The organism is Vibrio cidicii (genome assembly GCF_009665415.1).
GTDB classification, from domain to species: Bacteria; Pseudomonadota; Gammaproteobacteria; order Enterobacterales; family Vibrionaceae; genus Vibrio; species Vibrio cidicii.
Window position 1 is genome coordinate 1,727,305 of the sequence record NZ_CP035921.1, and the last position, 57,671, is coordinate 1,784,975.

The 57,671-nt window shown below is 49.9% G+C and carries 44 protein-coding genes, 7 tRNA genes, 6 rRNA genes, 1 pseudogene and 1 riboswitch (1 of these 59 running past the window's edge); of the genes and pseudogenes, 37 read left to right on the forward strand and 21 right to left on the reverse strand.

The window, feature by feature from the left end; translation table 11 throughout:
• Both EWA64_RS08860 and purE read right to left on the reverse strand, forming a co-directional pair.
• Positions 1-1,107: the 5' portion of a 5-(carboxyamino)imidazole ribonucleotide synthase gene (locus EWA64_RS08860; protein WP_061893132.1), read on the reverse strand. Its footprint begins 27 nt before the window's first position; only the first 1,107 of its 1,134 coding nucleotides appear in the window; its start codon is at positions 1,105-1,107; its stop codon lies beyond the left edge, outside the window.
• Between the two features lie 4 nt (positions 1,108-1,111).
• Positions 1,112-1,597 carry a 5-(carboxyamino)imidazole ribonucleotide mutase gene (gene purE, locus EWA64_RS08865; protein WP_061893133.1) on the reverse strand — a complete coding sequence of 162 codons (486 nt, stop codon included), beginning with the start codon at positions 1,595-1,597 and terminating at the stop codon, positions 1,112-1,114.
• A gap of 183 nt (positions 1,598-1,780) precedes the next feature.
• On the opposite strand from purE, the gene tsaC reads away from it, so the two are divergent.
• The 4 genes from tsaC (at position 1,781) to EWA64_RS08885 (ending at position 4,459) form a co-directional block, all read left to right on the forward strand.
• A complete protein-coding gene (gene tsaC / locus EWA64_RS08870; protein ID WP_061893134.1) occupies positions 1,781-2,338 on the forward strand; it encodes an L-threonylcarbamoyladenylate synthase type 1 TsaC in 558 nt (185 codons plus the stop codon).
• A 29-nt stretch (positions 2,339-2,367) separates the two neighbouring features.
• A complete protein-coding gene (hemF, locus tag EWA64_RS08875) occupies positions 2,368-3,285 on the forward strand; it encodes an oxygen-dependent coproporphyrinogen oxidase (protein WP_061893135.1) in 918 nt (305 codons plus the stop codon).
• Positions 3,286-3,358: 73 nt separating this feature from the next.
• Positions 3,359-4,192 carry a shikimate dehydrogenase gene (gene aroE, locus EWA64_RS08880; RefSeq protein ID WP_061893136.1) on the forward strand — a complete coding sequence of 278 codons (834 nt, stop codon included), beginning with the start codon at positions 3,359-3,361 and terminating at the stop codon, positions 4,190-4,192.
• 3 nt (positions 4,193-4,195) lie between these two features.
• A complete protein-coding gene (locus tag EWA64_RS08885; protein ID WP_061893137.1) occupies positions 4,196-4,459 on the forward strand; it encodes a DUF1488 family protein in 264 nt (87 codons plus the stop codon).
• On the opposite strand, the gene EWA64_RS08890 is transcribed toward EWA64_RS08885, so the two are convergent.
• Positions 4,449-5,000: a gamma carbonic anhydrase family protein gene (locus tag EWA64_RS08890; RefSeq protein WP_061893138.1), complete on the reverse strand. Its 552-nt coding sequence runs from the start codon at positions 4,998-5,000 to the stop codon at positions 4,449-4,451. The genes EWA64_RS08885 and EWA64_RS08890 overlap by 11 nt on opposite strands.
• A 504-nt stretch (positions 5,001-5,504) precedes the next feature.
• Here EWA64_RS08890 and EWA64_RS08895 point away from each other — a divergent pair.
• The 6 genes from EWA64_RS08895 (at position 5,505) to EWA64_RS08920 (ending at position 10,817) form a co-directional block, all read left to right on the forward strand.
• Positions 5,505-7,047: ribosomal RNA gene (locus tag EWA64_RS08895) — 16S ribosomal RNA — on the forward strand.
• A gap of 62 nt (positions 7,048-7,109) precedes the next feature.
• Positions 7,110-7,186: transfer RNA gene (locus EWA64_RS08900), tRNA-Ile, on the forward strand.
• An 8-nt stretch (positions 7,187-7,194) separates the two neighbouring features.
• Positions 7,195-7,270, forward strand: a tRNA-Ala gene (locus EWA64_RS08905).
• Between the two features lie 298 nt (positions 7,271-7,568).
• Positions 7,569-10,455 (forward strand): 23S ribosomal RNA (locus EWA64_RS08910).
• Positions 10,456-10,566: 111 nt separating this feature from the next.
• Positions 10,567-10,682: ribosomal RNA gene (gene rrf / locus EWA64_RS08915) — 5S ribosomal RNA — on the forward strand.
• The 16S, 23S and 5S rRNA genes sit together here with 3 tRNA genes alongside, the layout of an rRNA operon.
• 58 nt (positions 10,683-10,740) lie before the next feature.
• A tRNA-Asp gene (locus tag EWA64_RS08920) sits at positions 10,741-10,817 on the forward strand.
• 112 nt (positions 10,818-10,929) lie between these two features.
• Here the strand turns inward: EWA64_RS08920 and EWA64_RS08925 are convergent.
• Positions 10,930-11,945: pseudogene (locus EWA64_RS08925) on the reverse strand (IS630 family transposase); the annotation flags it as partial.
• 199 nt (positions 11,946-12,144) lie between these two features.
• Between EWA64_RS08925 and crcB the strand changes: the two are divergent.
• The 7 genes from crcB to thiH all read left to right on the forward strand — a co-directional run bounded on the left by crcB (position 12,145) and on the right by thiH (position 18,965).
• Positions 12,145-12,525 (forward strand): fluoride efflux transporter CrcB, encoded by a 381-nt coding sequence (gene crcB, locus EWA64_RS08930; protein WP_061893147.1) that lies wholly within the window; start codon positions 12,145-12,147, stop codon positions 12,523-12,525.
• Between the two features lie 72 nt (positions 12,526-12,597).
• Positions 12,598-12,696: riboswitch (TPP riboswitch) on the forward strand.
• A 153-nt stretch (positions 12,697-12,849) separates the two neighbouring features.
• Positions 12,850-14,787: a phosphomethylpyrimidine synthase ThiC gene (gene thiC / locus EWA64_RS08935; protein ID WP_061893148.1), complete on the forward strand. Its 1,938-nt coding sequence runs from the start codon at positions 12,850-12,852 to the stop codon at positions 14,785-14,787.
• A gap of 2 nt (positions 14,788-14,789) precedes the next feature.
• Positions 14,790-16,091: a thiamine phosphate synthase gene (locus EWA64_RS08940; RefSeq protein WP_061893149.1), complete on the forward strand. Its 1,302-nt coding sequence runs from the start codon at positions 14,790-14,792 to the stop codon at positions 16,089-16,091.
• Positions 16,078-16,842 carry a HesA/MoeB/ThiF family protein gene (locus EWA64_RS08945; RefSeq protein WP_061893150.1) on the forward strand — a complete coding sequence of 255 codons (765 nt, stop codon included), beginning with the start codon at positions 16,078-16,080 and terminating at the stop codon, positions 16,840-16,842. Before EWA64_RS08940 ends, EWA64_RS08945 begins: the two co-directional genes overlap by 14 nt.
• A 12-nt stretch (positions 16,843-16,854) precedes the next feature.
• A complete protein-coding gene (gene thiS, locus EWA64_RS08950; protein WP_061893151.1) occupies positions 16,855-17,064 on the forward strand; it encodes a sulfur carrier protein ThiS in 210 nt (69 codons plus the stop codon).
• A gap of 4 nt (positions 17,065-17,068) precedes the next feature.
• Entirely contained in the window at positions 17,069-17,833 is a 765-nt protein-coding gene (locus EWA64_RS08955) for a thiazole synthase (RefSeq protein ID WP_061893152.1), read from the forward strand.
• Positions 17,834-17,843: 10 nt separating this feature from the next.
• The gene (gene thiH, locus EWA64_RS08960) at positions 17,844-18,965 is read left to right on the forward strand and encodes a 2-iminoacetate synthase ThiH (protein WP_061893153.1); all 1,122 of its coding nucleotides are present in this window, start codon (positions 17,844-17,846) and stop codon (positions 18,963-18,965) included.
• A gap of 157 nt (positions 18,966-19,122) precedes the next feature.
• Here thiH and EWA64_RS08965 read toward each other — a convergent pair whose 3' ends face one another.
• A complete protein-coding gene (locus tag EWA64_RS08965; RefSeq protein ID WP_061893154.1) occupies positions 19,123-20,913 on the reverse strand; it encodes an aminopeptidase P family protein in 1,791 nt (596 codons plus the stop codon).
• Between the two features lie 156 nt (positions 20,914-21,069).
• Entirely contained in the window at positions 21,070-22,011 is a 942-nt protein-coding gene (locus tag EWA64_RS08970; protein ID WP_061893155.1) for a LysR family transcriptional regulator, read from the reverse strand.
• Between the two features lie 134 nt (positions 22,012-22,145).
• Here EWA64_RS08970 and EWA64_RS08975 point away from each other — a divergent pair, with 134 nt between their 5' ends.
• Together EWA64_RS08975 and tsrA are read left to right on the forward strand one after the other, a co-directional pair.
• Positions 22,146-23,312, forward strand: coding sequence for a multidrug effflux MFS transporter (locus EWA64_RS08975; protein ID WP_244881401.1), 1,167 nt, complete (start codon positions 22,146-22,148; stop codon positions 23,310-23,312).
• A 93-nt stretch (positions 23,313-23,405) separates the two neighbouring features.
• A complete protein-coding gene (gene tsrA, locus EWA64_RS08980; protein WP_039422240.1) occupies positions 23,406-23,690 on the forward strand; it encodes an H-NS-like global regulator TsrA in 285 nt (94 codons plus the stop codon).
• Between the two features lie 46 nt (positions 23,691-23,736).
• On the opposite strand, the gene EWA64_RS08985 is transcribed toward tsrA, so the two are convergent.
• The 4 genes from EWA64_RS08985 to EWA64_RS09000 form a co-directional block, all read right to left on the reverse strand.
• Positions 23,737-24,201 (reverse strand): DoxX family protein, encoded by a 465-nt coding sequence (locus EWA64_RS08985; RefSeq protein WP_061893156.1) that lies wholly within the window; start codon positions 24,199-24,201, stop codon positions 23,737-23,739.
• 20 nt (positions 24,202-24,221) lie between these two features.
• Entirely contained in the window at positions 24,222-24,974 is a 753-nt protein-coding gene (locus tag EWA64_RS08990; RefSeq protein ID WP_061893157.1) for an HvfC/BufC N-terminal domain-containing protein, read from the reverse strand.
• Positions 24,971-25,822 (reverse strand): MNIO family bufferin maturase, encoded by an 852-nt coding sequence (gene bufB, locus EWA64_RS08995; protein ID WP_061893158.1) that lies wholly within the window; start codon positions 25,820-25,822, stop codon positions 24,971-24,973. The genes EWA64_RS08990 and bufB overlap by 4 nt, the downstream gene beginning before the upstream one ends.
• A gap of 79 nt (positions 25,823-25,901) precedes the next feature.
• A complete protein-coding gene (locus EWA64_RS09000) occupies positions 25,902-26,162 on the reverse strand; it encodes a BufA1 family periplasmic bufferin-type metallophore (protein WP_061893159.1) in 261 nt (86 codons plus the stop codon).
• Positions 26,163-26,422: 260 nt separating this feature from the next.
• Between EWA64_RS09000 and uvrD the strand changes: the two genes are divergently transcribed.
• Positions 26,423-28,597, forward strand: coding sequence for a DNA helicase II (gene uvrD / locus EWA64_RS09005; RefSeq protein ID WP_061893160.1), 2,175 nt, complete (start codon positions 26,423-26,425; stop codon positions 28,595-28,597).
• A 689-nt stretch (positions 28,598-29,286) separates the two neighbouring features.
• On the opposite strand, the gene EWA64_RS09010 is transcribed toward uvrD, so the two are convergent.
• From EWA64_RS09010 to rarD, 3 genes are all read right to left on the reverse strand, one after another.
• Positions 29,287-29,958 carry a LysE family translocator gene (locus tag EWA64_RS09010; protein ID WP_061893161.1) on the reverse strand — a complete coding sequence of 224 codons (672 nt, stop codon included), beginning with the start codon at positions 29,956-29,958 and terminating at the stop codon, positions 29,287-29,289.
• Positions 29,959-30,034: 76 nt separating this feature from the next.
• Complete coding sequence (locus EWA64_RS09015; protein WP_061893171.1) at positions 30,035-30,832, reverse strand: helix-turn-helix transcriptional regulator; 798 nt, start codon at positions 30,830-30,832, stop codon at positions 30,035-30,037.
• 74 nt (positions 30,833-30,906) lie between these two features.
• Positions 30,907-31,821: an EamA family transporter RarD gene (gene rarD, locus EWA64_RS09020; protein ID WP_061893162.1), complete on the reverse strand. Its 915-nt coding sequence runs from the start codon at positions 31,819-31,821 to the stop codon at positions 30,907-30,909.
• A gap of 174 nt (positions 31,822-31,995) precedes the next feature.
• Here rarD and recQ point away from each other — a divergent pair, with 174 nt between their 5' ends.
• The 3 genes from recQ to EWA64_RS09035 all read left to right on the forward strand — a co-directional run bounded on the left by recQ (position 31,996) and on the right by EWA64_RS09035 (position 35,090).
• Positions 31,996-33,831, forward strand: coding sequence for an ATP-dependent DNA helicase RecQ (gene recQ, locus EWA64_RS09025; protein ID WP_061893163.1), 1,836 nt, complete (start codon positions 31,996-31,998; stop codon positions 33,829-33,831).
• A complete protein-coding gene (locus EWA64_RS09030) occupies positions 33,824-34,138 on the forward strand; it encodes a DUF3630 family protein (RefSeq protein WP_039422217.1) in 315 nt (104 codons plus the stop codon). The genes recQ and EWA64_RS09030 overlap by 8 nt, the downstream gene beginning before the upstream one ends.
• 280 nt (positions 34,139-34,418) lie before the next feature.
• Positions 34,419-35,090, forward strand: a complete 672-nt coding sequence (locus EWA64_RS09035; protein ID WP_039437597.1) for a 7-cyano-7-deazaguanine/7-aminomethyl-7-deazaguanine transporter — start codon at positions 34,419-34,421, stop codon at positions 35,088-35,090.
• Between the two features lie 78 nt (positions 35,091-35,168).
• On the opposite strand, the gene gppA is transcribed toward EWA64_RS09035, so the two are convergent.
• Entirely contained in the window at positions 35,169-36,662 is a 1,494-nt protein-coding gene (gene gppA, locus EWA64_RS09040) for a guanosine-5'-triphosphate,3'-diphosphate diphosphatase (protein ID WP_061893164.1), read from the reverse strand.
• A 7-nt stretch (positions 36,663-36,669) separates the two neighbouring features.
• A complete protein-coding gene (gene rhlB / locus EWA64_RS09045) occupies positions 36,670-37,977 on the reverse strand; it encodes an ATP-dependent RNA helicase RhlB (RefSeq protein WP_061893165.1) in 1,308 nt (435 codons plus the stop codon).
• 112 nt (positions 37,978-38,089) lie between these two features.
• Between rhlB and trxA the strand changes: the two genes are divergently transcribed.
• From trxA to EWA64_RS09110, 13 genes are all read left to right on the forward strand, one after another.
• Positions 38,090-38,416 (forward strand): thioredoxin TrxA, encoded by a 327-nt coding sequence (gene trxA / locus EWA64_RS09050; RefSeq protein WP_039422208.1) that lies wholly within the window; start codon positions 38,090-38,092, stop codon positions 38,414-38,416.
• A gap of 198 nt (positions 38,417-38,614) precedes the next feature.
• The gene (rho, locus tag EWA64_RS09055) at positions 38,615-39,874 is read left to right on the forward strand and encodes a transcription termination factor Rho (protein ID WP_039422204.1); all 1,260 of its coding nucleotides are present in this window, start codon (positions 38,615-38,617) and stop codon (positions 39,872-39,874) included.
• Between the two features lie 100 nt (positions 39,875-39,974).
• The gene (locus EWA64_RS09060) at positions 39,975-40,967 is read left to right on the forward strand and encodes a hypothetical protein (protein WP_061893166.1); all 993 of its coding nucleotides are present in this window, start codon (positions 39,975-39,977) and stop codon (positions 40,965-40,967) included.
• An 88-nt stretch (positions 40,968-41,055) separates the two neighbouring features.
• The gene (ubiD, locus tag EWA64_RS09065; RefSeq protein ID WP_061893167.1) at positions 41,056-42,903 is read left to right on the forward strand and encodes a 4-hydroxy-3-polyprenylbenzoate decarboxylase; all 1,848 of its coding nucleotides are present in this window, start codon (positions 41,056-41,058) and stop codon (positions 42,901-42,903) included.
• Entirely contained in the window at positions 42,900-43,169 is a 270-nt protein-coding gene (locus tag EWA64_RS09070) for a 2Fe-2S iron-sulfur cluster-binding protein (protein WP_061893168.1), read from the forward strand. Before ubiD ends, EWA64_RS09070 begins: the two co-directional genes overlap by 4 nt.
• A gap of 14 nt (positions 43,170-43,183) precedes the next feature.
• Positions 43,184-43,897, forward strand: a complete 714-nt coding sequence (gene fre / locus EWA64_RS09075) for an NAD(P)H-flavin reductase (protein ID WP_061893169.1) — start codon at positions 43,184-43,186, stop codon at positions 43,895-43,897.
• 455 nt (positions 43,898-44,352) lie between these two features.
• Positions 44,353-45,895, forward strand: a 16S ribosomal RNA gene (locus EWA64_RS09080).
• Positions 45,896-45,962: 67 nt separating this feature from the next.
• Positions 45,963-46,038, forward strand: a tRNA-Glu gene (locus tag EWA64_RS09085).
• 1 nt (position 46,039) lies between these two features.
• Positions 46,040-46,115, forward strand: a tRNA-Lys gene (locus EWA64_RS09090).
• A 30-nt stretch (positions 46,116-46,145) separates the two neighbouring features.
• A tRNA-Val gene (locus tag EWA64_RS09095) sits at positions 46,146-46,221 on the forward strand.
• A 347-nt stretch (positions 46,222-46,568) separates the two neighbouring features.
• Positions 46,569-49,455 (forward strand): 23S ribosomal RNA (locus EWA64_RS09100).
• 106 nt (positions 49,456-49,561) lie between these two features.
• Positions 49,562-49,677, forward strand: a 5S ribosomal RNA gene (gene rrf, locus EWA64_RS09105).
• Between the two features lie 58 nt (positions 49,678-49,735).
• Positions 49,736-49,812: transfer RNA gene (locus EWA64_RS09110), tRNA-Asp, on the forward strand.
• 215 nt (positions 49,813-50,027) lie between these two features.
• On the opposite strand, the gene EWA64_RS21230 is transcribed toward EWA64_RS09110, so the two are convergent.
• The 6 genes from EWA64_RS21230 to hemC form a co-directional block, all read right to left on the reverse strand.
• On the reverse strand, positions 50,028-50,435 hold the full coding sequence (locus EWA64_RS21230; protein WP_439655064.1) for an IS630 family transposase: 408 nt from the start codon (positions 50,433-50,435) through the stop codon (positions 50,028-50,030).
• On the reverse strand, positions 50,431-50,649 hold the full coding sequence (locus tag EWA64_RS21235) for a helix-turn-helix domain-containing protein (protein WP_439655065.1): 219 nt from the start codon (positions 50,647-50,649) through the stop codon (positions 50,431-50,433). Before EWA64_RS21235 ends, EWA64_RS21230 begins: the two co-directional genes overlap by 5 nt.
• Positions 50,650-50,715: 66 nt before the next feature.
• Complete coding sequence (locus EWA64_RS09120; RefSeq protein ID WP_061893534.1) at positions 50,716-51,897, reverse strand: heme biosynthesis protein HemY; 1,182 nt, start codon at positions 51,895-51,897, stop codon at positions 50,716-50,718.
• Positions 51,894-53,099 carry a uroporphyrinogen-III C-methyltransferase gene (locus tag EWA64_RS09125; protein ID WP_061893535.1) on the reverse strand — a complete coding sequence of 402 codons (1,206 nt, stop codon included), beginning with the start codon at positions 53,097-53,099 and terminating at the stop codon, positions 51,894-51,896. Before EWA64_RS09125 ends, EWA64_RS09120 begins: the two co-directional genes overlap by 4 nt.
• 15 nt (positions 53,100-53,114) lie before the next feature.
• Positions 53,115-53,846: a uroporphyrinogen-III synthase gene (locus EWA64_RS09130; protein WP_061893536.1), complete on the reverse strand. Its 732-nt coding sequence runs from the start codon at positions 53,844-53,846 to the stop codon at positions 53,115-53,117.
• Position 53,847: 1 nt separating this feature from the next.
• Positions 53,848-54,786 carry a hydroxymethylbilane synthase gene (gene hemC / locus EWA64_RS09135; protein WP_061893537.1) on the reverse strand — a complete coding sequence of 313 codons (939 nt, stop codon included), beginning with the start codon at positions 54,784-54,786 and terminating at the stop codon, positions 53,848-53,850.
• A gap of 346 nt (positions 54,787-55,132) precedes the next feature.
• Here hemC and EWA64_RS09140 point away from each other — a divergent pair, with 346 nt between their 5' ends.
• The gene (locus EWA64_RS09140) at positions 55,133-57,667 is read left to right on the forward strand and encodes a class I adenylate cyclase (protein ID WP_061893538.1); all 2,535 of its coding nucleotides are present in this window, start codon (positions 55,133-55,135) and stop codon (positions 57,665-57,667) included.
• Positions 57,668-57,671 lie beyond the last annotated feature (4 nt).

The following is a 57,671-nucleotide window of genomic DNA, read 5'->3' on the forward strand; positions in this document are numbered from 1 at the left end:
TTGCACGGCCGGAAACGCATCGGCGTCCAGCACTTTGGCTAACGCGCACAAACGGCGTTGCAATTCTCCGCTGTAGTCACCGCACACATTGATGTGTCCCATCTTGCGTCCTGTACGTTTTTCTTTGCCATACCAATGAACATGGCAGCCAGCCATCGCGAGCACCGACTCAGGCAAACTCTCTTCGCCGAGAATATTGATCATCGCCGTTTCACGCACCAGCTTAGTACTGCCAAGTGGCAGGCCACATACGGCACGCAGATGATTTTCAAACTGACAGGTCTCCGCGCCCTGCTGTGTCCAATGGCCAGAGTTATGTACTCGAGGCGCGATCTCATTCACCAGCAGTTGGTCATCGACATCAAAAAACTCCAGCGCCAGCACACCCACGTAATCGAGGCTCTCCGCGACCGCGGTAAACATCTGCTTTGCCTGGGCTTGCAGCTCGGGCGCATCGATTGCGGTAGAAAGGCTCAGAACGCCGTTGGTGTGTACGTTTTCCGCCAAAGGATACACTTCGACGTGGCCATCTTTGGCTCGCGCGCCGACTAATGAGACTTCACGGTTAAAGGGGACAAACTCTTCAGCGACAATCGCTTGGGTTGGCGTGGCCGCAATGCATTCGGCCATTTCCTTCCAGATAGTCTCCGCCTGAGTGGCATCTTTCAAGCGCCACTGGCCTTTACCATCATAGCCCCCCAAGGCGCTTTTGAGCACCATAGGTACACCGACATGCTCTATCGCCCGAGAAAAATCTTCACGCGTCTCAATGATGTAATAGTTTGCATTGCGCGCGCCCGCGTTATCCAACAACGCTTTTTCCAAGCGACGATCGCCACCGGCTTTAATCGCTTGCGTGCTAGGTAAAAACTTGCCACTCGCTTGACAGACATCAAGTACATCATGAGGAATGTGCTCGAATTCTGCGGTAATCACATCGACTTGTTCAATGGCATTTTCTAAGCCATGGCCGAGCAGATGTTGAGTCAGAGGATGGACGATATTACCGCTAGCCACATCGTAGGCGGAGATCTGAATATTCAGTGGCGCACCAGCCAGAGACATCATGCGAGCTAATTGACCCGCACCAAGAACCAGTACATGCATGGGATTAATCCTCGGCCGGATTTGGATGAGCAAGGACGCTTTCGGTTTGCTCGGCGCGAAACGCTTCGACTTGTGCCATGATAGCCTCATCATGGGTGCCGAGAATTTGCGCAGCTAACAACCCTGCGTTGGCCGCCCCTGCTTCACCGATCGCCAATGTGCCAACCGCGATGCCTTTTGGCATTTGCACGATGGAGTAGAGCGAGTCCAGTCCTGAGAGTGCGCGCGATTGCACCGGAACGCCAAGTACGGGCAAACTAGTGAATGCGGCGGTCATGCCGGGTAAATGCGCAGCGCCGCCTGCACCAGCAATGATCACTTTGAGTCCGCGCGCTTTGGCGGTGGACGCGTATTCAGCCAGAAGTTGAGGGGTGCGGTGTGCCGAGACCACTTTGGTTTCGTATTCAACCCCAAATTTGTCCAACATTTCTGCTGCCAATTTCATGGTTGGCCAATCCGATTTAGAACCCATGATGATACCGACTTTCATCTCAAACTCCTTCAAGCTGCATAATTGGGTGAGCTGATAAAATTTGTGCGCATTATACGGGGTTTTTGGTGTCAAGCAAACGTTTGCGCTTTTTGCTAATCGCTGAACTCATGCAATTCCTTTTCGCTCACTGAGAGAATTGTTTGTACACTGAGAACGAATCAAACAGTGGGTAGATATGGGATGGACAATTTTCAACAGGTGCTGCGTGCTTTACAGCAAGGCGACGTTATCGCTTACCCGACCGAAGGGGTATTTGGTTTGGGCTGCGATCCGGATAACAGTAGAGCGATCGGTAAGCTGCTGGAAATCAAACAGCGCCCGGTCGATAAAGGGCTGATTTTGATTGCAGCCAATGTTGATCAGTTGTGGCCCTACATCGACCGAGACGCTCTGACTGACATTGAGATCGAACGCATGCAGCAAAGCTGGCCGGGGCCGTATACGTGGGTGGTTCCTGCCAGCACGTCTGCCTCATCTTGGGTCACGGGACAGTATGACACGGTCGCGGTGCGTGTCAGCGATCATCCTTTGGTGCAAAAGTTGTGCATCGCCTTTGCAAAGCCGTTAACCTCTACCAGCGCCAATCTGTCCGGGCTTCCTGCCTGTCTCACTTTGCAACAAGTGCAACAGCAGTTGGGCGATAAAGTTCACGCCATACTCATTGGTGAAACGGGTGGGCGAACAAAACCGAGTGAAATTCGCGATGTGCGAAGCGCACAAATATTAAGACAGGGATAACCCTGCATTGCTTCAAAGGTAAGTAAAGAATGTCAGCAATCAATAAACAAGCAGTGAAGCAGTATTTGATGGCACTGCAGGATGCAATTTGTCAGCAATTAGAACAAGAAGATGGACGAGCGCTGTTTGTCGAGGATGCTTGGCAGCGTGAACCTGGAGAAAAACTGGGCGGTGGAGGCCGCACGCGGGTAATGCGTGATGGTGATGTGTTTGAGCAAGGTGGGGTGAATTTTTCTCACGTGCAGGGCCAAATGATGCCAGCTTCTGCCACAGCGCATCGCCCGGAGTTGGCTGGGCGGCGTTTTGAAGCGATGGGCGTCTCTCTGGTGATGCATCCGAAAAACCCTTATGTACCGACCTCACACGCCAACGTGCGTTTTTTTATCGCTGAAAAAGAGGGCGAAGCGCCGATTTGGTGGTTTGGTGGCGGCTTTGACCTGACGCCTTTCTATCCGTTTGAAGAAGATTGCCAATCATGGCATGAAACGGCCAAAGCGTTATGCGCGCCGTTTGGCGAGACGGTTTACGCTGAGCACAAGGCGTGGTGCGACCAATACTTCTTCCTGCCACATCGCAACGAAACTCGCGGTGTGGGTGGTTTATTCTTTGACGATATGAACCAATGGGAATTTGATAAATGCTTTGATTATCTCAAGGCGGTGGGGGAAGGCTATTGTCAGGCGTATTTGCCAATCGTCTCACGCCGCAAAGCACTTGAATACGGTGAGCGCGAGCGGGAGTTCCAACTCTATCGTCGAGGTCGTTATGTGGAATTTAATTTGGTCTACGATCGTGGCACCTTGTTTGGTCTGCAAAGTGGCGGACGAACTGAGTCGATATTGATGTCTATGCCGCCATTGGCTCGCTGGGAATACGCTTATCAGCCACAACCGGGTTCGGCGGAAGCGCGCTTGTATGACGAGTTCCTCCAGCCGAGAGATTGGTAACGCTTTTCTCCTCAAGGAGATAATGATAGGGTCATCGAATCAGATGGCCCTGTTTTGTTTTTAAGGTAAGGAAATGACCCAGCAACTTGATCGCTATGCGGTGTTTGGTAACCCGATCGGGCACAGTAAATCGCCGTTTATCCATACCCTGTTTGCTCGCCAGACCAATCAGTCCCTAAGCTATACCGCAGAGCTCGCTCCGCTGGATGGTTTTCAGTCCGCCGCAAACGCCTTTTTTGCCACAGGTGGAAAAGGGTGTAATGTGACGGTGCCGTTTAAGGAAGAGGCTTATCAATTGGCGGATCGCTTAACCGAGCGCGCGCAACTGGCAGGGGCCGTGAATACCTTAAAGAAACTAGATGACGGTGAGATCATTGGTGATAACACCGATGGTGCAGGGTTAGTGCAAGATTTATTGCAGTATCAAGTGTCGCTTAGTGGCGCAAAAATCTTGTTAATCGGTGCTGGTGGCGCCGCGCGGGGTGTGCTCCTGCCTTTATTGCAACAGCAGCCCGCATCGTTGACTATTACCAACCGCACCTTCGCCAAAGCGCAGGCGCTTGCGGAGCTATTTTCCCCCTATGGGCCAGTTATGGCTAAAGAGATGAGTGCAATTGAGGAAGGGTACGATGTTATTATCAATTCCACCTCGGCATCTTTGAGTGACGAACTTCCCTTTGTCAGCTCCGCTATATTTACCACCAGCAGCATTAGCTACGACATGATGTATGGCAAAGGGGATACGACATTTAACCAATGGGCTAAAGCGCATGGTGTCGCCCAAGCGTATGACGGCTTGGGAATGCTGGTCAACCAAGCGGCAGAGAGTTTTATGTTGTGGCGCGGCTTGCGGCCGAGCGCAAAGCAGATATTACGTGAATTACGTAAAAACCTAGAAGGTCAGTAGTCAATGAACCAAGCCATTTTGTTCCCCGATATACAGAGTTGGGATGAGAATCGTCAGGCGGTGCAGTTTGCTGCGCAGCAATCTGGGGCTCTGATTCAGTGCTTTGTCGAGAAAGCGACGCTAGAGCAATTAACCATGTCGACGGTTGTGAACCAAGAACAAGCGCTAAGTGCATTTGCTCAGTGTCGTTTTGATCTTGAAGAAATAGCCGAAGAGTTCATTGAAGAGGAAGCCTTCGATGACGAAGGCCACATAGTTATTCGTTGATGACCTTTACTTGGCTGAGGTAGTCATTTTTGTTTTGCACGTAGTTATCCGCGGACTTTTGCAGAAATGCTCGCTCTTTGTCGGTTAAAGGACGAGCTTGCTTTACTGGGCTGCCCACGTAGAGGTAGCCACTTTCTAAGACTTTTCCTGGAGGAACTAAACTGCCTGCGCCGATCATCACCTCTTCTTCTATTATTACGCCATCCAGCACAATCGCCCCCATACCGACCAAAACCCGATCTTTTATCGTGCAGCCATGCAGCATCACTTTGTGCCCGACGGTAACATCATTACCAATGATCAGTGGATAGCCATCGGGGTTGGCGGCATTTTTATGTGTGACGTGCAAAACACTACCATCTTGGATATTGCTACGTTCGCCAATACGAATATGATTGACATCACCACGTGCGGCAACCAGCGGCCAAATGCTCGAATCATCGCCAATGTGGATGTCTCCAACTAAAACCGAGCTGCTATCGATGTAAACGCGAGCGCCGATCTGTGGACAAATAGCTTTATAACTTCTAATTGAGCTCATTATTTCTCCTTGAATTTAGGTTTAAGGCTGAAGGTTTCGGTTACTTAAGTAGCAAAAATGCCCTTTTATGCGTAAAAAACACCCATAAGGCAAAAAAAGCAAAATAAAGTGCAAAAATGGCTTGCCAATGTGATCGCAATCTCTATAATGCCACCTCGCTGACACGGCAAGGCTCCATAAGGAACCAAGACAAATCAGCAAGGTATTTTAGCCAGGTGACAAACCTGAAAAAGTTTTGAAAAAGTGGTTGACACAAAAACTTAACTCGCTAAAATGGCCGCCTCTTCCACGGTGACTCAGTCACTGAAGCAGGAAGAAAGCTCTTTAACAATATAAACCTATCAATCTGTGTGGGCACTCGTTGATGATAATCGCAAAAGATTTATCAATGAACTGAGTGACCAATTTGATACTTCGGTATCGAGCACAGTCAATTCAAGTTTTCTAGGAACTAGAAACTTATCAGTATTCATTGAGCCGAAGCGAAAGCTTCAAAAAAATTTTTAATTGAAGAGTTTGATCATGGCTCAGATTGAACGCTGGCGGCAGGCCTAACACATGCAAGTCGAGCGGCAGCACAGAGAAACTTGTTTCTCGGGTGGCGAGCGGCGGACGGGTGAGTAATGCCTGGGAAATTGCCCTGATGTGGGGGATAACCATTGGAAACGATGGCTAATACCGCATGATGCCTACGGGCCAAAGAGGGGGACCTTCGGGCCTCTCGCGTCAGGATATGCCCAGGTGGGATTAGCTAGTTGGTGAGGTAAGGGCTCACCAAGGCGACGATCCCTAGCTGGTCTGAGAGGATGATCAGCCACACTGGAACTGAGACACGGTCCAGACTCCTACGGGAGGCAGCAGTGGGGAATATTGCACAATGGGCGCAAGCCTGATGCAGCCATGCCGCGTGTGTGAAGAAGGCCTTCGGGTTGTAAAGCACTTTCAGTAGGGAGGAAGGTGGTAGTGTTAATAGCGCTATCATTTGACGTTACCTACAGAAGAAGCACCGGCTAACTCCGTGCCAGCAGCCGCGGTAATACGGAGGGTGCGAGCGTTAATCGGAATTACTGGGCGTAAAGCGCATGCAGGTGGTTTGTTAAGTCAGATGTGAAAGCCCCGGGCTCAACCTGGGAATTGCATTTGAAACTGGCAAACTAGAGTACTGTAGAGGGGGGTAGAATTTCAGGTGTAGCGGTGAAATGCGTAGAGATCTGAAGGAATACCGGTGGCGAAGGCGGCCCCCTGGACAGATACTGACACTCAGATGCGAAAGCGTGGGGAGCAAACAGGATTAGATACCCTGGTAGTCCACGCCGTAAACGATGTCTACTTGGAGGTTGTGGCCTTGAGCCGTGGCTTTCGGAGCTAACGCGTTAAGTAGACCGCCTGGGGAGTACGGTCGCAAGATTAAAACTCAAATGAATTGACGGGGGCCCGCACAAGCGGTGGAGCATGTGGTTTAATTCGATGCAACGCGAAGAACCTTACCTACTCTTGACATCCAGAGAATCTGGCGGAGACGCTGGAGTGCCTTCGGGAGCTCTGAGACAGGTGCTGCATGGCTGTCGTCAGCTCGTGTTGTGAAATGTTGGGTTAAGTCCCGCAACGAGCGCAACCCTTATCCTTGTTTGCCAGCACGTAATGGTGGGAACTCCAGGGAGACTGCCGGTGATAAACCGGAGGAAGGTGGGGACGACGTCAAGTCATCATGGCCCTTACGAGTAGGGCTACACACGTGCTACAATGGCGCATACAGAGGGCGGCCAACTTGCGAAAGTGAGCGAATCCCAAAAAGTGCGTCGTAGTCCGGATTGGAGTCTGCAACTCGACTCCATGAAGTCGGAATCGCTAGTAATCGTGGATCAGAATGCCACGGTGAATACGTTCCCGGGCCTTGTACACACCGCCCGTCACACCATGGGAGTGGGCTGCAAAAGAAGTGGGTAGTTTAACCTTCGGGAGGACGCTCACCACTTTGTGGTTCATGACTGGGGTGAAGTCGTAACAAGGTAGCGCTAGGGGAACCTGGCGCTGGATCACCTCCTTATACGATGATTATTGCGATGAGTGTTCACACAGATTGATACGGTTTAGATTAGAGCATCTAGTGGGTCTGTAGCTCAGGTGGTTAGAGCGTACGCCTGATAAGCGTAAGGTCGGTGGTTCGAGTCCACTCAGACCCACCACTATTGATGGGGCTATAGCTCAGCTGGGAGAGCGCCTGCCTTGCACGCAGGAGGTCTGCGGTTCGATCCCGCATAGCTCCACCATCTTTAAGCGCATTCAATGAGTGCTTTTAAACATGGTTTCTTTCAATAGAAAGTTAAATCTTGCTCTTTAACAATTTGGAAAGCTGACAAAGTAATTTATCTTTATGGATAGATTGCTTGTAAAGTTCTCAATGTTTGTCTTTATGACAAACACCAACAAAACACATTCAAGTGTTCTTGGGAATGTCACTTTTAAGTGACGATTCAAAATTGAGTCCGGCAAATCAAAGCTATCTCGCTCATTCAAATAATGAGATAGCAACCTTGGTTGTTTAACAAAGACCCTTTCGGGTTGTATGGTTAAGTGACTAAGCGTACACGGTGGATGCCTTGGCAGTCAGAGGCGATGAAGGACGTACTAACTTGCGATAAGCGGTGATGAGGCAGTAAGAGCCACTTGAGTCACCGATTTCCGAATGGGGAAACCCACTGGCATAAGCCAGTATCGCTGCATGAATACATAGTGCAGCGAAGCGAACCGGGAGAACTGAAACATCTAAGTACCCCGAGGAAAAGAAATCAACCGAGATTCCGAAAGTAGCGGCGAGCGAAATTGGATTAGCCCTTAAGCTTTATATGCGTTAGACGAATGGTCTGGAAAGGCCAACGATACCGGGTGATAGTCCCGTAGTTATAGGCGCATGTTCAGTGAAATCGAGTAGGGCGGGACACGTGTTATCCTGTCTGAATATGGGGGGACCATCCTCCAAGGCTAAATACTCCTGACTGACCGATAGTGAACCAGTACCGTGAGGGAAAGGCGAAAAGAACCCCTGTGAGGGGAGTGAAATAGAACCTGAAACCGTGTACGTACAAGCAGTAGGAGCACCTTCGTGGTGTGACTGCGTACCTTTTGTATAATGGGTCAGCGACTTAATGTTAGTAGCAAGGTTAACCATCTAGGGGAGCCGTAGGGAAACCGAGTCTTAACTGGGCGTATAGTTGCTAGCATTAGACCCGAAACCGAGTGATCTAGCCATGGGCAGGTTGAAGGTTGAGTAACATCAACTGGAGGACCGAACCGACTAATGTTGAAAAATTAGCGGATGACTTGTGGCTAGGGGTGAAAGGCCAATCAAACTCGGAGATAGCTGGTTCTCCCCGAAAGCTATTTAGGTAGCGCCTCGGACGAATACTACTGGGGGTAGAGCACTGTTAAGGCTAGGGGGTCATCCCGACTTACCAACCCTTTGCAAACTCCGAATACCAGTAAGTACTATCCGGGAGACACACGGCGGGTGCTAACGTCCGTCGTGGAGAGGGAAACAACCCAGACCGCCAGCTAAGGTCCCAAATTACAGCTAAGTGGGAAACGATGTGGGAAGGCTTAGACAGCTAGGATGTTGGCTTAGAAGCAGCCATCATTTAAAGAAAGCGTAATAGCTCACTAGTCGAGTCGGCCTGCGCGGAAGATGTAACGGGGCTAAGTTGTAAACCGAAGCTGCGGCAATGTTCTTTGAACATTGGGTAGGGGAGCGTTCTGTAAGCCGTTGAAGGTGTGTTGTAAAGCATGCTGGAGGTATCAGAAGTGCGAATGCTGACATGAGTAACGACAAGGGGGGTGAAAAACCTCCCCGCCGGAAGACCAAGGGTTCCTGTCCAACGTTAATCGGGGCAGGGTGAGTCGACCCCTAAGGCGAGGCCGAAAGGCGTAGTCGATGGGAAACGGGTTAATATTCCCGTACTCGATCAAATTGCGATGGGGGGACGGAGAAGGCTAGGTGGGCCTGGCGACGGTTGTCCAGGTTCAAGTGCGTAGGCTGAGTGTTTAGGTAAATCCGGATACTCTATAGGCTGAGACACGACGTCGAGCTACTACGGTAGTGAAGTCATTGATGCCATGCTTCCAGGAAAAGCCTCTAAGCTTCAGATTTGATGGAATCGTACCCCAAACCGACACAGGTGGTCGGGTAGAGAATACCAAGGCGCTTGAGAGAACTCGGGTGAAGGAACTAGGCAAAATGGTACCGTAACTTCGGGAGAAGGTACGCTCTTGATGGTGAAGTCCCTCGCGGATGGAGCTGACGAGAGTCGCAGATACCAGGTGGCTGCAACTGTTTATTAAAAACACAGCACTGTGCAAAATCGCAAGATGACGTATACGGTGTGACGCCTGCCCGGTGCCGGAAGGTTAATTGATGGGGTTAGCGCAAGCGAAGCTCTTGATCGAAGCCCCGGTAAACGGCGGCCGTAACTATAACGGTCCTAAGGTAGCGAAATTCCTTGTCGGGTAAGTTCCGACCTGCACGAATGGCGTAATGATGGCCACGCTGTCTCCACCCGAGACTCAGTGAAATTGAAATCGCTGTGAAGATGCAGTGTACCCGCGGCTAGACGGAAAGACCCCGTGAACCTTTACTACAGCTTGGCACTGAACATTGAACCTACATGTGTAGGATAGGTGGGAGGCTTTGAAGACGTGACGCCAGTTGCGTTGGAGCCGTCCTTGAAATACCACCCTTGTATGTTTGATGTTCTAACGTTGGCCCCTCATCGGGGTCGCGGACAGTGCCTGGTGGGTAGTTTGACTGGGGCGGTCTCCTCCCAAAGAGTAACGGAGGAGCACGAAGGTGGGCTAATCACGGTTGGACATCGTGAGGTTAGTGCAATGGCATAAGCCCGCTTAACTGCGAGAATGACGGTTCGAGCAGGTGCGAAAGCAGGTCATAGTGATCCGGTGGTTCTGAATGGAAGGGCCATCGCTCAACGGATAAAAGGTACTCCGGGGATAACAGGCTGATACCGCCCAAGAGTTCATATCGACGGCGGTGTTTGGCACCTCGATGTCGGCTCATCACATCCTGGGGCTGAAGTCGGTCCCAAGGGTATGGCTGTTCGCCATTTAAAGTGGTACGCGAGCTGGGTTTAGAACGTCGTGAGACAGTTCGGTCCCTATCTGCCGTGGGCGTTGGAAGATTGAAGGGGGCTGCTCCTAGTACGAGAGGACCGGAGTGGACGAACCTCTGGTGTTCGGGTTGTGTCGCCAGACGCATTGCCCGGTAGCTAAGTTCGGAATCGATAACCGCTGAAAGCATCTAAGCGGGAAGCGAGCCCTGAGATGAGTCTTCCCTGATACTTTAAGTATCCTAAAGGGTTGTTCGAGACTAGAACGTTGATAGGCAGGGTGTGTAAGCGCTGTGAGGCGTTGAGCTAACCTGTACTAATTGCCCGTGAGGCTTAACCATACAACACCCAAAGGGTTTTGGTGGACTCAAAGCAAGAACAAATTTGAATGTGTTAAAAAGAACTGAAACAGCTTTCCGAATTATTCTCTAGAAATAGAGAGAAAGAATTTGCTTGGCGACCATAGCGTTTTGGACCCACCTGATTCCATCCCGAACTCAGAAGTGAAACGAAACAGCGTCGATGGTAGTGTGGGGCTTCCCCATGTGAGAGTAGAACATCGCCAGGCTTTGAACATCCGTTTATTTGAAGCGCTGACAAGGTAAGACTTAAAATAGACACCGTGTGGAGCGGTAGTTCAGTTGGTTAGAATACCGGCCTGTCACGCCGGGGGTCGCGGGTTCGAGTCCCGTCCGCTCCGCCACTTATTCAGAAACCCAGTCTTCGGACTGGGTTTTGTCGTTTTCAGCGTGATGAATTTTTCTTTCAAGGGAATGCATCTTGCTCATGTCATACCAATCTGGAAAATTAACTTTCAGGTCTATCCATCTTCTCGAGCACATCTGTCTGACTCTGGCCGAACATTCCAAAAAACTATTCCAAGCCCTACATACTTTGGAGACAATGTCTTCGTAATCCGCAAAAGATGGATTGGCGAGATAGTGTTGTCTTAACCCACTCCACACTTGTTCTATCGGGTTGAGCTCTGGTGAATAAGGTGGGAGCTTGATGATACTGACATTATCAAATGGCTCAGCAATGTCATTGGTATGCCAACCCGCGCCAATCATAATGACCACTGCGTGACGACCTTTTTCGGTCACCGCGGAGATCTGCTTCAGATGCTCAACCATAATGTTCTTGTTAACCCAAGGAACGACCATTGCCTCGTCAATACCTCTAGCGGGACAGACAGAACCAAACAGATACGCATATTCAAATTGTTGTTGCTTCACGGCTCTGGGACGTGTTCCTTTCTCTGCCCATAACCGTGTTGTTGTGTTTTGTTGCCCAAATTTGGCTTCATCTTGAAACCAGACATCAACATGCTCTAAAGCGATATGTCCTGGGATGTTCAGGATCGTTTCAATTTTGAATTTTCTTAAAATCGTCTTGGATTTGCTGGGATTGTCTAGGATGCCTGGAGCGAAGAGAAGCCCATGTGGTCGAGCTGGTAATCGATAGAATCCGGGTGGTAGTGCTGGCCAAATTCTTTCACGATATAAGCGTGGATATCGGCTCCAGTCAGTCGTCCGCCTTGTGTATCATTGGCTTTATTTTTTATGTATTGGCTCAATTGCGCTCTTTGCTCAGAAGTTAAGAAGGGTAGTCGTCCCGTTCTTGGCTTTTCCTTCAGCCCTTCTAACCCTTCTTCAAGAAAAGTGTGAACCCACTTATTAACACTGGTTCGGCTTACCATAAGAAACTTGGCGATTTGGGTGCGAGAGTGTCCATCTTTGAAATGAGCGAGGGCCAGCAGTCTCATTTTCATCTGAATAGATTTCTGCTGGCTTGCGAGCTTTTTAAAGTCGATATTATTGAGACTGTCCATAGCGAATGAGTTTTATCGTTGAATGGCTTCAAGTAGACCATGTTTTTCTTAGATTGGTATTAGATAGCGCAAAGTGACACCTGTAACCTTTTCTTTTTACATCGCATCAAACATAGATATCGCTGGAAACGGAAGTTTTAAACTCGCTATTTTTACTGTGGTGGTTACAATATCGTCGTTTTAAGATTGTGAGGTCATTATGGGGCAGCTAGCTATATTGGGGTTTATCGCTTTAGGAGGGGCTTTTGGTGCCTGCTCTCGCTATCTAGTGTCTGAGCTCTGTGTTTTATTATTTGGGCGCGGTTTTCCTTATGGAACCTTGACCGTAAACGTTGTCGGATCATTTGTCATGGGGCTTTTGATCGCGGCATTCGAAAGCGAACTACTCGCTACTGAACCTTGGCGGCAAGTTATTGGTTTAGGCTTTCTTGGTGCCCTGACGACCTTTTCAACCTTCTCCATGGACAATGTGCTACTGATGCAGCAAGGTGCTTTTCTTAAGATGGGGCTGAATATTCTGCTCAATGTGACGCTAAGTATTGGCGCTGCATGGTTTGGATTTCAGCTCTTAAAGCAGTGATGTTCAAATCTAATTTTCCAACAAATTTTTTACAGGTCAGCTTGGTTTAACCAAGTCGATTGCTTATAATCGCTTCACTTGTCGGAGTGCCATAAGGCTGAGACCGTTTATTCGGGATCCGTTGAACCTGATCAGGTTAATACCTGCGAAGGGAACAAGAGAAGATTTTAGTAGCTAAATTCTACTAGTGTCTTATCAAAGTTCGAATTTTGCGCGCAGAGCCATCTGCAATTTGTGTAAGTTCGATCCCTCTTGTCGCATTTTTCCGCCAAGCATTTTCATCCGTCACCTTTTTATCTTGCATAACAAGAAAGGAAAAATGCTATGTCGAATCGCAAGCAAGCGAGACTGGAAGCCAAACAGTTCATTGATACTCTTTCAGTACAAGCGTACCCCAATTCCAACAAAATTTATGTCGAAGGTTCTCGGCCTGATATTCGAGTGCCAATGCGCGAAATATCTCTGGCGGATAGCCTCATCGGTGGTTCAAAAGAGGCTCCTATTTTGGCGCCCAATGAGCCGATTAGAGTCTACGATACGTCTGGCGTTTATACCGATCCACAGCACACTATTGACCTCTATAACGGCTTGCCCAAGCTAAGAGAGGGCTGGATTGCTGAACGTGCTGACACTGAAGTTCTCGATGAAGTGAGTTCGGTCTACACCAAACAGCGTTTAGATGATGAGACGTTAGACGAGTTACGTTACGGCAATTTACCGCGTATTCGTCGCGCTAAAACGGGCCATTGTGTTACGCAATTGCATTACGCACGTAAGGGCATTATCACGCCCGAAATGGAATTCATTGCGCTGCGTGAAAATATGGGCAGGGCACAGTATCGTGATGAGGTATTAACTCAGCAGCATCCTGGGCAAAGTTTTGGTGCCAATCTACCCAAAGAAATTAGCGCAGAATTTGTCCGCCGAGAAGTGGCAGAAGGACGTGCGATTATCCCTTCCAATATCAATCACCCTGAATCTGAGCCAATGATCATTGGTCGTAACTTCTTGGTCAAAGTGAACGCTAACATTGGCAACTCTTCAGTCACATCTTCAATTGAAGAAGAAGTGGAAAAGCTAGTTTGGGCTACGCGCTGGGGTGGCGATACCGTCATGGATCTCTCTACAGGGCGTAACATTCACGAAACTCGCGAGTGGATCCTGCGTAATAGCCCGGTGCCAATTGGTACTGTCCCTATGTATCAAGCTTTAGAGAAGGTAAATGGTATTGCGGAAAACCTTAACTGGAAAGTTATGCGCGATACACTGATTGAACAGGCTGAGCAAGGCGTTGACTACTTCACTATCCATGCAGGCCTACTGCTACGTTATATTCCGATGACGGCGAAGCGTGTGACCGGCATTGTCTCTCGTGGCGGATCCATCATTGCCAAATGGTGTCTGGCACACCATCAAGAGAGTTTTTTGTATACCCATTTCCGGGAAATTTGCGAGATTTGTGCGAAGTATGATGTGGCGCTTTCTTTGGGTGATGGGCTTCGTCCCGGCTCCGTTGCGGATGCGAACGATGAAGCGCAGTTTGCTGAGTTAAGAACGCTGGGAGAACTCACTAAAATTGCTTGGGAATACGACGTTCAGGTGATTATCGAAGGCCCCGGGCATGTTCCGATGCACATGATAAAAGAGAACATGGACGAACAGCTTAAGCATTGTCATGAAGCGCCATTTTACACCCTTGGCCCGTTAACCACGGATATTGCCCCTGGTTATGACCACATTACTTCTGGGATTGGTGCGGCCATGATTGGCTGGTATGGCTGTGCCATGCTTTGCTACGTAACACCAAAGGAACACCTAGGGCTGCCCAATAAGGACGATGTGAAAACGGGGCTAATTACCTACAAGCTGGCCGCGCATGCTGCCGACTTAGCTAAAGGGCATCCGGGAGCTCAAGTGCGTGACAACGCGCTATCAAAAGCCCGTTTTGAGTTCCGCTGGCAAGACCAATTCAATCTGTCGCTCGATCCGGATACCGCCCGGGCTTATCACGATGAAACGCTACCACAAGAATCGGGCAAGGTTGCCCATTTCTGCTCTATGTGTGGACCCAAATTCTGCTCGATGAAAATCTCTCAAGAAGTTCGTGAGTACGCCAAGGATTTACAAACGGCTGATGGCGAAGAAATTGAAATTAAGCTGATTGACGATCCACTGGAAGGAATGCGACAAAAATCGGCAGAGTTTAAAGCTTCTGGTTCAGAGCTCTATCACCCTGCTACCATGGCCAGTGTGGAGGAGTAACCATGAAACTGCTGATCCCATCCGATATCATCGAAGTGACCGGAGATATTCAGCAGTGTTTGCTTTTGGCAGAACAGCAAGGCTTTGCCATTGAGCATATCGAGTTGGGTGTTAGCCCAACTCGGACATTGCAACTGATTTCTAACCAAGACCATTTCGCTGTTGCCACCGATCTGTTGGATAAAGACCCAATTCAAACCACAGAGTATGACTGCTGTTTGTGCTATTTGTCGTCAGCGTCAATAGAATCTCTGACGATGGATTCGCGTAAAGTCTTTATTCATCTCACTGACTCCAATGGCGACAAGTACGATATTTGGACGAATCCTCTCAATCACCAACGTCAAGCGCTGAGAAACACAGATAGCAGACTGCTTTCCCGAGCTGCTATGTGTCGTCATTTAGCGTGGTTTATCACCTTATCCGCACTGAGTTTTCCACTAGAAGATAGCCTCACTTTAGCAAGAGCGATGTTGAATGTTTCACGTGAAACATGGGCATTTGAGTACTCCGCTTTTCCCACACCCGTCCTAGAGCACAAGGATTTTGATATTCGCCTTGAATGGCTGTTGGCCAGTTTTAACAAGGTTTTTCCCAAGCTGGAACCACATAGCCTTGGATTGTATCCGGTAGTGGACAGTGTTGAATGGATAGAACAGCTTTTGCCACTGGGGATCAAAACAATACAGCTGAGAATAAAACAACCAGAACGAGTCGATTTAGAAGCACAGATCATTCGTGCGATCGAGCTGGGACGTGAGTATAACGCACAGGTGTTTATTAATGACTATTGGCAGCTTGCTATCAAACATGGCGCCTTTGGTGTGCACTTAGGCCAAGAGGATTTGCAAGCATCCAATCTTACCCAGTTGGCAGGCGTCGGGATTGCTCTTGGGCTTTCAACACATGGTTATTACGAATTACTGCGTATCGTGCAACTCGCGCCAAGCTATATCGCGCTCGGTCATATTTTTCCGACCACCACCAAACAGATGCCGTCTCAGCCACAAGGCCTGACTCGTTTAGCGCTCTATCAGAAACTGATAGATACCATTCCTTATGGCGAGCAAAAGGGAATACCTACCGTTGCTATCGGTGGTATTGATCTTGGCAATGCAAGCCAAGTTTGGCAAACCGGTGTTTCATCGCTCGCTGTGGTGAGGGCAATCACGCAAGCCAATGATGTCCAAACGGCGATTGGCGACTTTAGAGAGGTTATGGTGAGCAATTCGGAACAGCGCAGTTGTGCTACATCCTTACATTATGATCATCTGCATAAGGAGTGTCGTCATGTTGAACAGTGATCTATTCCTTCGCTATCAACGGCAAGTTGCATTAGAGGAAGTCGGTGAATCTGGACAGCAGCGTCTTATCGAAGCTTCGGTTTTGCTAATTGGATGCGGTGGTCTGGGGTGCGCGGCTGCACTCTACCTAGCAGGCGCTGGGGTTGGTCGTTTGGTTCTCGTGGATGATGATACTGTTGAGGTGAGCAACTTACAGCGCCAAGTGGCTTATCGCAGTGGCGATATTGCCAGCCGTAAATCGCAGGCTTTGCGCAACCAGCTCAACCAGCTTAATCCCGAGGTTCATATTCGAGCACTAAATCAGCGTATCAGCGCTACACAATTGAGTATGGAAGTGATGATGGCCGATGTTGTGTTGGACTGTACCGACAATTTCCCCAGTCGCCAAGCCATTAACCTTGCTTGTTTACAGCAGCGTAAGCCGCTGATAACGGCTGCGGCGATTGGCTGGCTTGGGCAGTTTAGCGTGTTTGACTACACAGCTGGCGATAGCGCGACCGCCTGTTATCACTGCGTCTATCCTTTTGATGACGCTGAGCAGAGTCAGCGTTGTAGTGATCTTGGTGTGATGGGACCTGTGGTCGGTATTCTTGGCAACTACCAAGCATTGGCAGCAATACAAAAGCTCGCAACCGGGCGTTTTCATCTAGCGCGCAATCAACTGCATTTGTTTGATGGCTTAACCATGACATGGCAGACAGTGAATGCCGTTCGCGACGCTCACTGTGCTCATTGTAGCAATATGGCTTAAAGGGGAAGAGTAATGGAATCGATAGCGATTGTGTTTAACGGTATGCCGCAGAAAATCGCAACTGGTAAGACACTGCAACAGATGATAAACGAGCTCTCTTTGACAAGTCATGGCAGTGTGTTTGCGGTGAATAACCAAGTCGTACCGCGAAGTGAATGGCAAACGCGAGTGTTGTGTGAGGGAGATAGTATCTCGCTGTTTCAAGCGATTGCGGGAGGGTAGCGCTATGTTGAAGATCGCAGATAAAGAATTTAGCTCAAGACTATTTACTGGAACGGGGAAATTTGCCAACAGCCAGTTAATGGCCAAAGCGCTAACCGCTAGCGGTTCTCAGCTTGCAACCATGGCTCTGAAAAGGGTGGACATTACAGACCGTCATGATGACATTCTTTCTCCCTTGGTCGCGGCGGGTATTCATTTGTTGCCCAATACGTCTGGGGCGAAGAACGCTCAAGATGCAATATTTGCGGCTCACTTGGCTCGGGAGGCGCTCGGTACTCACTGGCTGAAACTGGAAATTCACCCCGACCCCAAGTACTTGATGCCCGATCCGATTGAGACATTGTTGGCAGCGGAACAACTGGTAAAAGATGGCTTTATCGTGTTGCCGTATTGTCATGCCGATCCGGTTCTTTGCAAGCGACTTGAAGAGGTAGGATGCGCCGCAGTGATGCCTTTGGGCGCGCCAATCGGTTCAAACAAGGGACTGGTTTCGGCAGATTTCTTACAGATCATTATCGACCAAGCCAAGGTTCCTGTGGTGGTGGATGCTGGGATTGGTGCTCCTTCACATGCGGTTCGCGCGATGGAGTTGGGGGCCGATGCCGTTCTTGTCAACACGGCGATAGCCACAGCGAGTGATCCTGTCGCGATGGCCCGTGCCTTTAAGTTAGCCGTTGAAGCGGGCCGTGCGGCTTACCACGCTGGCTTAGCCGGACAAGTTTCGCATGCCATCGCTTCAAGTCCACTGACTTCATTCTTGGATTGTTGAGGAAACACACATGAGTTTTGTTGAGTGTTTTAATCAGCTAAATTGGGATGATGTGTCTTTGTCTATTCGGGCAAAAACGGCAAAAGAGGTGGAACTGGCACTGAGTAAAGAAAAGTTGGATCTCGAAGACTTCAAGGCACTGATATCGCCCGTTGCCGAAAACTATTTGGAAGCGATGGCGCAACGTTCCTACGCTCTTACGCGAAAGCGGTTTGGCAATACGGTCTCACTTTATATCCCACTCTATCTCTCAAACTTGTGTGCCAATGCGTGCACCTACTGCGGTTTTTCGATGGAAAACCGCATTAAGCGCCGCACGCTTAACCAAGTTGAAATTGCCGCAGAAATTGCGGCAATCAAGCGGATGAATTTTGATAGTGTGCTGCTCGTGACCGGTGAACATGAGACAAAAGTCGGCATGAATTACTTTCGTCAAGTTGTGCCGATGATTAAGCAGCAGTTCAACTATTTGGCGATGGAAGTGCAACCTTTGCAGCAAGAGCAATACGAGGAGCTGATTTCGCTCGGATTGGATGCGGTGATGGTTTACCAAGAGACGTACCATCCGTCGACCTATGCTCAGCATCATCTACGCGGTAACAAAACCAATTTTGAGTTTCGTTTGGAAACCCCCGATCGCCTCGCGCGCGCTGGCATCGACAAAATTGGCATTGGCGCTTTGATTGGTTTGGAGGATTGGCGTACTGATTGTTTTTTTACTGCTGCGCATCTTGAGTATTTAGAACGCACCTACTGGCAGACGCGCTACTCCATCTCATTTCCTCGTCTTCGACCATGTGCCGGGGCATTGCCACCGAAATCGGAGATGACAGATAAGCAATTGGTGCAACTGATTTGTGCCTACCGACTGTTTAACCCTGAGGTAGAGCTCTCTTTGTCCACCCGCGAGTCTGCCTTTTTTAGAGACAATGTCTTACCGCTCGGCATTACTTCAATGTCTGCCGCATCTAAAACCCAGCCTGGTGGCTATGCAATGGCAGATGTCGAACTGGAGCAATTTGAGATCAGTGATGAGCGCAGTGCTGAGTCAGTGGCGGCGATGATTCGCAGCAAAGGCTTTGAACCGGTTTGGCGTGATTGGCATAGCGCTTATTCAGGGCTACGCAGCTGAGTCTAGGAGACTCACTTGCATTGAAAGGCGAGTGTTTCACGTGAAACAAAAGGGTTGAGGCAGCTACCTCAACCCTTTTTACTTGTGAACCAATTCGCAAATGCCTAATTCGGTACACTTTGGCAGTACTAGGTCGGTGCTAATTGCGAACTAAGTGCTAATTGCGAACCAACGGCTGCGTTGCGGCTGACAGCCAAGCTTTCACATCGCTATCCACCAATGGGCTGAGCGCGTGCCAAACTTTTTGATGATAGTCGTTGAGCCAATTTAGCTCCGCGTCTGTCAGCATATCGACATTAATGTTCCGCTTGTCGATCGGGCAGCGAGTCAAGGATTCAAAAGCCAGCACAGGGAAATCCCCTTGCGTTGGCTGCTCGACCACCAACTCCAGATTCTCAATACGGATACCAAATGCATCAGCACGGTAATAACCCGGTTCATTAGAAAGCACCATGCCGGCCACCAGTGGGACATCAATCTGTCGCTTGGAGATGCTGGCTGGGCCTTCATGCACGCTGAGGAAATGGCCAACACCATGACCAGTGCCGTGATCATAGTCGAAGCCTTCTGCCCAAAGATGTTGACGGGCTAACGTATCGATTTGATAACCACGTGTGCCTTTAGGGAAGCGTGCGCTGGCCACACCGATGTGACCTTTCAGCGCCAAAGTGAACTGTTTGATCATCTCTGCGCTTGGATTACCGATAGCAATTGTACGTGTGATGTCGGTGGTGCCATCCAGATATTGGCCGCCTGAGTCGACCAGATACAGAGTATCCATTTGCAACTGTCCTGGCTTGGGCTGGTTTTCATGATTGTAGTGGCACATGGCAGCATTGCTGCCCGCCGCTGATATCGTGTCAAAGCTGAGGTCTTTCAGGGTCGGATCTTCGCGGCGAATCGCTTCCAACTTGTCGGCCAGTGTTGCTTCATCATGCAGGTGGCCCGCAGCGACTTCTGCGTCCAGCCAACAAAGAAACTTAGACATCGCCACACCATCACGAACATGACACGCTTTCATGCCCTCAATCTCAACGGCGTTTTTCGCCGCTTTTGGCATCAAGCAAGGATCGGCGGCACTGATAACCTCTGCGCCCGCATTTTGTAGCACCAACTTGAACCAAGCGTTGCTGGTTGCGGGATCGACCAGCACTTTTTTCCCGCTCAACGCTTGTAGGCGATCCGCGAGTTGCTCTGGGTGATAAACAGTGACACCTTGGCCAACATGTGCGGCAAACTCGCTGGGTAAGCGAGCCGGATCGAGGAAGTACTCGACACTGCCGTCGTGATGCAAAATTGCGTGTGAAAGCAAAACAGGCAGACGAGAGACATCAAGACCGCGCACATTGAGTAACCAGCAAATGGAATCGAGCGCGGTAATCACCGCACTGTCAGCACCGCTTTGGTTGACCAGTTGCGCTATCTCTTCGCGCTTACTGGCACAAGATTGGCCGACCGCTTCGGTTGGCATCAATCTGACTTCAGAAACCATAGGGGCAGGGCGATCGTGCCAAAGTTGATCGATAGGGTTTTCTTCCAATATCTTTAGCTGCAACACATCCGCCAATTTGTTTTGCGCGTTGCTAAGCCAAGTAGCATTGTGCATGCGTGGATCGATTGCTACCGATGCCCCACGCGGCAAGTTTATTTTGAGCCAATCGAGCGCCGGCTCTTCAATCAGGTGGCGATATTCAAAGAGCTCAGCAGGGACTTGTTTGGTCACTTGCACTGTGTAGCGACCATCAACAAATATCGCTGCTTTTTCTTGGGTGATCACGGCTGCGCCAGCAGAGCCGGTGAACCCGCTCAACCAATGTAAGCGTTCGTTGTGCGCAGGGACGTATTCGCCCAGATATTCATCTTCGTGTGGAACGAGTAGGGCGTCGATGTTGTGTTGCACTAACCATTGACGAATGGCGGCAACACGCTCGTGAGTAGCATTATGCATCTGTTGTCTTTTCCTTTTATTGTGGCTCCGTTTGCTCAGGTTGGGAGCAGCGCCTTACCTTCCGTGTAAGGACCACAGACCATCGATGAGCCCGGAGGACTATCGGCTGTTAAGCTACTCATTTTATCCCAAGCACGCAAATAAATGGCGAAATTTTTACCTAAGGTGCAGCGTCTTCTGCGTGATCATATTACGCAGCCAGCTCAGTGCAGGGTCGTTTTCTCTATCACGATGCCAGAACAAAGTATACGCCATTGGGGGGAACTCGATCGGTAGCGGCAGCACTTGCAGATCAAGCTGTTTGGCCGCGAGATGGACGAAGTGGCTCGGCGCGGTGAAGACAAAATCGGTGTAAGAGCAGAGATTGGCTGCGCTATTGAAGTCAGGAACGGTGATGGCGATGTCACGCTCTCGGCCAATATCGGCCAAGCGGTAGTCGAGCAACCAACGCTCGTTGCCATCACAGCGCACTTGCACGTGACGCAGTGAAAGGTAGCTTTCAAGGTTCCAGCCTTGCTTAAGGGCGGGGTGATTTTTTCGCACCACACACATCTGGTTGTCGCGATAAATCTCTTGTTCGCGAATATCCGCTGGCGGCAGCATGGTCAGTTTGGCGTCGTTGATGTCGATATCTTTGCCTGTAATACCGAGATCGAGTTCGCCGCGCTGCAGCATTTTGAAGGTCTGATCTGACCAAGAGTGGGTGCTGATGGTGACATTCGGTGCTTGGTGGAAAATCGATGGCAGAAAATGGGGCAAGATCAGCGGGTACACACTTTCCACTGCGGCGATACGAAAACGGTATTCACTGCTGTCAGGATGAAACTGCTCTGGCAAGGTGAGCATCTCTAACTGGTTGATCAGCAGTTCGAGCTTTGGACGCAGGAACAGCGCACGTGCTGTGGGGGTTAAACCGTGTGAGTGGCGCACAAACAGCGGGTCGTCAAACTGCTCGCGCAGTTTAGCCAAGGATTTACTCACCGCTGATTGGCTTAAACAGAGCCGATGCGCGGCTCGGGTCACATTTAGCTCGTCAAACAGCACTTTAAGACACACCAGCAGATTGAGATCCAAACGCGATAATTTCTCAATGTTCATTTTTGAGTTTCCAAATGGGAATATCAACGATGAATATACATCATTTCTATTCATATCACGATGTGGATAAACTTCAGCAAAAGTTCTTGTTCAATTTGGAGTGTTTTGTGTCTGTGCAGAGTCAAACTACGAAGATGCAGATGGCATTGTTGACCTTGTTGGTGCTGTTTAGCCCCTTGGCCATTGATATCTATCTGCCTGCTTTACCGCTTATTTCCAATGCCTTTTCCGTAGAGCATGCACTGGCGCAAGACACCATTACCTGGTTTTTGTTTGCTATGGGGGTCGGTCAGTTATTCGCTGGCCCGCTGGCAGATAAACTCGGACGGCGAACTGTTGCATTGGGAGGCATCACCATCTACGCGTTGAGCGCTTTATTGGCGTGGAGCGCGCAAAATATCGAGTGGATGTTGGTATCTCGTTTGCTACAAGGCTTAGGTGCGTGTGCGACATCGGTAGCAGCCTTTGCGACAGTTCGCGATATCTTTGGCCCGCAAAAAAGCGGCAAAATGATCAGCTACCTTAATGGGGCGATCTGTTTTATTCCGGCGCTTGCGCCCATTCTCGGCAGTTGGCTCACTCAGCAATTTGGCTGGCGTGCTAATTTCAGTTTTATGGCTGGCTTCGCGCTGGTGGTGGGCAGCATGATGTTTTTCAATATGCGTGAAACTAACCCAGCGACGGAAAAACAAGCGGTGTTTAAATTGAGCCGTTACTGGGGGGTGCTGCGTACACCGTCTTTTGTTTTCCATGCCACCTTATGTTTGTTAGCGATGGCGGTGATCTTGGCTTACGTGACATCGGCGCCAGTGGTGTTGATGGAAGGCATGGGCCTGAGCATGAACCAGTTTACTTTCTGGTTTGGCGTGAATGCCGTGATTAATATTGCCGCGTGTTTGCTGGCACCGAAATTTATGGATAAATGGGGCACGCACAACACCTTAGTTGTTGGCGTTATGACACTCGGTCTGGCTGGCTTCGTAATGGTGCTGCTGGCGAGTAGTGGTACCCCATTCGCCTTCATGTTGCCAATCTTCCTCTCTTCGGTCGGGTTTGCTTGGATTTTAGGCGCAGCGGCTGGCAAAGCGTTGGAGCCTTTTGGCGACAAGGCCGGTACCGCCGCCGCGCTATTGGGTCTGTTTCAGATGAGTGGCTCAGGATTTTTAGTCGGTACTATGCAGCGGTTTGAGTTAGAAGCGTCTAATATGATTGCATTGCAAATGTGGTTGCTTTTGCCTGCGCTGTTTATTCTCTTTTCGAAAGTGGGTAAAAGTTGGCATACACAAGCAGTAGCCGCTTGAACCAACGGGCAAAATTAGAGTTTTACTGCTATTCGAACCCGTGTATATTTGTCGTTCACATTTTCCCCCGACACTTAACGGAATTTACAGGTAATGTCGTTAACCACTTATGAAATGGCTCGTATTCTTGAACAGATGGAAGAGTCTCCAGAGAAAATCATGTTCGGCAAATTACTTAATGAGCTGGGCAATCAAAGCGAAGAGCGAATTCGCAGTGCGGCGAAACAAGTTCCTCTGCCTGTTCTCAGAGATATCGTCTATCAGTTTCAAAAGGTTATCGAATCTCGTAAAGGAGAGCAGGTAGAAACGATGGCGAAAGAGCTCGCCAAACAAGGCATCTCGGCCGATGAGCTGCTCGCCTACCTGAACAACAAGTAGTTTTGATAAAAAATCCCCGCCATTCATTGGCGGGGATTTTTTTCGTCTATTGGTGTTTATGATGCAGCATGCGGCGTAGCAGATGATCGCCAGAGAATGGGCCTGCGCCCCAAATCATCAACACTAAAATCATCAAGCCCCATAGCTGGTGGTCATAAAATCCTTGTTGCCACAGCAGTGGATATGAGGCCACTGCCACCACATTAAGAACAAACAACCCGCTCGCTGCGACTCGGGTCAACAAGCCAACGGCAAGTAAGATAGGTAGTAGCAGCTCGCCTGCTGTGGCGAGATAAGCGGCCAATTGCCAGTGAATCAGCGGCACCTGATATTCCAACTCAAAGAGATAAAGCGTGCTGTCCCAGTTAGCGATTTTGCTTAGACCAGAGCGGAAAAATACCCAAGCAACGCCAAGTCGTAGCCCCAGTAACAGAAATGGCAGTAAGGCGGATTGCATTGCAGCGGTGGCACTATCGTAGCGGGCAAGCAGGCCAGCTAGCTTTGAATTCATAACTTTTCCTTTCTCTTTATTTATGGCAGTGAAAAATGGCTGATGACGCCAAGTTCAACCAAGGCGTTTAACTCGGCCAGTAATTCGGCGTCTATGTCGGCTAACGCTTTTTGCTGCTCTAATTGTGTTAACAGCGCAAATGCGGCGGGCATTAGCGACATGCACTGATAGGAGCGATCCGCAAATACCTGGATGACGCCAGCTTGCGGTTGCTTGATGTGCAAATCCTCAAAGCAATGATCGCGAATCGCTTGGTGCAGAGAAAAAAGCGCATAGTCGGCGGAAAAACAAGCGACACCAACGGCCAGATGGAAACGCACCTCGCCATGGCGCGCAGGATCAATCTGCGCGAGTGCGTCTAAAGGTTGTGCCTGCGACGGTTTTTGCGCCTCTTGCCATTGCCGCTGGCAAAGTTCGATGGTCCATTCAAAACGGGCAAACTCCCGGCAGCAAGGAACCTGATCAATCACCTGTGGAAATTGTGCTAAAGTTGTCTCGAATCCTTGACCATAACTCGACACATCGGCTTGGGTTAACGGCACTCGCAGTACATGTTGTCGCGCTATCTGAGCAAAGCAGGCTTCGCCGAGCAACAGACGGGTTTTCGGGTAGCTCAGTTCCAGTAACTCGCTTAAACCGATGACGAAGTTGTTGCGATAAATTTGCATCCGCTCATCGGCAGTGAATTGATCGCTGACGATGTCACATATCTCCCCTGATGCTTGATAGTGTAGAGCGCGAGCGAAACGTTGCTGTAAGTCGGCCAGTCTCATGATGCCTCCTTAGCAAGGCATGACTGAAAGAGCAGCTCGCTGGCTTTGCGTGCTTCGCCCAGAAGCACGTCGGGCGCGGGCAAATCGAGGTCCCACTCAATTAAGGTGTGGCGTCGGCCATGCTTGGCAAGCCACGCTTGGTAGAGTTTCCAGACTGCGGTCGACACGGGTTGACTGTGGGTATCTATCCAGATTTCGCCTTGTGGTAGTGACTTGACGGTAAAGCCAGCCAGATGAATTTCGTCGACACAATCGGCCGGAAGTGCGGCGAGATATTCTTGGCAGTCGAAACCATGGTTGTGCGACGAAACATACACGTTATTGAGATCGAGCAGTAAACGACAGTCGGTACGACGCTGCACTTCGGCGAGAAATTGCCACTCGCTGATGGTCGAATGCTGATAGCGAACGTAACTGGACGGATTCTCCACCAAGATAGCGCGCCCAAGGTACTCCTGCACCCTCAGTACATTGCGACAAAACACCTCTAGCGCTTCTTCGGTGTAAGGCAGTGGCAGTAGATCATTGAAATAGTGCCCGCCGTGTTCGCTCCAACTGAGATGGTCAGAAACGAAGCGCGGCTGTAAATCATCCACCAAGGCCTTTAAACGTTGCAGATGTATCGGATCGATGCCATCCACCGAACCGAGAGATAAACCGACTCCATGACAGCTCAACTGATAATCGTTGGTCAGTTGGTTGAGTTTTTGCCGCTCGAGCGAATTAGGGTGAAAGTAGTTTTCGCTGTGTATCTCCAGCCAAGAAAGCGGCGGCCGCTGTTGGCAAAAGTAGTCAAGATGCGCCAGCCGCAAACCCACCCCAACATCGTCATGGTAAGTATTCGCCATTGTCTGCTCCATTTGCTTGTTGGGGGAAAGAGGAGCTGGGGGTGAGCGCCGAGCTCCTTTCTAGTGAGGGGCGTTTGGATTAAGAGGCCTTAGTGCTGCCATCGGCAAGTTTGTCACACAGGCCTTTTGGCAATACGACAAACGCATCTTTTTGGTTATCTTGTTTTGCAGTGCCAGCACACGAGCTGGTTTTGGTCGCGCAGTCATTTTTGCCTGCTTTGGCCACGCCGTAGCATTTCTCTTTTTCCGCTGCCATCGCTGGCGCGGCGGTCAGAAGCGACCCTCCCATTGCGAGCAAACCAGTGACAACGGCAGTAACGGCGAGATTTGAATTTTTCATGATGTGTTCCTTAGACTGATTATTGTAGTTAATGAAACAAGCCTGACGTTTGCCATGACTTGCATGGTTAAAAGGACAGCGATGGGGTGAAAAAACTTTCAGGGAAAGATACAAATTTTTTATGGAAACAGGAAAATGGATACTAACCATTTGAAAAATAGAGATAAGATTTGGCTTGCTCAAATGTGAATTTTGTCTGAAATGGCAAACTGGTTAGGTTATAATCGACGTTTCTGTATAAATAACCAGTAGCTCTTATCATGATGGATCCTTCACTTTTACTCGATGGCCTGAACGACAAACAGCGTGAAGCCGTTGCCGCGCCACTTGAAAATCTACTCGTCCTCGCTGGTGCCGGCAGTGGCAAAACCCGCGTTCTGGTGCATCGCATCGCTTGGTTGATGTCGGTGGAGCAAGCGTCGCCGTTTTCGATCATGTCAGTCACCTTCACCAACAAAGCGGCGGCGGAAATGCGCGGCCGTATTGAAGAGTTGATGATGGGTAGCGCCTCGGGCATGTGGAACGGTACCTTTCACGGCATTTGTCACCGCATATTGCGCGCCCACTATCTTGATGCCAAGCTGCCTGAAGATTTCCAGATCATCGATAGTGACGACCAGCAGCGTTTACTCAAGCGGCTGATCAAAGCGCAAAACTTAGATGAGAAGCAATGGCCAGCGCGTCAGGTGGCTTGGTGGATCAACGGCAAAAAAGATGAAGGGTTACGTGCGGCGCACATCGATGCTTACCATGATCCGGTGACTAAAACCTATTTGCAGCTTTATGCGGCCTATCAGGAAGCGTGCGACCGAGCGGGTTTGGTCGACTTTGCGGAAATTTTGCTGCGCGCCCACGAGCTACTGCGAGAGAAAAAACATATTCGCGAACATTACCAAGCACGCTTTAAGCACATTCTGGTCGACGAGTTCCAAGATACCAACAACATTCAATACGCTTGGCTGCGCATGATGGCCGGGCCTGAGTGCCATGTGATGATCGTGGGTGACGACGATCAATCTATCTACGGTTGGCGCGGGGCAAAAGTGGAGAACATCGAGAAATTCACGCTCGAATTTCCAAGCGTTAACACCATCCGCCTTGAGCAAAACTACCGTTCGACTAAAACCATTCTCGACGCGTCAAACGCACTCATCGCCAACAACACCGAGCGATTGGGCAAAGAGCTGTGGACCGATGGCGTACAAGGTGAACCCATCTCGATCTATTCCGCATACAACGAGCTGGACGAAGCGCGTTTTGCGGTGAGCAAAATCAAAGAGTGGCAAGACAAAGGTGGCGTGCTCAACGATGCGGCGATGCTTTATCGTAATAACGCCCAGTCGCGGGTACTGGAAGAGGCGTTGATTCAAGCGGGTTTGCCATATCGCATTTACGGCGGCATGCGCTTCTTCGAACGCCAAGAGATTAAAGATGCCCTGAGCTACTTGCGTTTAATCGCCAATCGTAATGACGACGCAGCGTTTGAGCGGGTGGTCAACACCCCGACCCGCGGTTTGGGGGATAAAACGCTGGAAACGGTTCGCTTCGCGGCGCGTGATCGCGGTTGTACCTTGTGGGAAGCGAGTATCGGCCTGATTGAAGAGCGAGTGCTCACCGGTCGCGCCGCAACCGCTTTGGGGCGTTTCATCGAGCTGATTAATGCCTTGGAAGACGACAGCTTTGAGATGCCGCTGCACGTGCAAACCGACCATGTGATCAAATCGTCGGGTCTGTACAATATGTATGAGCAAGAGAAAGGCGAAAAATCCAAAGCGCGTATTGAGAACTTGGAAGAGCTGGTGACCGCGACGCGTCAGTTTGAAAAGCCGGAAGAAGCGGAAGAGATGAGTCTGCTGACCGCCTTTCTTACCCATGCGGCGCTGGAAGCGGGCGAAGGCCAAGCGGATGATTTTGAAGACGCGGTACAACTGATGACCCTGCACAGCGCCAAAGGATTGGAGTTCCCGCTGGTGTTTATGGTCGGGGTAGAAGAGGGCATGTTCCCCAGCCAAATGTCGGCTGAAGAAGCAGGGCGTTTGGAGGAGGAGCGTCGTTTGTGCTACGTCGGTATGACGCGTGCAATGCAAAAACTCTACATCACCTACGCCGAAATGCGTCGTTTATATGGCCAAGATAAGTATCACAAACCGTCACGCTTTATTCGTGAGCTACCAGAAACTTGTTTAGATGAAGTGCGCATGAAAGCGCAAGTGAGCCGTCCGGCCAGCAGTGGCCGTTTTAGCCAAGCGGCGGTGAAGGACAACTTCAACGAAACCGGATTCTCACTCGGCTCGCGCGTGCGTCATCCTAAGTTTGGTGAAGGCACCATAATCAACTTCGAAGGCAGTGGCGCGCAAGGCCGAGTGCAAGTGGCCTTTAATGGTGAAGGGATCAAGTGGTTAGTGACCGCTTACGCGAAACTGGAAAAAATGTGATTGCCCATCGACTGGCTTCATGACAAACGGCGCAGAACGCGCCGTTTGTTTATGAGTGAACTGGATAAAAATGGCAAGCAAAGAAAAACCCCGGGAGCGTATGCCCACCGGGGTTATAGTCTTACTTGCAGCAATCCAGCTACGAAAGTGCTCCCTGCATCAAATCCTTGATAGTATGCCGAATCCGTCAGCTTAGTCCTTACATCGCCATCCTAGCGGTGTCCTTGACCTTATCCTGGTCGACCAACAATCCTCGTTGGTATCCATCACTTGTTCCCTGAGCGGTGTCCCTGACATCATCCTGATGTAAAGTCCTTCCTCTTCCAGAGGTGTCCATTGCCATCCTTAGTCGTAACCATCCTAGTTACGCTTGCGTCCGTTCAATGTCCAGTTCGCTGTCCGTGCCGATTGCTCATCCTGAGTAACCGTGTCTCCTTCCTGAAGACCACCGAATCCTTGGTGATTTCCTGTTCCGTGTCAGCATCCTTCCGACAGGATCCATATTAGCGTGATTCACTCTGGCAACAAGGCCTGTTTTGGCGTTTTTATGGTTTTATTGATTGAATAAGAATTGTGCAAACAATTAATTATCAATGATTTAGTGTGATTTTTATTACCTTGTCGCACGCAGCTTTCGACGTTGGCTTACTCACTTGTGAGAGATCGCTTACAAGTGAGCGAGCAAAACGCTATGCCAAACTGTGCGTTAACCAGCTTGAGACGCTGCGGTACAAGATCCCGCTGCCGATTAAGCAGAACAGCACGCCACAAATTCCATCGATATAGACGCTGGCTTGCTGCAAATGTTTTTGTACCCGCGCCCCCGAAAGAGCCCAAGCGAGACTGGTAAACCAAGCCAAAGACAGGCTGAACAAGATACCGATCGCCATCGCTTTGCCGCTGAGCGACATACTGGTGGGGATCAAGCTAGAGAGTAAGCTGACAAAAAACACCAGCGCTTTAGGATTGAGGATATTGGTGGCGAAGCCTTTGAGAAAAGCTTGTCGTTGGCTATTGAGTTGCAATGTTGCTGCGGCGCGCGTGGGTTCGCCGTTGCAAGCCGCTTTGTGGCTTAGCACCGCGCGCAGTGCGCCGATACCGAGATAGAGCAGATAGCTGCCGCCCAAGAGCTGTAACAGGGTATAAAGCAAAGGCTGCTGGTGGACCAGATAGCTAACCCCGGTCAGGCTCAGCAGCGAATGCAGCAAGATGCCAACCGACAGACCCAAAGCAATAAACAGCCCGGTTTGACGGCCGTAGCGGGAGGCGTTTTGCACCACCAAGGCGACATCCGGCCCTGGGCTCATCAAAGCGACAAAGTGCACACTGGCTAAGGTGAGTAATACGGTTAGTTCATTCATAAAAGATCTCAATCAATACATCGTGAGACGGATTGTCTCTGACGCGGTAGCAGCGCGCTTGTAAATTATCGACAGCCTAGCGAGAAATTTGCGCTGGAGTTACGCCATAGGTGTGTTTGAAAGCTTTTGTGAAGTGCGCTTGATCGTAATAGCCAATTTGATGAGCGACATCGGTGGCCGAGTACCCGGCGTGCAGCAGTTTCATCGCCTGCTCCAAACGCAGGCGGCTAAACCATGCATAGGGAGTCATGCCCATTTGCGCCTTAAATTGGCGCTGGAATTGCGTCGGAGAGAGCTGACAAAGCGCGGCGAGAGTGTCTAAGCGCACCGCTTGGTCAAGATGTGTCATCAAATACTCTTTTAAACTGCTCATCGATTTCTGGCCAAGCGGTACCACTTTTTGCCTGCTCAGCGATCCATAACGATCAAAAAGCGAATTAAACCCTTCAAAAGGAAGGCAATCTTTGGTTAGCACACTGAGTTTTTCTTCACGCAGCAAGCTATGTAGGTTGCGTAATTGTAAAAAAATCGCAGGATCGGAGATGATCAACTGATTAAAGCCGACAATTTGACCGTTTTGCTTAAGATCGGCGAGATCACTTAACAGGTGTGGCTCGATCGCAAACACATTGACTTGATAGCCACTCTCTAGTTTGGCTTCCCCATCGTGCAGCTCATCCGGTGGCATGATCACGATTTGACCGTGGCCGACGTGATGGTGAGAACCTTGATGCTGGAATTTCTGCTCGCCATGGGTAATCAGCCCGATATGAAAATCCAGATGGTAATGCCGCGAAAAGGCAAACTTCTGATATTTCGCATCGATCAGGCTCAGTTGCTCATGGTGAGTCGGAATGTAGTGGATCTGTTCCATCAGGTGAAAAAAAAGCTTGGTCAGTTTGTGACCAAGCTTATCGATGAAAGAGCGGATTGTCTTGTAAAAAACGATCACTGCGCGGTGGCGGCACGCCTAACGTTACGGTTGTTGCGCAGCCCATCAAAGCTAAAGAGCACTAACGCTCCCCAGATAAAGGCGAAGGTGATGGCTTTGTCGGAGGTAAATGCTTCGCCATAAATCAGTACAGCGAGCAAAAACATCAAACTTGGGCCAATGTATTGGAAAAAACCTAAAGTAGAGAGCTTGAGTCGCGTTGCCGCGCCGGTAAAGCAGAGTAGGGGTAAGGTGGTGACTACGCCTGCCGCGACCAAGAGGATGTTCAAACTGGCTGGGTTGTCCAGCAGGTTTGATGTCGGGGTGGAGGCAATAAACAGCAAATAGATGGCCGCAGCTGGCAGCATGACTAAGGTTTCGATAAACAAACCCGTTTGCGCGTCAACGCTGACTTTTTTGCGCAGTAGGCCATACACGCCGAAACTCATGGCGAGCGCTATGGCGACGATAGGTACAGAGCCAAACATCACCAACTGTACCAGTACCCCGCAGGCAGCAAGCACGACAGCGAACCACTGCAGTTTGCGCAGCCGCTCACCGAGAAAAATCATCCCAAGCAAGACGTTGAAAAGCGGGTTGATGTAGTAGCCCAAGCTTGCGTCAAGCATGTGGTTGGCATTGACCGCCCAGATAAAAATCAGCCAGTTGACCCCGACCAAAATAGCGGTTGAAACCAGATAGAGCATTTTGCTTTTATTGGTGATCACGGCGCTGACGGCACGCCAGTTGCGCCCAAAATGCAGTAAAGCGGCCAATAAGAAGAAAGACCAAACTACGCGGTGACTGAGGATCTCCAGCGCCGAAACGGATGAGATCGATTTGAAATAGATGGGGGCAATGCCCCACATGGTATAAGCGCCTATGGCCAGAAGCACCCCTTGGCGTGCGCGTTGTTGTTCTTCTACTGTCATTTCGCCTTCACTGTCGTTGTTTCAAAAGGATGGGCCAGTATACGAGCGGGCTAAGCAATCACCTAGTATTTTGCGGTTTTATTCACCATCAAACCCCTTTACAATGTGCCCTCATTAACGCTCCCAGCCTTGCGCTGGACGTGCACCTCTTTGCAAAACTAACTGAGTATATCCATGACTTCCACGCTGCTTGCTGACCCTGCCGAATTGCCTACGACGCCGCAAAGTGTCTTGCAAGCGGTGTTTGGTTATCAGACCTTCCGTGTCGGCCAGCAGCAGGTGATTGACGCCGCGCTCAACGGGCAAGATAGCCTCGTGATCATGCCGACCGGTGGCGGTAAATCGCTCTGTTATCAGATCCCGGCGTTGGTGCTGCCGGGCATCACTTTAGTGATTTCCCCGTTGATCTCGTTGATGAAAGACCAAGTGGACCAACTCAAAGCCAACGGCGTGGCAGCAGAGTGCGTTAACTCAACCATGGCGCGCGAGGATTTGCTCAGCGTGTATAACCGCATGCACGCTGGCGAGTTGAAGCTGGTGTATACCTCACCGGAACGGGTGCTGATGCGCGATTTTATGGAACGGCTGGAAAATTTGCCGTTGGCGATGATTGCGGTGGATGAGGCGCATTGCATTTCCCAGTGGGGACATGACTTTCGCCCGGAATACGCAGCGCTTGGCCAGTTAAAGCAACGTTTTGCCCAAGTGCCATTTATGGCGCTCACTGCCACTGCCGATGACGCTACGCGCAGTGACATTCTTAGCCGTTTGCACCTTAAGCAACCGCACGTTTATCTGGGCAGTTTTGACCGCCCCAACATTCGCTACGATTTGGTCGAAAAACACAAACCCGTTTCGCAAGTGATCCGCTATTTGGAAACGCAAAAAGGCAACTGCGGCATTATCTACTGCGGTAGCCGCAAAAAAGTGGAGATGCTGACCGAGAAGCTATGCAACAACCATATCCGTGCGGCGGGTTATCACGCTGGTATGGACGCCGATGAGCGTGCCTATGTCCAAGAAGCGTTTCAGCGTGATGATATTCAGATCGTCGTAGCCACGGTCGCGTTTGGTATGGGGATCAACAAGCCCAACGTGCGGTTTGTGGTCCATTTTGATATCCCGCGTAATATCGAATCCTACTATCAGGAGACCGGGCGCGCCGGGCGTGACGGTCTGCCAGCCGAAGCGATGATGCTCTACGATCCGGCCGACATTACTTGGCTGCGGCGCATGTTGGATGAGAAAGATGACGGGCCACAAAAGCAGGTGGAGAGTCACAAGCTGAATGCTATGAGTGCGTTTGCCGAAGCGCAGACGTGTCGTCGCCAGGTGCTGCTTAACTACTTTGGTGAATATCGCGACAAGCCGTGCGGCAACTGCGACATTTGCCTTGATCCACCGAAACATTTTGATGCCACCGAAGAGGCGCGCAAAGCACTTTCCTGTGTATACCGCGTTAACCAAAGCTTCGGTATGGGTTATGTGGTGGAAGTACTGCGCGGGATGCAAAACATCCGCATTCGAGAAAATGGCCACGACAAAATCACCACCTATGGCCTTGGCCGCGATCACAGCCATGATTATTGGGTCAGTATTTTCCGTCAGTTGATCCACAAAGGGCTGCTGATGCAAAACATCACCCGCAACTCGACGCTACAACTGACGGAAGAGGCGCGTCCGCTGCTACGCGGGGATGTTGCGCTTGAGTTGGCAGTGCCGCGTTTGGATACCACTGTGCGCAGCGCCAAAGCCGATAAGCTTTCCAACAAGCATTACGATAAGAAACTGTTCGCCAAACTGCGCAAACTGCGTAAATCGATTGCCGATGAAGAAGGCCTGCCTCCTTACGTGGTGTTCAGTGATGCGACCTTGATCGATATGGCCGAAATATTGCCGACCTCGTATGGCGAAATGTTGGCGGTGAGCGGTGTGGGGCAGCGCAAGTTGGAAAAATACGCCGATCCGTTTTTAGATTTGATTCAGGAGCACATCACGAATTATGGTTGAGACGCACAAGGAATTTGGGTTGGCGGACTATCTGGCCGAAGAGGGGCGTTTGCTGATCACCACGCCGAGCTTTAATCTCGATACGTTTCCTCAACTGGGCGAACGTTTAGTCAAATTACTTTCGGCTCAAGTATTGGAGACGCAGTGGGACGGTGACATCCATAGCTGGCTGATTGACTTTGAAGGGCGTCACTTGTTTCTTAAAGCTGAGCATTACAGTGAAGCGGTGTGGTTTGAATCCTTAAGTGTTGCAGAGAGTCGTGAGGAGATGGATTTTCTGGCGCAACTGTTTCGCCAACAATTTTAGCTGTATCTCCTTCATACGCAGATAAAAGAAAAGGCTTATTTTTGAATAGGATGTTTCACATGAAACATCCTTTTTTATGGATGTCGGGAAATTTATCGCGCTTAAACGATTGCCTGTTTTTCGTGGCTTGTGTGAAAAACTGATTAAGGTATAATCGCCCGCCGCTGCATTAGCGGCCAGTTTCCTATTTTCTATAACATTGTTGGTAAGAATTGTGTCGGTTTTCTGATGCATTCGATTTGGGTTCCCTCGCCCCCAAACCAAACTAAAAAGGTATCGCATGAGTCACTTTACCCCTGCGCAGCAGCGCAACGCCCTTATCTATCTGGTTTTATTCCATTTAATCATCATTGCTTCCAGTAACTATTTGGTGCAATTGCCCTTTACCGTCTTTGGTTTACACACCACTTGGGGCGCTTTTACGTTCCCATTTATCTTCCTTGCAACCGATCTTACGGTACGTGTGTTTGGCGCAGCCTTGGCAAGAAGAATTATTTTCTTAGTGATGTTGCCTGCACTGGCGGTCTCTTACGTGCTTTCGGTGCTGTTTTTTGAGGGGCAGTTTCAAGGCTTTTCCCATCTGAGTGAGTTCAATCTGTTTGTGGCGCGCATCGCTATCGCCAGCTTTATGGCTTACCTGCTTGGACAGATCATGGATGTGCATGTGTTTAACCGTCTGCGTCAAATGAAGCAGTGGTGGGTTGCGCCAACTTGTTCCACTTTGTTTGGTAACGCGCTCGATACCATCGCCTTTTTTGCCATTGCTTTTTACCAAAGCCCCGATCCGTTTATGGCGGAGCACTGGACGGAAATCGCGCTGGTGGATTACGGTTTTAAATTGGTGATCAGCTTGGGGCTTTTTGTGCCCATGTATGGCGTGCTACTCAATTATTTGACCAAGAAACTCACGGCGGTGAATCCGCAATTTACGTTGGCGCAAAGCTCGCGCTAAGAGAAAGAGTCAAGTGCAAAGAAAAAGCCCAAGTGATAACAACTTGGGCTTTTTGCTGTTCAATGTCGATTCAAAGCGTTAGTTCGCTTCAATCACCATTGGCCAACCAATGTCGGTCTGGCGATTGGCTTCGGTTTCCAGTTCTGCTGCCGTCAGCGGGTTTTGCGCTAGCCAGCCAGCGCTGATTTGCAGCGTGAGTTTGTCGCTTTCGGCAATGAGCGTGATTTGAGGTTCCAGTTCAGGACGACGACGATGCGACAGCAACACCGCGAGGCGCAGCAAGCGCAGCACGCGTTTGGCGCTGTTGCCGGACAGCGCATGCTGTTCAGGGAGTGACGTAAGCTGATCTCGATAGCGTCTTGCTAGTTCACCGATAAAGAATTTCTGCGCGCGAGTAAAGCCCGGTAAATCAAGGTGCTGCAGCAAGTAAGCGCTGTGTTCACCGCCTTTCTTGTAATCGATGGTCAAACCGATTTCGTGCAACTTCGCGGTGGTTTCTAGCAACACTTTTCCTTGAGGCTCAGCTATCCACTCCTCGCCGCCAGCTTGTTCTAGCAAGCGCAGAGCGAGAGACGCCACTTGTTGACCATATTGACTGTCGAGTTGATAGCGAGTTTGTATGCTGGCAATGGTGCGAGAGCGGATGTCGTCTTGACGGAGCTCTTCCATCATTTCGTAGGCGAGCCCTTCACGCAGCGCGCCGCCAGCCAGTGTCATGGCATCGATCTCCAGCAGTTCAAAAACCGCAATCAGAATCGATAAACCGCTAGGAAAGACTAACGCACGTTCTAAAGTGAGCCCTTCAATTTCCAGCTCTTCGAGATGGTCGGCGAGCATGGCTTGCTTTTGTAGACGCTTGAGCTTGGCGTGAGTAATCACTTCGTCCATGCCCTGCGCCAACATGATCTCTTGTAGCGCTTGGACAGTGCCGGACGCGCCGACACACACATCCCAGCCGAGCTCTTTGTACTGCGCAAGCACTGGTTTGAGGATTTGTTTTGCACCTTCAATGGCGTTATTGAAGTTGCGCGCATTGAGCTGGCGGTCTTTAAAGAAGTTTTCCAACCACGTCACGCAACCCATACGCAAGCTAGTTAGCGCTTTGGCTTCAAAGCCTTCGCCAATAATCAGCTCGGTACTTGCGCCGCCGATGTCTACCACCAGGCGGCGACCACTGCCACCAGAGGTGTGCGCGACGCCTTTGTAGATCGTCGCTGCTTCTTCTTCGCCGCTGATCACTTCAATCGGATGGCCGAGGATCTGGTTGGCCTTTTGTAAGAAGAGATCCACATTGGTTGCGGTTCGCAGGGTCGCGGTGCCGACAATGCGAATATTCTCTGCCGGGATATCTTGCAGCCTTTCTGCAAACAGGCTCAGGCAGTCCCATCCACGCTGCATCGCTTCCATGCTAAGCGCATGGTGTTCATCTAGGCCCGCAGCAAGGCGAACTTTGCGCTTGATTTTGGCCATAGTCTGAACGCTGCCATCGATATGACGCACAACGAGCATATGAAAACTGTTCGACCCGAGGTCGATGGCGGCATAGAGCGGTGATGTTCCTGTCTGGCTCATAAACGGTTTAGGCTTCCCTTGGTTGGCGAGGTCCTCGCGGACGGCGGTTGTTTGACTTTCTATCTCCAGAACGTGCGCCGCTGGTGTTGGTTCGGCGCTGTTGTGAACGCGCTGATGGAGTACGAACGGGGGCCGGGAGATCTTTGATCAGTGCGTCGTGGTCGTACTCAGAAACCGGTATCGCGTGTTCGATGTACTCTTCAATCGCTGGCAGGTTGATCGCGTACTCTTCGCAAGCAAAGCTAATCGAATGGCCACTTGCGCCAGCACGGCCTGTACGACCGATACGGTGAACATAGTCTTCGCAATCGTCAGGCAAGTCGTAGTTAAACACGTGCGTAACTTGTGGGATATGTAAGCCACGTGCCGCGACATCGGTGGCGACCAGAATGTCTACCGCGCCTTGAGTAAATTGCTCAAGAATTTTTTCGCGTTTCTTCTGAGGGACATCACCCGTCAGTAAGCCAACACGGTGATTGTCGCCCGCCAGATGAGCCCAAATCGATTCACAGCGATGTTTGGTGTTGGCAAAGACGATCGCACGATCTGGCCATTCTTCTTCAATCAGCGTTTGTAGCAGGGCCATTTTGTCTTGATTGGAAGGATAGAACAGCTCTTCTTGAATGCGATGGCCGGTTTTTTGTGCAGGCTCCACCACCACATGCTCAGGATTGTGCATGTGCTCAAACGCCAGTTCCTGCACGCGGTAAGAGAGTGTTGCAGAAAACAGCATGTTCAAACGTTCTTGTGGTGCTGGCATACGGCGGAACAAGAAACGGATGTCTTTAATAAAGCCAAGATCGAACATGCGATCCGCTTCATCCAACACCACGGCTTGAATGTTGTTTAAGCCGAATACGCGCTGTTTGTAGAAGTCAATAATACGGCCTGTCGTGCCGATCAACACATCCACACCGTCTTGCAGTTTGGTTAGTTGCTTATCGTAGCTTTCACCGCCGTAAGCTAAGGCTGCTTTGATCCCGGTGCTGGCGACCAAAGATTCGGCATCGTTGTAAATCTGGATAGCCAGTTCACGCGTTGGCGCCATAATGATCGCACGTGGCTGGTTTGGCTGACGGCCTTCATGCGCTGGCGTAGTCAGTAGATGGTTAAAAGTAGCAGTAAGAAACGCGAGCGTTTTACCAGTCCCGGTTTGGGCCTGGCCTGCGATGTCTTGGCCGGAGAGCAGTACCGGCAGCGCCAAGGCTTGGATCGGGGTGCAAAACTCAAACCCTTTTTTGTCCAATCCTTCAATAACTTGCGGATGCAACCCGAAGTCGGCGAACTTTTGCTCTGTGATATGCGTCTTTTTCATCGCTATAGAATATCAGCTAAAGCTTGCATTAAGAAAGCAAATACATTCCAATAGACCATCAAATTACTGGTTATCACCCAACCAGTTTCAAAAAAACACATTGGAGTGGAAGATGAGTGATAAGATTTTGCAGCTGACTGATGAAGGTTTTGAAAATGACGTTCTTAAGGCTGCAGGCCCGGTACTGGTAGACTTTTGGGCAGAATGGTGTGGTCCTTGTAAGATGATTGCACCTATTCTGGATGAAGTTGCTGAAGAGTACCAAGGCAAACTCACTATCGGTAAACTAAATATCGACCATAATGCAGGCACACCACCTAAATTTGGCATTCGCGGTATTCCAACTTTACTGTTGTTCAAAGACGGCAGCGTGGCAGCGACAAAAGTGGGTGCGCTATCAAAAACTCAATTGAAAGAGTTCTTGGATGCAAACCTATAATCCATAAGTGGTTAGAAACGAAACCGTGCAGAATCTCAAATGCGCGGTTTTGTTTTTTCAAACTCTGGACTAGGATTATTTTTAGTGCTAATTTATCGCACGTTAATTAAACAACTTTCTCTTCTTGGTCGATCCTGAGACCAAATCCATCTTAACTAGAAAATAGATCTTATTTTGACTAAACAAGAATCCACCACCATGAACCTTACCGAATTGAAAAACATCCCGGTATCAGACCTTGTTAAGCTTGGTGAAAGCTTAGGTCTGGAAAACCTGGCACGTTTACGTAAACAAGACATTATCTTCGCCATCCTAAAAGCTCACGCAAAAAGCGGCGAAGATATTTTTGGCGATGGGGTTCTGGAAATTCTGCAAGACGGCTTTGGTTTCCTACGTAGTGCAGACAGTTCGTACTTGGCGGGTCCCGATGATATTTACGTATCACCAAGCCAGATTCGTCGTTTTAACTTGCGCACGGGCGATTCGATCGCAGGCAAAATTCGTCCACCAAAAGATGGCGAACGTTATTTTGCACTGCTGAAAGTCAACACAGTTAACGATGATCGACCAGACAACGCACGTAATAAAATCCTGTTTGAAAACTTAACTCCTCTGCACGCCAATGAGCGTATGGTGATGGAGCGCGGTAATGGCTCGACAGAAGATATCACTGCGCGTGTATTAGATTTGGCATCGCCGATTGGTAAAGGCCAGCGTGGTTTGATCGTGGCGCCGCCAAAAGCGGGTAAAACCATGCTGCTGCAAAACATCGCACAGAGCATCACTTACAACCACCCAGAATGTGTGTTGATGGTGTTGCTGATTGATGAACGCCCAGAAGAAGTGACCGAAATGCAGCGCTTAGTAAAAGGCGAAGTGGTGGCTTCTACGTTTGATGAGCCAGCTTCTCGTCACGTACAAGTGGCTGAGATGGTCATCGAAAAAGCGAAACGCTTGGTTGAACACAAGAAAGACGTGGTGATTCTGCTGGATTCGATTACTCGTCTTGCGCGTGCATACAACACCGTTGTGCCTTCTTCGGGTAAAGTACTGACCGGTGGTGTGGATGCGAATGCGCTGCATCGTCCTAAGCGTTTCTTCGGTGCGGCACGTAATGTGGAAGAGGGCGGTAGCCTGACCATTATCGCGACTGCGCTCGTGGATACGGGTTCTAAGATGGACGAAGTGATCTACGAAGAGTTTAAAGGTACGGGTAACATGGAACTGCACCTGAACCGTAAGATTGCTGAGAAGCGTGTCTTCCCTGCGATAGATTTCAACCGCTCAGGTACTCGTCGTGAAGAGCTCCTAACCAAGACCGATGAACTGCAGAAAATGTGGATTCTGCGCAAGATTGTTCATCCGATGGGTGAGACGGACGCGATGGAATTCTTGATCGACAAGTTGGCGATGACGAAAACCAACGACGAATTCTTTGATGCCATGCGTCGCCAGTAATGGCTTGACCATAAAAACGCCACTGTCCGCAGTGGCGTTTTTGTTTGCAATTCTACCGAGAACTCTTCAGAATGGATGAAAATGTTATCGGGAGGTTAACATGCAACAAGGAATGTTGTCTTCGCTACTCCTGACCACGTCACTTCTTTTCGGTCCGGTACTTGTGTCTGCTCAGGAAATGCAGACAGAGACCGCACAGCAGTGGCTTCAGGACCAACAAGTTCACAGTAAAGTCGCTGAACTGCTTGAGTATGTCGCTCGAGATCAAACCAATGAACTCAAATTCGCATTGGAGCGTCTAGCTCTGCCCCAACAAGAAGTCGTGCGTTTTCTTTTACTCGATAAACTAGAGAAACAAGACGTTATTTTAACGCCCAGAATGGCGATTTTTGTTGAGTCGCAAATCAAAATGATCCCGAGCTACCAAGTGGTTGAGAAAGGTGATGGTTATGAGTTTACCGTCCCGGCCTTCAATTATCCTGCGGTCGCCAATCGCTTATTGAAACGCTGGAAACAGGATCAAACCACGTTGGATTTCATTCTCGCCGCTGAGCGAGGTGAGCTGCAGTTGCAAACTTGGTTGACAGGTCCGCAATCTTTAGTACAAATGCGAGAAGCGTTGCTGATTCGAGAGCTAGATAGTTTATCCCCAGAGGCTTTAGACGGTTTGGTCAAGCAGTTGACTGCCACGCCGTTGACCACTTGGCTACCTCCTTCCTCAGTCGTGGTGCGCCTGGCTCAAGTTAGTGAAGACGCTGAGATGTACAATCTTTTATGGCGAATGAAGGCGGACCATGTCAGTCAGAATGAGTTAGAGCGCCTCGCGTCGGTGGGCGATGACTTTTCTTGGCGGCAAATCATGTCTTCAACGCAGAACCCCAGCTTGAAAGCGCAGGCGATCACCTTACTCACCAAAGCCAACCCTTTATCTACCGAAGTGAAACAGTTTCTGATTACCAGAATGGCCCTGCCGGATGATGCGCCTTTAGTGGCAAGAGAACTAGCGAAACAAGGACACTCAAGTTGGTTGGAAGAGGTGATAGCAGGCAATAATCGCGTAAAGCGCGGGTTGATTTTACAGGCGTTGCAATAGCCAAGGCGAAAAGCGCAATAAAATCACCTCGCAGCGGAAAACGATTTGTTATACTGCGGCAAGTTTAATCACTTTACGCAAAAGGCCTATGAGTTTTAAGGATTTACGTGAATTTCTTGACCATCTTGAACGGCATGGTCAACTGAAACGCATTACTCACCCTGTCGACCCTGCCTATGAAATGACAGAAATCAGCGATCGTACGCTACGTGCGGCGGGGCCTGCTCTGCTGTTTGAAAACCCGATTGGCTATCGTATTCCTGTGCTAACGAACCTTTTTGGTACGCCTGAACGTGTCGCCATGGGCATGGGACGAAGCGAGGTCAAAGAGTTACGTGAAGTTGGGAAATTGCTGGCTTACCTCAAAGAGCCTGAACCGCCACGCGGCTTTAAAGATGCACTGGACAAGATCCCACTGTTTAGGCAAGTGCTCAATATGCCCGCCAAAAAGCTGCGTAAAGCGCCGTGCCAAGAGATAGTGTGGCAGGGCGATGAGGTTGACCTAGACAAGATCCCAGTCATGAGTTGCTGGGCTGAGGATGTTGCGCCCTTACTTACTTGGGGGCTCACTGTCACTCGAGGTCCATACAAAAAGCGGCAAAATCTGGGCATCTATCGACAGCAGAAAATCGCTAAGAACAAAATCATCATGCGCTGGCTCGCTCATCGTGGTGGTGCCTTGGATCTGCGTGATTGGATGGAGGCAAACCCTGGCCAACCATTTCCAGTGTCGGTCGCGTTTGGTGCCGATCCTGCGACCATCCTTGGCGCGGTGACGCCAGTGCCAGACACGCTATCCGAGTACGCTTTCGCGGGCCTATTACGTGGCAGCAAAACCGAAGTAGTTCAATCGATCAGTAATGACTTGGAAGTACCTGCCAGTGCAGAGATTGTGCTTGAAGGCTACATCGACCCGAATGAGTTTGCTGATGAAGGTCCGTACGGCGATCATACGGGCTACTACAACGAAAAAGAGCAGCATCACGTCTTTACTATCACGCACATCACCATGCGTCGCGATCCTATCTACCACAGCACTTACACAGGGCGTCCACCCGATGAACCTGCCGTGCTCGGTGTGGCACTCAATGAAGTCTTTGTGCCGATCCTACAAAAGCAGTTTCCAGAGATTGAGGATTTCTATCTACCGCCAGAAGGCTGCTCGTATCGCATGGCCGTGGTCACGATGAAAAAGCAGTATCCAGGGCATGCTAAGCGGGTGATGATGGGGGTGTGGTCTTTCCTGCGTCAGTTTATGTATACCAAGTTCGTGATAGTTTGCGACGAATCGGTTAACGCGCGCGATTGGGATGCCGTCGTCAAAGCGATGACTGAACATATGGATCCTGTGCAAGATACCTTGATGATCGATAACACACCGATTGATTCACTCGATTTTGCTTCGCCAGTGGTAGGGCTTGGGTCAAAGATGGGGCTGGATGCGACGATAAAGTGGCCGGCTGAGCTGGCAACGCGAACGTCAGTGCCGGAGCGAGAAAGCCATGTGATAGCTGAATGTGACTTGTTGGCGCTGAAACAACAGCACTCAGAAATCGTTGACCTCTATTTTCCTCCTAGTGCTAACCATCAATTTGTTATTGCGTCGATGAAAAAAGAGCGAGCTGGCCAGTCTCAAATGTTGCTGAAACATCTGTGGGATTTCTTTGCCCCCTATGCAGATATCAAATTTATTATCTTGTGTGATGATGACGTTAATGTGCAAGATTGGCACGACATCATTTGGGCGGTAACCACACGTATGGATCCACTCAGAGACACAGCGCAAGTTAAGTGCTCTGGCTCCTCGAAGTTGGGGCTGGATGCGACCAACAAATTTGCCCCAGAGGTTGTACGAGAGTGGGGCAGCCCGATTAAAAAAGATCCGCAACTTGTGGCTAAAATCGATGCGATTTGGCACGAGTTAGGTATTCTATGAGCCATCAAGTCCACCTTCTGCCAATGAATGTCACATTCATCGTGTTGCAAGGTGAAACGGTGTTGGAAGCGGCGCTCAACAATAATATTCGCTTCCCGCATCGTTGCCAAATCGGCGCTTGTGCAATGTGCATGTGCCGAAAAGTCTCGGGTGAGGTGAGTTATCACCTCGAACCCATGCTAACCAATAAAGAGCAGCAGCAAGGTTGGATTTTTCCTTGCCAAGCCTACGCAGAAAGTAATTTAGTGCTTACTTTTGAAGAGTAAGCAAGAGGAACATCATGACCATTCAATGCAAAGTTAAGTCAATTAAGCCGTTGGCGAGTAATACCTATCAAATCCTACTTCATCCTGAAACACCAGTGGCATTTAAGGCGGGGCAATATTTAATGGTGGTCATGGGCGAGAAAGATAAGCGTCCGTTTTCGATCGCAAGCAGTCCATGCCGTCATGAAGGTGAACTTGAACTTCATATTGGTGCGGCGGAGCACAATGCTTATGCACTTGAGGTGGTCGAAGCGATGCAAAACGCGTTAGTAACAGGGTCGCAAATTGAAATTGACGCGCCACACGGAGACGCTTGGCTAAAAGAAGACAGCGAGCGTCCGCTTCTTCTGATTGCCGGTGGGACCGGCTTTAGTTACGTGCGTTCGATTTTAGACCATTGCATTGCACAAAACCGCCAAAGCACTATCTACCTTTATTGGGGCGCGCGCGATGAATCGCAATTGTACGCAAAAAGTGAGCTAAGCGATATTGCTGCAAAGAACCAGAACGTCCATTTTGTCCCTGTCATAGAAGATATTGATGCAGACTGGCAAGGGAAAGTGGGTAATGTCCTCCAAGCGGTCAATAGCGATTTTGAATCCTTACAGGAATTTGATATTTACATTGCGGGTCGATTTGAAATGGCTGGAGCAGCAAGAGAGCAGTTTACTCAGCAGAAAAAAGCGATCAGAGAGCGCATGTTTGCTGATGCTTATGCATTTATCTGATCGAATCTCGCCACAATTATAGAGTTAATAGAGGGTTTTTTAGCCCTCTTTAGCGAGATTCGCTCAATAAAACAGCTAGTAGGCGTGTTTTGGAATTTATTTGCAAAAAAGAGTTGCACGCAGAAACGTTCCGCCTATAATGCGCATCCACTGACACGGCAGACGCCACAAGGCTTCAGCAGTGCAGATAAGAGGGTAAGACTTCTAAAAAAGAAATTTGAAAAAGTATTTGACTCTTCAAATTAACTCGCTAGAATGCACCTCCGCTTTGAGAGAAAAACTTCTCAAGAAGCAAGCTCTTTAACAATATAAACCTATCAATCTGTGTGGGCACTCGTTGATGATAATCGCAAAAGATTTATCAATGAACTGAGTGACCAAAACGAATCGCAAGATTCGGCACAGTCAATTTATTCAGTATTCATTGAGCCGAAGCGCAAGCTTAAAAAAACTTTTAATTGAAGAGTTTGATCATGGCTCAGATTGAACGCTGGCGGCAGGCCTAACACATGCAAGTCGAGCGGCAGCACAGAGAAACTTGTTTCTCGGGTGGCGAGCGGCGGACGGGTGAGTAATGCCTGGGAAATTGCCCTGATGTGGGGGATAACCATTGGAAACGATGGCTAATACCGCATGATGCCTACGGGCCAAAGAGGGGGACCTTCGGGCCTCTCGCGTCAGGATATGCCCAGGTGGGATTAGCTAGTTGGTGAGGTAAGGGCTCACCAAGGCGACGATCCCTAGCTGGTCTGAGAGGATGATCAGCCACACTGGAACTGAGACACGGTCCAGACTCCTACGGGAGGCAGCAGTGGGGAATATTGCACAATGGGCGCAAGCCTGATGCAGCCATGCCGCGTGTGTGAAGAAGGCCTTCGGGTTGTAAAGCACTTTCAGTAGGGAGGAAGGTGGTAGTGTTAATAGCGCTATCATTTGACGTTACCTACAGAAGAAGCACCGGCTAACTCCGTGCCAGCAGCCGCGGTAATACGGAGGGTGCGAGCGTTAATCGGAATTACTGGGCGTAAAGCGCATGCAGGTGGTTTGTTAAGTCAGATGTGAAAGCCCCGGGCTCAACCTGGGAATTGCATTTGAAACTGGCAAACTAGAGTACTGTAGAGGGGGGTAGAATTTCAGGTGTAGCGGTGAAATGCGTAGAGATCTGAAGGAATACCGGTGGCGAAGGCGGCCCCCTGGACAGATACTGACACTCAGATGCGAAAGCGTGGGGAGCAAACAGGATTAGATACCCTGGTAGTCCACGCCGTAAACGATGTCTACTTGGAGGTTGTGGCCTTGAGCCGTGGCTTTCGGAGCTAACGCGTTAAGTAGACCGCCTGGGGAGTACGGTCGCAAGATTAAAACTCAAATGAATTGACGGGGGCCCGCACAAGCGGTGGAGCATGTGGTTTAATTCGATGCAACGCGAAGAACCTTACCTACTCTTGACATCCAGAGAATCTGGCGGAGACGCTGGAGTGCCTTCGGGAGCTCTGAGACAGGTGCTGCATGGCTGTCGTCAGCTCGTGTTGTGAAATGTTGGGTTAAGTCCCGCAACGAGCGCAACCCTTATCCTTGTTTGCCAGCGAGTAATGTCGGGAACTCCAGGGAGACTGCCGGTGATAAACCGGAGGAAGGTGGGGACGACGTCAAGTCATCATGGCCCTTACGAGTAGGGCTACACACGTGCTACAATGGCGCATACAGAGGGCGGCCAACTTGCGAAAGTGAGCGAATCCCAAAAAGTGCGTCGTAGTCCGGATTGGAGTCTGCAACTCGACTCCATGAAGTCGGAATCGCTAGTAATCGTGGATCAGAATGCCACGGTGAATACGTTCCCGGGCCTTGTACACACCGCCCGTCACACCATGGGAGTGGGCTGCAAAAGAAGTGGGTAGTTTAACCTTCGGGAGGACGCTCACCACTTTGTGGTTCATGACTGGGGTGAAGTCGTAACAAGGTAGCGCTAGGGGAACCTGGCGCTGGATCACCTCCTTATACGATGATTATTGCGATGAGTGTTCACACAGATTGATATGGTTTAGAAAGTTTAGAGTATCTTAGTGTCCCGTTCGTCTAGAGGCCTAGGACACCGCCCTTTCACGGCGGTAACAGGGGTTCGACTCCCCTACGGGATACCACGGGTCGTTAGCTCAGTCGGTAGAGCAGTTGACTTTTAATCAATTGGTCGCAGGTTCGAATCCTGCACGACCCACCATTTTCTTCCTCCACAGGAAGTAAAATATGTGGGCGATTAGCTCAGTTGGGAGAGCACCTGCCTTACAAGCAGGGGGTCACTGGTTCGAACCCGGTATCGCCCACCACTCTTTAAATATTTTTGTGTTGCTTAATTCAGTCTCCCCTTAATGTGGATGGTCGATTTTTCGACGCTGAAAGTCTTTAAAAAGTGGTTTCTCATCGAGAAATGACATTGCTCTTTAACAATTTGGAAAGCTGACAAAGTAATTTATCTTCATTGATAGATTACTTGTAAAGTTCTCAATGTTTGTCTTTATGACAAACACCAACAAAACACATTCAAGTGTTCTTGGGAATGTCACTTTTAAGTGACGATTCAAAATTGAGTCCGGCAAATCAAAGCTATCTCGCTCATTCAAATAATGAGATAGCAACCTTGGTTGTTTAACGTAAAGACCCTTTCGGGTTGTATGGTTAAGTGACTAAGCGTACACGGTGGATGCCTTGGCAGTCAGAGGCGATGAAGGACGTACTAACTTGCGATAAGCGGTGATGAGGCAGTAAGAGCCACTTGAGTCACCGATTTCCGAATGGGGAAACCCACTGGCATAAGCCAGTATCGCTGCATGAATACATAGTGCAGCGAAGCGAACCGGGAGAACTGAAACATCTAAGTACCCCGAGGAAAAGAAATCAACCGAGATTCCGAAAGTAGCGGCGAGCGAAATTGGATTAGCCCTTAAGCTTTACATGCGTTAGACGAATGGTCTGGAAAGGCCAACGATACCGGGTGATAGTCCCGTAGTTATAGGCGCATGTTCAGTGAAATCGAGTAGGGCGGGACACGTGTTATCCTGTCTGAATATGGGGGGACCATCCTCCAAGGCTAAATACTCCTGACTGACCGATAGTGAACCAGTACCGTGAGGGAAAGGCGAAAAGAACCCCTGTGAGGGGAGTGAAATAGAACCTGAAACCGTGTACGTACAAGCAGTAGGAGCACCTTCGTGGTGTGACTGCGTACCTTTTGTATAATGGGTCAGCGACTTAATGTTAGTAGCAAGGTTAACCATCTAGGGGAGCCGTAGGGAAACCGAGTCTTAACTGGGCGTATAGTTGCTAGCATTAGACCCGAAACCGAGTGATCTAGCCATGGGCAGGTTGAAGGTTGAGTAACATCAACTGGAGGACCGAACCGACTAATGTTGAAAAATTAGCGGATGACTTGTGGCTAGGGGTGAAAGGCCAATCAAACTCGGAGATAGCTGGTTCTCCCCGAAAGCTATTTAGGTAGCGCCTCGGACGAATACTACTGGGGGTAGAGCACTGTTAAGGCTAGGGGGTCATCCCGACTTACCAACCCTTTGCAAACTCCGAATACCAGTAAGTACTATCCGGGAGACACACGGCGGGTGCTAACGTCCGTCGTGGAGAGGGAAACAACCCAGACCGCCAGCTAAGGTCCCAAATTACAGCTAAGTGGGAAACGATGTGGGAAGGCTTAGACAGCTAGGATGTTGGCTTAGAAGCAGCCATCATTTAAAGAAAGCGTAATAGCTCACTAGTCGAGTCGGCCTGCGCGGAAGATGTAACGGGGCTAAGTTGTAAACCGAAGCTGCGGCAATGTTCTATGAACATTGGGTAGGGGAGCGTTCTGTAAGCCGTTGAAGGTGTGTTGTAAAGCATGCTGGAGGTATCAGAAGTGCGAATGCTGACATGAGTAACGACAAGGGGGGTGAAAAACCTCCCCGCCGGAAGACCAAGGGTTCCTGTCCAACGTTAATCGGGGCAGGGTGAGTCGACCCCTAAGGCGAGGCCGAAAGGCGTAGTCGATGGGAAACGGGTTAATATTCCCGTACTCGATCAAATTGCGATGGGGGGACGGAGAAGGCTAGGTGGGCCTGGCGACGGTTGTCCAGGTTCAAGTGCGTAGGCTTGAGAGTTAGGTAAATCCGGCTCTTTCTAAGGCTGAGACACGACGTCGAGCACCTACGGGTGTGAAGTCATTGATGCCATGCTTCCAGGAAAAGCCTCTAAGCTTCAGATTTGATGGAATCGTACCCCAAACCGACACAGGTGGTCGGGTAGAGAATACCAAGGCGCTTGAGAGAACTCGGGTGAAGGAACTAGGCAAAATGGTACCGTAACTTCGGGAGAAGGTACGCTCTTGATGGTGAAGTCCCTCGCGGATGGAGCTGACGAGAGTCGCAGATACCAGGTGGCTGCAACTGTTTATTAAAAACACAGCACTGTGCAAAATCGCAAGATGACGTATACGGTGTGACGCCTGCCCGGTGCCGGAAGGTTAATTGATGGGGTTAGCGTAAGCGAAGCTCTTGATCGAAGCCCCGGTAAACGGCGGCCGTAACTATAACGGTCCTAAGGTAGCGAAATTCCTTGTCGGGTAAGTTCCGACCTGCACGAATGGCGTAATGATGGCCACGCTGTCTCCACCCGAGACTCAGTGAAATTGAAATCGCTGTGAAGATGCAGTGTACCCGCGGCTAGACGGAAAGACCCCGTGAACCTTTACTACAGCTTGGCACTGAACATTGAACCTACATGTGTAGGATAGGTGGGAGGCTTTGAAGACGTGACGCCAGTTGCGTTGGAGCCGTCCTTGAAATACCACCCTTGTATGTTTGATGTTCTAACGTTGGCCCCTCATCGGGGTCGCGGACAGTGCCTGGTGGGTAGTTTGACTGGGGCGGTCTCCTCCCAAAGAGTAACGGAGGAGCACGAAGGTGGGCTAATCACGGTTGGACATCGTGAGGTTAGTGCAATGGCATAAGCCCGCTTAACTGCGAGAATGACGGTTCGAGCAGGTGCGAAAGCAGGTCATAGTGATCCGGTGGTTCTGAATGGAAGGGCCATCGCTCAACGGATAAAAGGTACTCCGGGGATAACAGGCTGATACCGCCCAAGAGTTCATATCGACGGCGGTGTTTGGCACCTCGATGTCGGCTCATCACATCCTGGGGCTGAAGTCGGTCCCAAGGGTATGGCTGTTCGCCATTTAAAGTGGTACGCGAGCTGGGTTTAGAACGTCGTGAGACAGTTCGGTCCCTATCTGCCGTGGGCGTTGGAAGATTGAAGGGGGCTGCTCCTAGTACGAGAGGACCGGAGTGGACGAACCTCTGGTGTTCGGGTTGTGTCGCCAGACGCATTGCCCGGTAGCTAAGTTCGGAATCGATAACCGCTGAAAGCATCTAAGCGGGAAGCGAGCCCTGAGATGAGTCTTCCCTGATACTTTAAGTATCCTAAAGGGTTGTTCGAGACTAGAACGTTGATAGGCAGGGTGTGTAAGCGCTGTGAGGCGTTGAGCTAACCTGTACTAATTGCCCGTGAGGCTTAACCATACAACACCCAAAGGGTTTTGGTGGACTCGATGTAAGAACATTGAATGTGTAGAGAACAGAAAACAGCTTTCCAGATTATTCTCTAGAAATAGAGAGAAAGAATTTGCTTGGCGACCATAGCGTTTTGGACCCACCTGATTCCATCCCGAACTCAGAAGTGAAACGAAACAGCGTCGATGGTAGTGTGGGGCTTCCCCATGTGAGAGTAGAACATCGCCAGGCTTTGAACATCCGTTTATTTGAAGCGCTGAAAAAGTAAGACTTAAAATAGACACCGTGTGGAGCGGTAGTTCAGTTGGTTAGAATACCGGCCTGTCACGCCGGGGGTCGCGGGTTCGAGTCCCGTCCGCTCCGCCACTTATTTAAGACCTCAGCAGAAATGCTGGGGTCTTTTTGTATCTGTTGTATTATACCAATCTGTAAAATTAACTGGTCAGGTTAATCCAGTCCCTTGTGCACATTTTCCTAACCCTGTCTGTACTGTCCAAGAATCGATACCAAGCCTTGCACACTTTCTCCACGATATCCTCATCATCGGTAAAACTCTGATTGGCAAGACAGTGTTGTCTGAGTCAGCTCCACACTTGTTCTATCGGGTTGAGCTCTGGTGAATAAGGCGGGAGCTTGATGATGCTGACATTGCTAAACGGCTCTGCAATGTCATTGGTATGCGCACTCGCCCATCCATAATGATGACGTGCTTTTTCAGTGTTGGCCGATATTTGCTTTAAATGCTCGGTCATGATCTCTTTATTAACCCAAGGAACGATCATCGCTTCGCCAATCCCTCTCGCGGGACAGATAGAACCAAACAGATACGCATATTCAAATTGTTGTTGCTTCACGGCTCTGGGACGTGTTCCTTTCTCTGCCCATAACCGTTTTGTGGTGTTTTGTTGCTCAAATCTGGCTTCATCTTGAAACCAGACATCAACATGCTCTAAAGCGATATGTCCTGGGATGTTCAGGATCGTTTCAATTTAGAATTTTTTTAAAATCGTCTTGTGCTTCTTGAGATTGCTTTGGGTGTTTTGAGCGGGAAGTTATCCAAGAGAAGCCCATCTGGTCGAGCAGGTAATCGATAGAATCAGGGTGGTAGTGCTGGCCAAACTCTTTCACGATATAAGCGTGGATATCGACTCCAGTCAGTCGTCCGCCTTGAGTATCATTGGTTTTATCTGAATGGGTTGGTATAAGAGTTGTGGTTGCAAAATGACATAAAAAAACCGGCGATAACGCCGGCTTCTTCGTTGCAGTCGTTCATCCATTCTGCACAAGAGTAAGTGCTTTGCGTGAAACCTCATGAGCTGCTTTATTGAGGTCTTGCTTTTCTAGCGCTTCTGCTAGGTAAGCGTAGTCAGAGACACTGGAGCGCACATTAAGTGCTTGTTCAAAGTGTGTCTGTGCCAATGCCCATTTCTTTTCGCGTAAGTAGAGTTGGGCCAAAGCGCTGTGCGCTTCTGCGTTGCTATTGTCGCGCTTTGTCGCTTCCTCAAGCAGTACTATCACTGGGTGGCTATCGGAGAGGTTAAGTTCTGGCAATAGCGCATACAGTTTGCTAGAGGCTGTTTTTTTCAGTGCTTCTTTGATGACAGTCAGAGCCTCATGATCGGCTTTACGAGCAATCAACTGTTGTACAAAACAGGCGATGAGCGTTTCTTCCAGCTTAAGCTTTTTGCTCAGTCCATTCCAATAAGCGATGAGCCCTTCACTGCCTTTCTGCGTCGCAATATCAATCAGCTGGCCGCAATGAGCTTGTAAGCTGACCTGCTCCATCTCTTGCTGGCTGATATGACCGGACCTCTGCAAGCTTGGCAGCAAATCGAGTAGGGGTTGCCACAGTTTCAGTTCTAGATAGGTGGTTTTCAGTAGGTCCATGACAATGGGATTGTTAGGGTGGCTACTTTTGAGCGATTGCAGTGTGTCAAACGCCTGGGTAAACTCGCCCTCACGAACCCACTGTTTTGCTCTGGTCAGCTCCACCGCCAAATGGGCGTTTTCTTGTTGGGCAGCAAGAGCAAGGTACTGATCACGCTTGGCTTTGTCTCCTTGGCCGTCAGCCGCTTCGGATGCAACTAAGTAGCATAATAGCGGCATATCGTGATGATTAGCCCAGCGTGTCACTTTTTTCTCCGCTCCTTTCCAATCTCCTTCCAGCAGCTTAATGATGCCTTCATTGGTGTAACGACGTGAGCGGCGCATTTTACGCACACTAAACCAGTTCCAAGTGGTGAAGCTGGTATAAATCACTTTCTTGGCGAGGTATTCCAAGGCGAATAATCCTGCCAGAGCTGCGACGATAAAGATAACCAACGTCGTCACACTCATCTCTATGGTGCTGTTGGCTACCGAGATCAGTACATAACCTTGCTGGCCGGAAAATTGTGTACCAGCAAACAATCCTGCGCCGAGCACGACAAAAAGAAAAATCATACGAATCATTGTTTTTCCTCCGTGCTGGTTAGCGAGGTGACATCCCGGCGGAGGCGTTCACGAATCACATCCGCGAGTTGATTTTGTGTTTCCAGTTTCACGGGATACGCCACCTGAACATTCTGCTGGCTGAGTTGTTTTAGAGTGCGATTAAACTCTTTTACGGCATTGTCGTCAGGGTTAAAGAAGGATTCAGACCAGCTTTCTGCGGTCGTCAATGCGATGGTGTAAAGCTCACCTTGTTCGAGATAGACGGCCTTGATCGCCGTTTCCAGCTTGGCTTTGATATTCTCTTTGAGATAAAAATGTTGTTCTGGTGAGAGCAGAGGAATCACATTGCCGTCGCGGGTACGGAAGGTAATGAAGTTTTCTGAGAAGTCTTTTAGCGAGGTGAGCAAGTTGTCTTGCCAGTTATTGATATCCTCGGAAACCTCGGTTTTTTCTACCGCTTTGGCTTCTGGGAGAATAGCATTAGCCAGTGGCAGCTGATCGATTTGTTGCTGCAAAGCGGTTAGACGCAGTACTAAGCCATCACGATCAATGATTGGGATGGTTTTTAGTTTAGTAATGTCGCTTGCCATTGCTTTACGCAGAGGGACCAAGCTCGGGTCGTTAAGCGTGGCGATACGTTGATCAGCACTTTCCATCAAATGAGTGGCGCTCGTTGCGTCGCGCTCAAGAAACAGCTTGCGTCCGGCCAGCTTGACCAAGTAATCCGCTTCCGCCAGCAGCCAGTCGTTTGGACGGCGTCCTTTCACATCCGCCATGGCCAGTTGTAAACTTTCAATGCTCTTTTGTTGCTGCGTAAGTTCCACTTCCGCTTTGTGGAGTGTGCTGCTGGCTTGCTGCGCAGTGTCCGTTTTGACTTGGTTCATCTGCTGAGTCAAGGATGACTGAGTTTGTTGCAGCTGATTTTGCAGTGCGGCGATCTGCGCTTGGTAATGACTACTCTGCTGCTGCATTTGATAAGCGAGCCCGCCAGTACCAAGCAGGGCAATTACAATCGCGATGATGCTCAGTTTGCTGCCGCGCTTTTGCTCTGGCTGAGTGTTACTGTGTGGCGCTTTCTCTGTCTCAGAGGAGGCGGGGCGGACATCGTTGACGATCTCGGCAGAAGCAGACGTATCGTTATTGGGCGAAATGTCGTTGGTGGTTGGGGTAGACGTCATTTCTTCAGGCGTGGTTTGCTCGTTATTTTTTTTACTTGTCATGAGGTTATCCTGTTTTTACTTAGGCTGGAGAGCAGCCAGTAATTCCATGTTTGCAGCACTTCCAACGTTGGTCACTCTGGCGAAGCCTAAAGAGTGTGCAATGGCAGCAATGCGTTCGCTGGGTACCAATAGGTGTTGTTGATGCAGCCATTGCTGTGCTTGGCTGTGCATCATGCGGTTGAGGTATTCCAACTGTTCAGAACTGGTGACGATGAGAGTATCGACTTTTTGCGCTTGCCAAGATGCCACACAGCTTAGCGGATCAAAGGGGATAAATTCTCTCTGGTACGTCTCACAATAATCAATATCGGCGCCAAGCGAGGAAAGAGATTCTCGGATGAGCTCTCTGCCCCCGTTGCCGCGCAAAATCAACACACGCTTCCCTGCGATCCGGTTGAGCTCCGGAAGTTGGATTAAGTGCTCACTATCACTGACCGTCGGGTAGTTTACGTCTTGCCCCGTGACTTTGCTTAAATAGTGTGCGGTTTTTTGACCAACGGCAAGATATCGCGTGTTCTGCGGCCAGTTTGTTTGATGTTTTGCAAGCCATTGCTGAGCGAACTGCACCGCGTGTTGGCTGACGGCAATAACAATATCGCTGTCGCGCAGCTGAGAAAGGAGTGCTTCGACGCTGGGATTGGCGACGATACGAATGAGAGGATGATGGAGTGTGGAGACTCCACCATCATTGAGCAAGGAGCAGAGCGCCAGCCCTTGTTCGGCTGGCCGCGTGACCAGAACCGTCATGTTACTCGTGATCTTGATAAAGGCGAGCAAGAATGTCGTCGGCACCTTGGCTGAGAAGTTGCTGCGCAAGTTGCACGCCCAGTGCTTCGGCGTCGCTGCGCGGGCCGCGAATTTCGCCGCGCACAATGTGGGAGCCATCGGGTTCACCGACAAGAGCACGCAGCCAAATCTGATCGCCCTCAAGCAGCGCGTAGCTGCCAATCGGCACTTGGCAGCCGCCTTGTAGGGTCAGATTCATTGCTCGCTCACACTTGACGCGATCCGCTGTTTCGACGTGATTCAGCGGCGCTAGCAGTTCGAGCATTCTCTCGTCATCGGTACGACACTCAATGCCAACGGCGCCTTGACCTACCGCTGGGAGAGACTGTTCTGGCTCGATAAAGCTACGAATGCGCTCTTGCAGTTCGAGGCGTTTAAGACCTGCCGCGGCGAGAATAATTGCGTCATACTCGCCCGCGTCAAGTTTACTCAAGCGTGTGCCGACGTTGCCGCGTAGCTCTTTGATGACTAAATCTGGCCGATGCGCTTTGAGTTGGCACTGACGGCGTAGGCTGCAGGTGCCGACAACCGCGCCTTGTGGCAGTTGTTCAATGTTTTCATAATGGTTGGAGACAAACGCATCGCGTGGATCTTCGCGCTCACAGATGGTGACCAACCCGAGCCCTGGTGGAAAATCGACAGGCACATCCTTCATCGAATGTACCGCCAGATCCGCGCGCCCTTCCAGCATCGCTACTTCCAACTCTTTGACGAACAACCCTTTACCGCCGACTTTTGCCAAAGGCGTATCGAGAATCACATCACCTTTGGTGACCATGGTCACCAGTTCCACTTCAAGGCCGGGATGAGCCTGTTGCAGCGCTTCTTTGACATAGTAGGCCTGCCAAAGCGCAAGAGGACTTTTTCGGGTTGCGATGCGAATCGGTGTTGAGTGTGTCATGATCTTCCCAGTGTCATTGTCAATTTTGCCCCAATCCTACCATCCTCACTGCTAAAGTATTACTGTTAGTTCGTGTAACTGTTGGTATGGTTAACTAATTGCACAAGCGTACTGAAATAGTGTGACTCATTTCTCATTTGACTGCGCCGCCAGTATTCGTCATCAGCGTTACAAGCGACACTTAGGCGCCTTGAAAAGGGCGTGCGACAAAGGTTCGTGTTGGTTTGGGATTGACGGGTTACATCTTTACCAATACGCTTAGAAGTGTTAAATTGATCACGTTTTTCTGCCAGGATGGCATAAAAGTTATACAGACGTGTCTTGATACTGAAACCAAGGAACTCCCTTGCAGGCTTATACCGAAAAATTAATCCAGCGATTAGATACACTTAACCAGCAACGTATTGAACGTGCGCTGGCGCTTATGGATTTGCAAAGCCAGCGAGTCTTCCATCTCATTCCTGCTTTACTTCATTTCAATCATCCAGCGATTCCGGGCTATTTTGACGCCGATGTGCCTTATGGCATCGACGGTCAGGAGTTCAATGACGTACAACAGCAGTTTATTGACGATACCGAACTCACCTTAGGTTGCCCTTTGCCAGTGGCGAAAAAAGCCAAAATTCTTGGCTTGTATACCATGGGAAGTACCTCGTCGATTGGGCAAAGCACCTCCAGTGATCTCGATATCTGGGTGTGTGTCTCAAATCACATGAGCCATGAAGAAAGGGAAAGTCTCACCAACAAGTGCCTACTCATCACCGATTGGGCGCAGATGCACGGGGTTGAGGCGAACTTTTTCTTGATGGATGAGCAGCGTTTTCGCTCCAACCGATCAGAGCAGATGACCGGCGACAACTGCGGCTCATCTCAACATATGTTATTGCTCGACGAGTTTTATCGCTCGGCAGTGCGTATTGCCGGACGACGCTTGTTGTGGCAGATAGTGCCACCAGAAATGGAAGAGTGTTATGACGAGTACGTCGATCAGCTTTGCCGTGGTGGTTACATCAACTGCAACCAGTGGATCGACTTTGGTCAGTTAAGCTGCATTCCGGCAGAAGAGTATTTCGGCTCCAACTTATGGCAGTTGTACAAGAGTATCGACTCGCCATACAAATCGGTGCTGAAAGCGATCTTGCTGGAAGCCTACTCGTGGGAATACCCGCACACCCAGCTACTCAGCATTGATACCAAACGACGCTTTTTTGCCCATGAGCCGGATCTTTACGGCATGGATGCGTATTACTTGATGCTGGAGAAGGTGACGCGCTATCTGGAGCGCATCAAAGATACCACCCGTTTGGATCTGGTTCGGCGCTGTTTCTATCTGAAAACTCATGAAAAGCTTTCTCGTGATCCCGGCGTGGGTTCGGTCGCTTGGCGACGCGAAGCGCTGCGTCAACTGACGACCCAGTGGCAATGGTCACCAGAGGTGATCGCCGAGCTCGATAATCGCCGCAACTGGAAAGTGGAACAGGTGAAAGTGGTGCACCACGCGCTGCTGGATGCCTTGATGCAAAGTTACCGTAATTTGATCCAGTTCGCGCGGCGTAACGACATTACCTCGGCCATTAGCCCACAAGATATCAGTATTTTAGCACGCAAGCTGTACGCCGCCTTTGAAGTGTTGCCGGGCAAAGTGACCCTGCTCAATCCGCAGATTTCGCCGGACTTACATGAAGCGGACCTCAGTTTTATTGAAGTGCGCGAAGGGCGGACCAATAAAGCCGGCTGGTATTTGTACAAGCAGCCGCTGGTGGCGCACCGCATTCTCGGTCAGCCGTATTTGGAGCACCACGAGTACTTGAGTAAATTGGTTGCGTGGGCGTTTTTTAATGGCCTGATCACCGAGTCGACTCGTTTGCATGCGGTGGTGCGAGATGCGCAGATCGACATCGACAAGTTCTATCAGATGGTCAGCGATTTGCGCAATACCTTCTCGCTGCGCAAACGTCGTCCGACCATGCAAGCGTTGGCCAGCCCATGTGAGATTAGCCAACTGGCGATGTTCATCAACTTTGAAAGTGACCCCACTGCCGAGCTGTCGGGGCGCTCTCTAAAAGTGGATTTGAAAAACGCGGACATTTTCAGTTTCGGTACGCAGCAGCGCAGTTTGGTTGGCAGTGTCGATCTGGTTTACCGCAACTCTTGGCACGAAGTGCGTACTCTGCATTTCAAAGGCGAAACCGCGATGCTGGATGCGCTGAAAACCGTGTTAGGGAAAATGCACCAAGATGCGATTCCGCCCGAGTCGGTGGATGTTTTCTGTTACAGCAAAAACATGCGTGGCGTGATGCGCAACATGGTGTACCAGCTTCTGGCTGAGTGTATTGATTTACGCTTAAAGCCGGTTGAGCAGGAAAAACGCCGCCGCTTCAAAGCGATTCGTTTAGGCGCGCAAACCTACGGGTTGTTCTTTGAGCGTCGTGGCGTGTCGGTACAAAAGTTGGAAAACTCGGTTGATTTTTACCGCAGCATCTCGACCAACAAGCTGAAAGGCTCACCTCTGCTGATGCTGGATCGCGAAGCGGACTACCAGCTGCCAGAAATTGTCGATGGATTTGCCAGCGAAGGCTTGATCCAGTTCTTCTTTGAAGATACCGACAAAGGCTTCAATATTTATGTGTTGGATGAGTCGAATCAGGTGGAAGTGTATCACCAGTTTAGCGGCTCAAAAGATGAGATGATCGCCAGCGTTAACAGCTTCTACACCTCGGTCAAAGACGACCAACAGGTCGCGTCCAAGTTCATCAACTTTAACTTGCCCCAGTACTATCAGATTGTGCACCCACAAGAAGAGGGGGCACCATCTTACATCGTGCCTTATCGCAATGACGCTTGTACTCCGTCCAAGATGTCGAAAGTCGTCAATGTTTAAGCCG

Excerpts from the sequence above, each read along its gene's own strand:
- ubiD (WP_061893167.1), top strand. The coding sequence starts at position 41,056 with ATGAGTTTTAAGGATTTACGTGAATTTCTTGACCATCTTGAACGGCAT.
- EWA64_RS08965 (WP_061893154.1), bottom strand. The coding sequence starts at position 20,913 with ATGCATAATGCTACTCACGAGCGTGTTGCCGCCATTCGTCAATGGTTA.
- rho (WP_039422204.1), top strand. The coding sequence starts at position 38,615 with ATGAACCTTACCGAATTGAAAAACATCCCGGTATCAGACCTTGTTAAG.
- bufB (WP_061893158.1), bottom strand. The coding sequence starts at position 25,822 with ATGGCGAATACTTACCATGACGATGTTGGGGTGGGTTTGCGGCTGGCG.
- rhlB (WP_061893165.1), bottom strand. The coding sequence starts at position 37,977 with ATGAAAAAGACGCATATCACAGAGCAAAAGTTCGCCGACTTCGGGTTG.
- EWA64_RS08985 (WP_061893156.1), bottom strand. The coding sequence starts at position 24,201 with ATGAATTCAAAGCTAGCTGGCCTGCTTGCCCGCTACGATAGTGCCACC.
- EWA64_RS08940 (WP_061893149.1), top strand. The coding sequence starts at position 14,790 with ATGAAACTGCTGATCCCATCCGATATCATCGAAGTGACCGGAGATATT.
- EWA64_RS08890 (WP_061893138.1), bottom strand. The coding sequence starts at position 5,000 with ATGAGCTCAATTAGAAGTTATAAAGCTATTTGTCCACAGATCGGCGCT.
- EWA64_RS08945 (WP_061893150.1), top strand. The coding sequence starts at position 16,078 with ATGTTGAACAGTGATCTATTCCTTCGCTATCAACGGCAAGTTGCATTA.
- EWA64_RS09125 (WP_061893535.1), bottom strand. The coding sequence starts at position 53,099 with ATGACAAGTAAAAAAAATAACGAGCAAACCACGCCTGAAGAAATGACG.
- EWA64_RS09130 (WP_061893536.1), bottom strand. The coding sequence starts at position 53,846 with ATGACGGTTCTGGTCACGCGGCCAGCCGAACAAGGGCTGGCGCTCTGC.
- EWA64_RS09070 (WP_061893168.1), top strand. The coding sequence starts at position 42,900 with ATGAGCCATCAAGTCCACCTTCTGCCAATGAATGTCACATTCATCGTG.
- EWA64_RS09060 (WP_061893166.1), top strand. The coding sequence starts at position 39,975 with ATGCAACAAGGAATGTTGTCTTCGCTACTCCTGACCACGTCACTTCTT.
- thiC (WP_061893148.1), top strand. The coding sequence starts at position 12,850 with ATGTCGAATCGCAAGCAAGCGAGACTGGAAGCCAAACAGTTCATTGAT.
- hemF (WP_061893135.1), top strand. The coding sequence starts at position 2,368 with ATGTCAGCAATCAATAAACAAGCAGTGAAGCAGTATTTGATGGCACTG.
- EWA64_RS08975 (WP_244881401.1), top strand. The coding sequence starts at position 22,146 with ATGCAGATGGCATTGTTGACCTTGTTGGTGCTGTTTAGCCCCTTGGCC.
- EWA64_RS09015 (WP_061893171.1), bottom strand. The coding sequence starts at position 30,832 with ATGGAACAGATCCACTACATTCCGACTCACCATGAGCAACTGAGCCTG.
- uvrD (WP_061893160.1), top strand. The coding sequence starts at position 26,423 with ATGATGGATCCTTCACTTTTACTCGATGGCCTGAACGACAAACAGCGT.
- EWA64_RS09000 (WP_061893159.1), bottom strand. The coding sequence starts at position 26,162 with ATGAAAAATTCAAATCTCGCCGTTACTGCCGTTGTCACTGGTTTGCTC.
- EWA64_RS08990 (WP_061893157.1), bottom strand. The coding sequence starts at position 24,974 with ATGAGACTGGCCGACTTACAGCAACGTTTCGCTCGCGCTCTACACTAT.
- EWA64_RS09120 (WP_061893534.1), bottom strand. The coding sequence starts at position 51,897 with ATGATTCGTATGATTTTTCTTTTTGTCGTGCTCGGCGCAGGATTGTTT.
- EWA64_RS08885 (WP_061893137.1), top strand. The coding sequence starts at position 4,196 with ATGAACCAAGCCATTTTGTTCCCCGATATACAGAGTTGGGATGAGAAT.
- tsaC (WP_061893134.1), top strand. The coding sequence starts at position 1,781 with ATGGACAATTTTCAACAGGTGCTGCGTGCTTTACAGCAAGGCGACGTT.
- hemC (WP_061893537.1), bottom strand. The coding sequence starts at position 54,786 with ATGACACACTCAACACCGATTCGCATCGCAACCCGAAAAAGTCCTCTT.
- aroE (WP_061893136.1), top strand. The coding sequence starts at position 3,359 with ATGACCCAGCAACTTGATCGCTATGCGGTGTTTGGTAACCCGATCGGG.
- thiH (WP_061893153.1), top strand. The coding sequence starts at position 17,844 with ATGAGTTTTGTTGAGTGTTTTAATCAGCTAAATTGGGATGATGTGTCT.
- EWA64_RS08955 (WP_061893152.1), top strand. The coding sequence starts at position 17,069 with ATGTTGAAGATCGCAGATAAAGAATTTAGCTCAAGACTATTTACTGGA.
- gppA (WP_061893164.1), bottom strand. The coding sequence starts at position 36,662 with ATGAGCCAGACAGGAACATCACCGCTCTATGCCGCCATCGACCTCGGG.
- tsrA (WP_039422240.1), top strand. The coding sequence starts at position 23,406 with ATGTCGTTAACCACTTATGAAATGGCTCGTATTCTTGAACAGATGGAA.
- EWA64_RS09030 (WP_039422217.1), top strand. The coding sequence starts at position 33,824 with ATGGTTGAGACGCACAAGGAATTTGGGTTGGCGGACTATCTGGCCGAA.
- recQ (WP_061893163.1), top strand. The coding sequence starts at position 31,996 with ATGACTTCCACGCTGCTTGCTGACCCTGCCGAATTGCCTACGACGCCG.
- EWA64_RS09010 (WP_061893161.1), bottom strand. The coding sequence starts at position 29,958 with ATGAATGAACTAACCGTATTACTCACCTTAGCCAGTGTGCACTTTGTC.
- trxA (WP_039422208.1), top strand. The coding sequence starts at position 38,090 with ATGAGTGATAAGATTTTGCAGCTGACTGATGAAGGTTTTGAAAATGAC.
- EWA64_RS08970 (WP_061893155.1), bottom strand. The coding sequence starts at position 22,011 with ATGAACATTGAGAAATTATCGCGTTTGGATCTCAATCTGCTGGTGTGT.
- crcB (WP_061893147.1), top strand. The coding sequence starts at position 12,145 with ATGGGGCAGCTAGCTATATTGGGGTTTATCGCTTTAGGAGGGGCTTTT.
- fre (WP_061893169.1), top strand. The coding sequence starts at position 43,184 with ATGACCATTCAATGCAAAGTTAAGTCAATTAAGCCGTTGGCGAGTAAT.
- thiS (WP_061893151.1), top strand. The coding sequence starts at position 16,855 with ATGGAATCGATAGCGATTGTGTTTAACGGTATGCCGCAGAAAATCGCA.
- purE (WP_061893133.1), bottom strand. The coding sequence starts at position 1,597 with ATGAAAGTCGGTATCATCATGGGTTCTAAATCGGATTGGCCAACCATG.
- EWA64_RS09035 (WP_039437597.1), top strand. The coding sequence starts at position 34,419 with ATGAGTCACTTTACCCCTGCGCAGCAGCGCAACGCCCTTATCTATCTG.
- rarD (WP_061893162.1), bottom strand. The coding sequence starts at position 31,821 with ATGACAGTAGAAGAACAACAACGCGCACGCCAAGGGGTGCTTCTGGCC.